The sequence below is a fragment of the Borborobacter xinjiangensis genome (genome assembly GCF_047739745.1).
Taxonomy (GTDB): domain Bacteria; phylum Pseudomonadota; class Alphaproteobacteria; order Rhizobiales; family Rhizobiaceae; genus Pseudaminobacter.
Map to the genome: position 1 here is coordinate 1 of NZ_JBLLVA010000031.1, position 47572 is coordinate 47572.

General features: G+C 59.4%; 42 protein-coding genes and 2 pseudogenes. 20 read left to right on the forward strand and 24 right to left on the reverse strand.

Going from position 1 to position 47572, the window contains the following annotated elements; translation table 11 throughout:
• Positions 1-244: helix-turn-helix domain-containing protein (locus ACLKMW_RS22400; RefSeq protein ID WP_415726752.1), on the reverse strand; the 244-nt coding region annotated here is incomplete at its 3' end.
• Positions 245-587: 343 nt separating this feature from the next.
• Between ACLKMW_RS22400 and ACLKMW_RS22405 the strand changes: the two genes are divergently transcribed.
• Positions 588-860, forward strand: coding sequence for a hypothetical protein (locus ACLKMW_RS22405; protein WP_415726753.1), 273 nt, complete (start codon positions 588-590; stop codon positions 858-860).
• Complete coding sequence (locus tag ACLKMW_RS22410) at positions 857-1027, forward strand: hypothetical protein (RefSeq protein ID WP_415726754.1); 171 nt, start codon at positions 857-859, stop codon at positions 1025-1027. Before ACLKMW_RS22405 ends, ACLKMW_RS22410 begins: the two co-directional genes overlap by 4 nt.
• 162 nt (positions 1028-1189) lie before the next feature.
• On the opposite strand, the gene ACLKMW_RS22415 is transcribed toward ACLKMW_RS22410, so the two are convergent.
• The 3 genes from ACLKMW_RS22415 to ACLKMW_RS22425 form a co-directional block, all read right to left on the reverse strand.
• Positions 1190-1312, reverse strand: a complete 123-nt coding sequence (locus ACLKMW_RS22415; RefSeq protein ID WP_415726755.1) for a hypothetical protein — start codon at positions 1310-1312, stop codon at positions 1190-1192.
• Between the two features lie 347 nt (positions 1313-1659).
• Positions 1660-3591: an AAA family ATPase gene (locus ACLKMW_RS22420; RefSeq protein ID WP_415726756.1), complete on the reverse strand. Its 1932-nt coding sequence runs from the start codon at positions 3589-3591 to the stop codon at positions 1660-1662.
• 89 nt (positions 3592-3680) lie between these two features.
• On the reverse strand, positions 3681-4244 hold the full coding sequence (locus ACLKMW_RS22425; protein ID WP_415726757.1) for a hypothetical protein: 564 nt from the start codon (positions 4242-4244) through the stop codon (positions 3681-3683).
• Positions 4245-4588: 344 nt separating this feature from the next.
• Between ACLKMW_RS22425 and ACLKMW_RS22430 the strand changes: the two genes are divergently transcribed.
• Entirely contained in the window at positions 4589-6724 is a 2136-nt protein-coding gene (locus ACLKMW_RS22430; protein ID WP_415726758.1) for a hypothetical protein, read from the forward strand.
• A gap of 53 nt (positions 6725-6777) precedes the next feature.
• On the opposite strand, the gene ACLKMW_RS22435 is transcribed toward ACLKMW_RS22430, so the two are convergent.
• Positions 6778-7122: a hypothetical protein gene (locus ACLKMW_RS22435; protein ID WP_415726759.1), complete on the reverse strand. Its 345-nt coding sequence runs from the start codon at positions 7120-7122 to the stop codon at positions 6778-6780.
• On the opposite strand from ACLKMW_RS22435, the gene ACLKMW_RS22440 reads away from it, so the two are divergent.
• Entirely contained in the window at positions 7116-7196 is an 81-nt protein-coding gene (locus ACLKMW_RS22440; protein WP_415726794.1) for a hypothetical protein, read from the forward strand. The two genes, ACLKMW_RS22435 and ACLKMW_RS22440, sit on opposite strands and share 7 nt — an antisense overlap.
• Here ACLKMW_RS22440 and ACLKMW_RS22445 read toward each other — a convergent pair.
• A pseudogene (locus ACLKMW_RS22445) lies at positions 7193-8135 on the reverse strand (IS481 family transposase). The gene ACLKMW_RS22440 and the pseudogene ACLKMW_RS22445 overlap by 4 nt on opposite strands.
• A 329-nt stretch (positions 8136-8464) precedes the next feature.
• Between ACLKMW_RS22445 and ACLKMW_RS22450 the strand changes: the two are divergent.
• Positions 8465-9523, forward strand: a complete 1059-nt coding sequence (locus ACLKMW_RS22450; RefSeq protein ID WP_415726795.1) for a glycosyltransferase family 4 protein — start codon at positions 8465-8467, stop codon at positions 9521-9523.
• A gap of 3 nt (positions 9524-9526) precedes the next feature.
• Here the strand turns inward: ACLKMW_RS22450 and ACLKMW_RS22455 are convergent, their stop codons facing one another.
• Genes ACLKMW_RS22455 through ACLKMW_RS22465 form a run of 3 tightly spaced genes read right to left on the reverse strand, consistent with a single transcriptional unit; the run spans position 9527 to position 11581 of the window.
• The gene (locus ACLKMW_RS22455) at positions 9527-10291 is read right to left on the reverse strand and encodes a polysaccharide deacetylase family protein (RefSeq protein ID WP_415726760.1); all 765 of its coding nucleotides are present in this window, start codon (positions 10289-10291) and stop codon (positions 9527-9529) included.
• A 1-nt stretch (position 10292) separates the two neighbouring features.
• On the reverse strand, positions 10293-10805 hold the full coding sequence (locus ACLKMW_RS22460) for a phosphatidylglycerophosphatase A family protein (RefSeq protein WP_415726761.1): 513 nt from the start codon (positions 10803-10805) through the stop codon (positions 10293-10295).
• On the reverse strand, positions 10805-11581 hold the full coding sequence (locus ACLKMW_RS22465) for a CDP-alcohol phosphatidyltransferase family protein (RefSeq protein ID WP_415726762.1): 777 nt from the start codon (positions 11579-11581) through the stop codon (positions 10805-10807). The genes ACLKMW_RS22460 and ACLKMW_RS22465 overlap by 1 nt, the downstream gene beginning before the upstream one ends.
• Before the next feature lie 218 nt (positions 11582-11799).
• Between ACLKMW_RS22465 and ACLKMW_RS22470 the strand changes: the two genes are divergently transcribed.
• The 3 genes from ACLKMW_RS22470 (at position 11800) to ACLKMW_RS22480 (ending at position 13897) form a co-directional block, all read left to right on the forward strand.
• Positions 11800-12582 carry a glycosyltransferase family 32 protein gene (locus ACLKMW_RS22470; protein ID WP_415726763.1) on the forward strand — a complete coding sequence of 261 codons (783 nt, stop codon included), beginning with the start codon at positions 11800-11802 and terminating at the stop codon, positions 12580-12582.
• 166 nt (positions 12583-12748) lie between these two features.
• On the forward strand, positions 12749-13453 hold the full coding sequence (locus tag ACLKMW_RS22475; protein ID WP_415726764.1) for a hypothetical protein: 705 nt from the start codon (positions 12749-12751) through the stop codon (positions 13451-13453).
• 60 nt (positions 13454-13513) lie between these two features.
• Positions 13514-13897, forward strand: coding sequence for a hypothetical protein (locus ACLKMW_RS22480; RefSeq protein WP_415726765.1), 384 nt, complete (start codon positions 13514-13516; stop codon positions 13895-13897).
• Between the two features lie 12 nt (positions 13898-13909).
• Here ACLKMW_RS22480 and ACLKMW_RS22485 read toward each other — a convergent pair whose 3' ends face one another.
• The 3 genes from ACLKMW_RS22485 to ACLKMW_RS22495 all read right to left on the reverse strand — a co-directional run bounded on the left by ACLKMW_RS22485 (position 13910) and on the right by ACLKMW_RS22495 (position 16211).
• Positions 13910-14647 (reverse strand): MaoC family dehydratase, encoded by a 738-nt coding sequence (locus tag ACLKMW_RS22485; RefSeq protein ID WP_415726766.1) that lies wholly within the window; start codon positions 14645-14647, stop codon positions 13910-13912.
• Between the two features lie 65 nt (positions 14648-14712).
• The gene (locus ACLKMW_RS22490; RefSeq protein WP_415726767.1) at positions 14713-15930 is read right to left on the reverse strand and encodes a beta-ketoacyl-[acyl-carrier-protein] synthase family protein; all 1218 of its coding nucleotides are present in this window, start codon (positions 15928-15930) and stop codon (positions 14713-14715) included.
• Positions 15927-16211, reverse strand: a complete 285-nt coding sequence (locus tag ACLKMW_RS22495; protein ID WP_415726768.1) for an acyl carrier protein — start codon at positions 16209-16211, stop codon at positions 15927-15929. Before ACLKMW_RS22495 ends, ACLKMW_RS22490 begins: the two co-directional genes overlap by 4 nt.
• A gap of 180 nt (positions 16212-16391) precedes the next feature.
• On the opposite strand from ACLKMW_RS22495, the gene ACLKMW_RS22500 reads away from it, so the two are divergent.
• Both ACLKMW_RS22500 and ACLKMW_RS22505 read left to right on the forward strand, forming a co-directional pair.
• Positions 16392-17201: a lysophospholipid acyltransferase family protein gene (locus ACLKMW_RS22500; RefSeq protein WP_415726769.1), complete on the forward strand. Its 810-nt coding sequence runs from the start codon at positions 16392-16394 to the stop codon at positions 17199-17201.
• Entirely contained in the window at positions 17201-20335 is a 3135-nt protein-coding gene (locus ACLKMW_RS22505; RefSeq protein WP_415726770.1) for a glycosyltransferase, read from the forward strand. The genes ACLKMW_RS22500 and ACLKMW_RS22505 overlap by 1 nt, the downstream gene beginning before the upstream one ends.
• Here ACLKMW_RS22505 and ACLKMW_RS22510 read toward each other — a convergent pair.
• The 7 genes from ACLKMW_RS22510 to ACLKMW_RS22540 form a co-directional block, all read right to left on the reverse strand.
• On the reverse strand, positions 20296-21531 hold the full coding sequence (locus ACLKMW_RS22510) for an LptF/LptG family permease (protein ID WP_415726771.1): 1236 nt from the start codon (positions 21529-21531) through the stop codon (positions 20296-20298). The genes ACLKMW_RS22505 and ACLKMW_RS22510 overlap by 40 nt on opposite strands.
• Entirely contained in the window at positions 21531-22682 is a 1152-nt protein-coding gene (locus ACLKMW_RS22515) for an LptF/LptG family permease (RefSeq protein WP_415726772.1), read from the reverse strand. The genes ACLKMW_RS22510 and ACLKMW_RS22515 overlap by 1 nt, the downstream gene beginning before the upstream one ends.
• 89 nt (positions 22683-22771) lie before the next feature.
• Complete coding sequence (gene lptB / locus ACLKMW_RS22520; protein WP_415726773.1) at positions 22772-23497, reverse strand: LPS export ABC transporter ATP-binding protein; 726 nt, start codon at positions 23495-23497, stop codon at positions 22772-22774.
• A 48-nt stretch (positions 23498-23545) separates the two neighbouring features.
• Positions 23546-24628, reverse strand: a complete 1083-nt coding sequence (locus ACLKMW_RS22525) for an inositol-3-phosphate synthase (RefSeq protein WP_415726774.1) — start codon at positions 24626-24628, stop codon at positions 23546-23548.
• A 70-nt stretch (positions 24629-24698) separates the two neighbouring features.
• Entirely contained in the window at positions 24699-26030 is a 1332-nt protein-coding gene (locus ACLKMW_RS22530) for an ABC transporter ATP-binding protein (RefSeq protein ID WP_415726775.1), read from the reverse strand.
• 13 nt (positions 26031-26043) lie between these two features.
• Positions 26044-27354: an ABC transporter ATP-binding protein gene (locus ACLKMW_RS22535; protein WP_415726776.1), complete on the reverse strand. Its 1311-nt coding sequence runs from the start codon at positions 27352-27354 to the stop codon at positions 26044-26046.
• On the reverse strand, positions 27344-28180 hold the full coding sequence (locus tag ACLKMW_RS22540) for an ABC transporter permease (protein WP_415726777.1): 837 nt from the start codon (positions 28178-28180) through the stop codon (positions 27344-27346). The genes ACLKMW_RS22535 and ACLKMW_RS22540 overlap by 11 nt, the downstream gene beginning before the upstream one ends.
• A 186-nt stretch (positions 28181-28366) precedes the next feature.
• On the opposite strand from ACLKMW_RS22540, the gene ACLKMW_RS22545 reads away from it, so the two are divergent.
• The 4 genes from ACLKMW_RS22545 (at position 28367) to ACLKMW_RS22560 (ending at position 34468) form a co-directional block, all read left to right on the forward strand.
• Complete coding sequence (locus ACLKMW_RS22545; RefSeq protein ID WP_415726778.1) at positions 28367-29662, forward strand: glycosyltransferase family 4 protein; 1296 nt, start codon at positions 28367-28369, stop codon at positions 29660-29662.
• Between the two features lie 64 nt (positions 29663-29726).
• Positions 29727-30665 (forward strand): diacylglycerol/lipid kinase family protein, encoded by a 939-nt coding sequence (locus ACLKMW_RS22550; protein ID WP_415726779.1) that lies wholly within the window; start codon positions 29727-29729, stop codon positions 30663-30665.
• Between the two features lie 168 nt (positions 30666-30833).
• The gene (locus ACLKMW_RS22555; protein WP_415726780.1) at positions 30834-31556 is read left to right on the forward strand and encodes a DUF6544 family protein; all 723 of its coding nucleotides are present in this window, start codon (positions 30834-30836) and stop codon (positions 31554-31556) included.
• Positions 31556-34468: an AMP-binding protein gene (locus tag ACLKMW_RS22560; protein WP_415726781.1), complete on the forward strand. Its 2913-nt coding sequence runs from the start codon at positions 31556-31558 to the stop codon at positions 34466-34468. Before ACLKMW_RS22555 ends, ACLKMW_RS22560 begins: the two co-directional genes overlap by 1 nt.
• On the opposite strand, the gene ACLKMW_RS22565 is transcribed toward ACLKMW_RS22560, so the two are convergent.
• From ACLKMW_RS22565 to ACLKMW_RS22580, 4 genes are all read right to left on the reverse strand, one after another.
• On the reverse strand, positions 34457-35719 hold the full coding sequence (locus tag ACLKMW_RS22565; RefSeq protein ID WP_415726782.1) for a cytochrome P450: 1263 nt from the start codon (positions 35717-35719) through the stop codon (positions 34457-34459). The genes ACLKMW_RS22560 and ACLKMW_RS22565 overlap by 12 nt on opposite strands.
• Complete coding sequence (locus tag ACLKMW_RS22570) at positions 35694-36830, reverse strand: amidohydrolase family protein (RefSeq protein WP_415726783.1); 1137 nt, start codon at positions 36828-36830, stop codon at positions 35694-35696. The genes ACLKMW_RS22565 and ACLKMW_RS22570 overlap by 26 nt, the downstream gene beginning before the upstream one ends.
• Before the next feature lie 799 nt (positions 36831-37629).
• A complete protein-coding gene (locus ACLKMW_RS22575; protein WP_415726785.1) occupies positions 37630-38853 on the reverse strand; it encodes a PcfJ domain-containing protein in 1224 nt (407 codons plus the stop codon).
• Complete coding sequence (locus tag ACLKMW_RS22580; RefSeq protein WP_415726786.1) at positions 38853-39116, reverse strand: hypothetical protein; 264 nt, start codon at positions 39114-39116, stop codon at positions 38853-38855. The genes ACLKMW_RS22575 and ACLKMW_RS22580 overlap by 1 nt, the downstream gene beginning before the upstream one ends.
• A 207-nt stretch (positions 39117-39323) precedes the next feature.
• Here ACLKMW_RS22580 and ACLKMW_RS22585 point away from each other — a divergent pair, with 207 nt between their 5' ends.
• On the forward strand, positions 39324-39632 hold the full coding sequence (locus tag ACLKMW_RS22585; RefSeq protein ID WP_415726787.1) for a hypothetical protein: 309 nt from the start codon (positions 39324-39326) through the stop codon (positions 39630-39632).
• Positions 39633-39799: 167 nt separating this feature from the next.
• Here the strand turns inward: ACLKMW_RS22585 and ACLKMW_RS22590 are convergent, their stop codons facing one another.
• Complete coding sequence (locus tag ACLKMW_RS22590; protein WP_415726788.1) at positions 39800-40327, reverse strand: hypothetical protein; 528 nt, start codon at positions 40325-40327, stop codon at positions 39800-39802.
• An 894-nt stretch (positions 40328-41221) separates the two neighbouring features.
• Here ACLKMW_RS22590 and ACLKMW_RS22595 point away from each other — a divergent pair.
• The 5 genes and pseudogenes from ACLKMW_RS22595 to ACLKMW_RS22615 form a co-directional block, all read left to right on the forward strand.
• A complete protein-coding gene (locus tag ACLKMW_RS22595; RefSeq protein WP_415726790.1) occupies positions 41222-43405 on the forward strand; it encodes a DNA cytosine methyltransferase in 2184 nt (727 codons plus the stop codon).
• A gap of 189 nt (positions 43406-43594) precedes the next feature.
• Positions 43595-44992: a DNA cytosine methyltransferase gene (locus ACLKMW_RS22600; protein ID WP_415726791.1), complete on the forward strand. Its 1398-nt coding sequence runs from the start codon at positions 43595-43597 to the stop codon at positions 44990-44992.
• A gap of 376 nt (positions 44993-45368) precedes the next feature.
• Positions 45369-45569: a glycosyltransferase family 25 protein gene (locus tag ACLKMW_RS22605; protein WP_415726792.1), complete on the forward strand. Its 201-nt coding sequence runs from the start codon at positions 45369-45371 to the stop codon at positions 45567-45569.
• Positions 45570-45875: 306 nt separating this feature from the next.
• Entirely contained in the window at positions 45876-47180 is a 1305-nt protein-coding gene (locus tag ACLKMW_RS22610) for an O-antigen ligase family protein (RefSeq protein ID WP_415726793.1), read from the forward strand.
• A gap of 193 nt (positions 47181-47373) precedes the next feature.
• A pseudogene (locus ACLKMW_RS22615) lies at positions 47374-47572 on the forward strand (IS481 family transposase); the annotation flags it as partial.

Below are 47572 nucleotides of genomic sequence, written 5' to 3' on the forward strand. Positions count from 1 at the left end.
GAAGCCAATCATCCAATCCGTCGAAGGCTGTTCGACGACGAGGTTGCCGATAGGCAATCACACCGCCTTCGCGAAGATATCGCCGAACCGTGTTTCGCGCGCAGCCAAACTCCTGTGCAATCCGCTTCGCTCCCCAGCCTCGTTCATGAAGGCGCAGCATCGCCCCAACTTCTTCCGCTTGAAGCATCGCCTCTCCCTGCATTGTCCCCGAGAATGCAGGTGTCGCCGAAAGCTCTGTCGTCATCTATCCGTCCTCTCAAAAGAGAGGGGGTCAGTTCTTCCTTTCGTCCGGGGGGCAATTTCTCATTTCGCCTGACAGCTGCTGGCGTCAAGATCCCTATGTGACGAATCCAACTGGCTGGCCGTCCAGATATCCCGGTGTCTGGCGCTTTGCATAAATTCTGCACAGTTCGTGGATGATCCAGCATCTCGTTGCTCCGCCCCAGTCCTGGGCGGGGATGTTCATGCGAAGTCCTCAATCTGTTCGGGTTCGGCGAATATATTGGTACAGGATCATCGCACCGGCGCTTGCAATGTGCTCGGTAAAGACAAAAGCTGGTCTGAGGCAAACGAAAGGGTGCGCGGGCATGCGGCGGGACACTGTGTATGGCAACGACGGACTTGGGGGCAATCTCGGGCTTACCGGGCCCAGCGGGGCACAGATGAAAGCCGACGCCGCGCTTGCCATTGCGTCCGCGCTGCATGAACGCGACCTGTCGATAGAGCAGGCCGCCGCGATCGCCAGGCTGGAGCCGGGTCAGCTGCGCGGGATTGTCAGCAAAGGGCGCGTGGACGGCCTGTCGCTGGAGCAGCTAAGATTGGCGGTCGAGAGGCTCGAGAGGCGAGGGAGGAAGTCGTGACTTACGAGATCAAGCATCTGGACCTGTGGCGCAACGCGGTCGCCAGCGAACTGGCGCGCGCGGCCATCGGCGACGGCCCGGCCGATTTCTACGAAGCCATAATAACATACGAACGGATCGCCAAAGAACGGGACCGCAACGAACAGGCGAAGGGGTTAGGGGACTGAGGACACACCATCGCAAATTGTGTCGCATAGCGCGGGCAGATGAGAATTAGTTGGGCCTCGCTTCATGTTGAGAGCCTGTATTTCCATCCTAGCGGGGATGTCGAACCGCTGGCCTGTTGCGCCGACGTTGTGCTGCCTAGAAGTGGGCATTCCCGCTGAAAACTACTGTTGTTCCTCATCCGGCGCTGTGCGCCTGGCTTCGGCGATGAGCGCGCGATTGAATTCGTCCTCGGACCAGCCGGCGTCCTCGAAGAATTCCCAAAGACCGGCGATGGCGTTTTCCATGTGTATTGCGCATTCTTTGTTTCTGCTTGGATGGTGGGGTGGCAACGTCGGTGAGGGAATGTCCAAGATGGCTCCTTTGTGTAGGGTCCCGAATAGCGCGGACCTGGGGTCAGCCGAAATTATCAGCCGGTTAGCGGCGCAAGTCCATTCGTTTGGAATGATGTTGCAACAGCTCGCCGCATAGGTACCCCCGGGCAGTGCAAGATTCCGGCGACGCCAGGTACCCGTGCTGAGATGTCGCGCTGTAATTGGTGCCGCTTCCCTGATTTCGATGACGGGCTATGTCCATGTCTATGCGCGGGTGAAGCGCCTCCACCCCGATCGCGTTGCTGGGAACGCGTTTCGAGTCATTGCGCGTCCCCAGCCACCAGTTTGAGCCTTGGCTGCGCGTCGAGAACGTCCCGGACCTCATCGCCGGAGAGCCGGCCCTTGTCGCGCAGCGCATGCGCCAGGCGTTCGACATCGCCGCGCCGCGCCGCCACGATTTTCTTCGCCTCGTCGTAGCAATCCGAGATCGTCTTTTCGACACGCGACCGGGTGAGGTGATCGAACTGGACGAGCCGCAGCAGTTCGTCGGGGTTGACCGTCGACAGATAGGTCAGACCGCTGCCCAGCCCCATCGACGCTTCCATCGCCGCCGCGGCCAGGGTCGCGTTATAGAGGTCGCTCCCGGCGGTGCCGCCACCGCCGTCGGTCCGGTTGCCGAGCACCACCTCTTCGGCTGCCAGTCCGCCCAATCCGCGCATGATACGCGCCCGGTAGTCAGTAGCCGACGATAGCAGCCCGCCGTCATCTTCCCACACGACTTTGCCGGCGGCCTGCTGGGCGCCCGCGTCGGCCATGGCCAGCACCACCGAAGCGTCGACGACGCGCCAGCGCCCACATTCCAGCCCGACGACGGCATGTCCCGCCTCATGGATGGCGGTGCGCCAGAGCGTGTCGGTGGGCACGGGGATGAGGGAAGGCAGTTCCTCGGTGAGATCACCGAGCTGCATTTCCCGACGCGCGCGCCGCGCCGTGCGCCGCGCTTGCCGGACGAGTTGCTCAAGGGCCGCGCCCGACCAGCCTTCCGTCCGTTCGACGATGGGCGACAGGTCGTCATTGCGCAGCGCGCCCTGGAGATGCCAGCGCAGGATGCCGGTCCTGCCCTCGGCATCGGGAAGCGGAATGACGACGTGCCTGTCGAGCCGTCCGGGACGGGTGATCGCGGCATCCAAAAGTTGCGGGTGATTGCAGGCGCCGACGATGACGACGCCTTCCCGACCGTCGGCACCGTCCAGGCATTCAAGCAGGCCGTTGACCACTTCGGTGCAGTACGGGGCGTTGTCGCCGCTGAATTTCTCGCGGTCGCCGACGGCATCGATTTCGTCGATGAAGAGAATCGACGGCGATTTGTCCCTCGCCTCCTTGAACGCGCCATACATGGCCTTGAGCAAATCGCCCATGTGGCCGTTGGACTGCCAGCACGCAATCGAACCGGCGACAAGAGGCACGCCGCAGGTCCTGGCCAGCGCGGCCGCGAAGGTCGTCTTGCCGGTGCCGGGAACGCCGCTCAACAGGATGCCGCGCTCGACATCCGACCACGCAATCCTGCCGGCCTTCCAGTCTTCGAGATCGATCGCGAGCTCCCGGCCCCAGTCGCCGGCTTCGCCGAGGCCATGCAGATCGTCGAGCGTCGGCGCCGAGACTTCCGGCTTGGCCTTGTCGTTGCTGATTGCGGCCAGGGCCTCACGCATGATTTTCAGGGCGATGGTCATCGGCCGCCCTTTGCGGAACGCGCCGGCGATGGCGTCGATCGGGGCCTGCGCGACGATCGCGGCATCGGCCGATGTCATGTGGAAGCCGAACATGACGCGCACCGCCGCTGCGACATCCCTGGCCGATACCGGAGAAGCGGCGACGACCGCGTCGGCGATCAGTTCGAAACGGGCGGGAAGGTAGTCCCGGCTTTCGGCAAGAACGACGACACGGTCGTGCTGACGGACCGCCTCGGCGATGTTCGTTTCGTTCCTTTTTGCTCGCCGGGGATCCGGATCGGCGGTGACGACGGTGGCATCCGAACCGAATGACGATCGGCCGCGGTCGATGAGGAGGCCGGCGACATAGGTGTACAAATCGGCTTGTCCGCTCGGGATGACGAGGCCGAGGACGATCGGCCGCCGCAGAGCGAACGCCGGAACGTTTCGGCAGGCGCGCACGATGCCAAAATAAATCAGCATCTGCGGCAGGGTCCTGATGCCGTCAGGGATGCCTTTCCGTTTGGTGGGTTTCTGTTTCATGGGTTTCGCTTTTCGAGCATGGCTCCGCCGTCCGGCGGGATGCCGGCGGCCGAGCATTGATCTGGGGGCGGGAGGTTGCCGCCTGGCGCTCACGCGTGAGCAAGAGCTGTCTGCAGTCCGGGCAGGACCGCGACCAGCTCCTTGAAGGTGCGCGGCGTGAACGCCACGTCCTCGCAGTCGACGCCGACGTCGCGCGACCTTCCGAGATGCGGGATGGTCGCGTGGCTGTGGCCGTAGAAATGATATGAGTTCTGGCGGTGCGCGCCTTGCCAGGTCCTGTGCGCATAGTGGCTGAGAAAAACGCGGCAGCCTTCGTCATCGACTTCCAACGACTCGACCGGCGGCCGCTCCCATGGCAGCGCGAGGATGTGCGGCAAGACATGTCCCGGCCCTCTGCGGCAATCGTGATTGCCGAGGATCAGGACCTTGCGGCCCCGGAGCTGGCGGAACGCCCATTTGGCGTACTCGGCATCGGCGATGGCGAAGTCACCGAGGTGGAACACGATGTCGTCCCTGCCGACGACGTCGTTCCAGCGCTCGATCATGAACCGATCCATTTCCGGCACCGAGGCGAACGGCCGATTGCAATGGCCGATGATGGCCTCGTGACCGAAATGCGAATCCGATGTGTAGAATTTGCGGATGAAACCCATGACGCTCTCCAGATACAAACTGCTGATCGCGCCGGTGGCGGCGCGGTGACTTCAGGCAGCTATGCGTATCGAGAGCGTCTTCATGGTTCGGTTCCTCGGTTGCGATCACCCTACCGGACAAGATCTAAGGAAGTGCGATCGCTAGGTTGTTCGTTACAGGGCTCGCCACGGCGGCGTCAAGCCGGCTCCGCTGATGTTTGCGTCCGGAAAAATAAATCTCGCCGTCAATTCTGTTGACGGGTCCTGAAGAACGCTAGGCCGAATCCGGTCAGCTTTGCCGGGACCCGGCCGAAGTCGCCCGCCGGCTATTGTCGCGGCCCAGAAGACGCCGAACGATCGGTGTCATGAGCGGGATCGGCACATACAACTCGGCAAGTGGAGCGCAGGTCTTCAACGAAGCCTATGCCAATGCGCGCGCCGCCCGTTCCGCCGCTCTCGCCGACGAAAGGGAGCGCAGGAAGCGCCGCCGCGCCCGCAAGCAAAGGGTGATGCCCGAAGGTCTGAGCGCCGCCGCGCAGCGCACATGGCGGCTCAAAGAACAGCTCCGCCGCGAAGATGCGAAGACGTTTGTCGAGAACGCCCGGTTCGAGGCCGGCCTCGTCAAGCAGCGGCTGAAGGAAGGCTTCCGGCTCATCACTCCGAGGAAGGTCTACGGCCGCTGGCGCGAAGACGTTCACGAGAAAGGCCTCCGCAGCGAAGCCTTCGGTCTGCCCGGGAGGATGTTTGTCGCCGCCTGCCACAAGGGCGGCGAGCTGCGCATGTCGTGGGACAAGGCCAACCTCGGCGTGGAAAGCCGCTCCAAGCTGTTGTCGTTGGACCTGCCCTATGTCGAAGGCAACAAAACCTTCCTGGGCTACTGGCGCATCGATCTCGACGAGACCTGGCCCTCGCTCGATGCCTTCATCGACGATGTCCGGCAGCTGGTCGGCTGCACGATCCCCTTTGCGCCGCATCTCGTCGCCGGAGACGAACTGTCCGACGGCAGGTTCGCGCGGCCGCATCTGTATTTCCTGCTGCCGCCCGGCGAGGCGGTCTGGAACGATCCCGAAGATCGCCGCTGCAATATGCGCACCGTCAAATTCTTCGAGGCCGTCTATTACGGCATCGTCGATGCGCTGAGATCGCTGAAGGCCGATCCGGGCGCGCCGGCGGCCACCCAGCGTGGCAAGAACCCGCTGTCGCCTCTGGCGACCGGCTATGTCATGAACGACCGTGAGTTCATGTCCATGTCGGACTGGGCGGGCTGGGTCGACACGTCGCTCAACCGGGAGGCGCTCGTCCGCCAGCGAGCGGCCGAGAAGACCGGCATCGAGCTTGCGACCTCGAACGAAATCTTCACCGCCATTCAGAAGCAAGCCTACACAATCCTGCGAAGGTGGCATTTTGATTCCGATTTGCGACTGCGGGCACCCGAAGGGACCGTTGCCGACAGTCTGCATCAGGCTCTCGAGCCGGTTGCGCAGGAAATGGTCGCCGGCCTGCCTGGACGTCGCCGCATGTCGGAAAGACAGGTCGCGCTGCTTGTTGCACGGGTGTCGTCCTATGCCGCTGGAGCGTTCGATCCCGCGAAGCTCGAAAAGGCAATCGTCCGCAAGGCGCTGATGCATGTCGTCGGCCATCTGCCGACAGTCCGTGAACGCCAGCAGGTCGCCGCGAAATACGCTTCCAAGGAGAGGGCGGACAAGACGCTCCGGAAGCTGGTGGACGCCTGGGACTTGCTGGCCGTCGGCACCACCGCAGTCTCCAAGTCCGCCCTGGCGCGCGAGGCCGGAGTTTCACGACCGACCGTCTATGCCAGGTGGGCCGAACTCCAGGCTGCTCTCGACGCTCGCAGGGGGTGTAAAGTTCGGTGTATAGATAAAAAGCCTGTGGTGCTCCCGACGGGCATGGTCATCACCAGCACGGTCGCTGATGACTTGGCGCCGCCTTTACCCGATCCGCTGAATGACTGCACCGGAATGCCCACGGCCAGGGAGACCTCGGAGGTTCGGGTCATGATGGAACGCAAACGCGAGCCAGCGCCACCGATCACCCTGCCTCTCTGTTCCAACGTTCTGTCCCTTGTGCCTCCGCGCACCCTTGAGACCGCCGACTGGACGTCCGTCGCTGATCCTGGGGAGGATAGCGCTGACGATGACGACCTCGACGCCATGATCCTCGCCGCTCAGGAAGCATTCCTGACGGCGGACTTCGAATCCCTTCCGGACTGGGACGAGGAGGGCGAGCGCATCTACCATGTGCCGGGCCAGCAGCATTACAGGCGGGTAAAAATTTCCGCATCCAAGGCGAACGCTTGTTCTGCTCTGAAGAGGAACGAAGGCGGCGGGAACGCAGTACCGAATCCCTCAACAAACTGCTGGAAGACGCGAGGCAGAAGCTCAACGGGCACATCCCGAACGATCGACAAGGACCGCGACGAGCACATCAACAGTTTCAGGAAGCTGACAACCTGTTCCCCGGAGGCCGTCGTCAATGGCTAAGGGACGTGCGACCGGAAGGAAAAGCGGCATCAGTGCAGGGCGAATGACGGCCATCAAATCACTGATTGTAGCGACCGCCGCGATTGGCAGTTGCCTTCGGCTGGCTCTCTCGAAGCGCTCGACGCCACGCTGCGACTCATCAAGTCGAAATTGACGGCATCTTGGCCTTCGATGAACTGCTGGTCGAAGAACTTAGCCTGCGTGAGCGCCGATGCATCAAGGCCACCCCTGATGATGTCCAGACTAACCACCACCAAGACGCTCGCGGGCTCCGACTTCACCTTCCAGCGCTCGCTCGATAAAGCCGCATCATGGCGCTGGCCGAGCTGAAGTTGATCGAGCGGGCGGAGGTGATGCTTCTCTCGGCCCTCCCGGCACCGGCGAAAGCCACTTGGCAACAGCACTTGCCGTCGAGGCCGTGAAGGCAGGGAGAAGTGTCTACTTCTCAAAGCTCGCCGATATCATCGCCTAGCTGTTCAGTCCCGGCATTTGATGGATTGGATCGATGATGAATCGATCCGGCTCTGAAGTCCACTGTTTGCAGATGAACTCGTATGGCGTCAGGCCCTTGAGGGTCTTCAGTCGTCGTCCGAAATTGTGTGCTTCGATGAAGTCCTGAAGGTGCCGACGCAACTGATCGTGATCGTCGTAATGGAAGCGTTTGACGGTGGCCTCTTTGATGGTCCGGTTCATCCGCTCCACCTGTCCGTTCGTCCAGGGATGCTTGATCTTGGTCAGCCTGTGCTGGATGTCGTTTTCGTCGCAGACCCGATCGAAGATATGGTGGAAAGCGTACGTGTCACAGGCCCGGTTTGTGAACTGGATGCCATTGTCGGTCAGTACGGTGTGGATGGTGTAGGGCACCGCCGCGATGAGATCGCGCAGGAATGGCGCCGCGATCATCTTGCCTGCCTTGAGATGGAGCTGGGCGAAGGCGAACTTCGATGTCCGGTCGATGGCTACGAACAGATAGAGCTTGCCCTCAGCAGTCTGCACCTCTGCGATGTCGATGTGGAAATAGCCGATCGGATAGCTCTTGAACTTCTTCCTGGCTGGCTTGTCGCCCTCGCAGCCGGGAGATGCCATGGCGCTCCAGGCAGCGATGCAACGATGATCGGGACAGATGCGGGATCGTCGCCTGAAGGGCATAGAGGCAGTCATCGAGCGGCAGCAGCGTATGCTTGCGGAAGGCGACGATGATGGCCTCATCCTCCAGCGACAGCACCGTGGAATGCGGCTCCTTCGGCCCGGTCGGCAAATCGGCAACCGATGTGCGCTTTTTCCATTTCGCAACGGTCTTCTGATTGATCCCGTAGCGCTTGGCCAGCGTCCTTAGGCTCTCTTGACTATGTTGTATCGCTCGACGGACTGCCGCTGTCGTCGTGGCGCTCCCGTGGTGAACTTGTCCCATAGTGCATCCTTCCATTCATGAGAAAAGATTGCACCATCAAAATGCGGGATCAAACACCTAGCTGGCGAAAGCTGAACGCGAGGGGCAACTGCGGGAGTGGATCCGTTATGCAATCGGATCGACAAGCCTCATCATCTCCCATTGCAAGAGAGCCACCATCGAAACCCCTTGACGGGGGAGTACACCGTTCGTAAGCGGGCTATTAGCATCTGGCAAGAGTTTGCATCATCTCGCAGTCCACCTTCCTCAACCTGCAGGAACCCCCCCGCAGTCGTGACCCCAAGCGCATAGCGCTGGTCAGCGACTGGTGCCTGCCGCGCCAGGGTGGGATAGAGACACACATTCTTGCTCTCGCCAAGCAGTTAAGACGGCGGGGCGTCGAAACGACGATCGTGACAAGCTTTCCCGGCAGCCCGGAGATCGACGGCATACCGATAGACCGACTCGACTGTTTTCGCTTGCCCTTGGTGCAACTGGCGGCATCGCCACAGTTGGTAGGCAAGCTCCGCGAACGCTTTGAAGCCGGCCGATATGAGATGATTCACATCCATTCAAGCATCGTGGCGCCGCTCTGTTTTGCGGCTGTGCCAGCGGCGCGTTCGCTGAACCTGCCAATGGTCGTGACGCTCCACTCCGTCATGCGGACAATGCCTTTTTTCCTGTGGCTCGCCGACCGCGCAATCGGCTGGCTGGATGATGACTTAACGCTGACTGCAGTGAGCGGTCTTATCGCCGCGCAGATCCAGGATGCCATGCCGGCGAGCCGAATTCGCATTTTACCCAATGGCTTCGATCAAGATTTATGGAACGCCAAACCCCAGCGCCAGAAAGACCGCGAGAGGCAGATCCAGTTTGTCTCGGCACTTCGCCTTCAGCCACGTAAGCGCCCTTTCGCGCTTGTCGATGCCTTTGCTAAAGCCGAGTGCCAGGCATCGCGCGACGGATTAGGCCTGACACTTACCATCGCTGGCGACGGGCCGTTGCGCCCACGCCTTGAGCGACACATCGCCCGAAGAAATCTACGTGGAAAGATCAGACTCGTGGGCTGGCAAACGCGCGAACAGTTAGCGACACTCTATCGCGCTAGTGCTTTGTTCATCATGCCTTCGATTAAGGAAGCCTTTTGCATTGCCGCCTTGGAGGCAAGGGCGGCAGGTCTTCCCGTTCTCGCGATGAAGAGAACGGGAATCTCCGACTTCATTCAACACGGCGTCTCTGGCGTGCTGGCAGATGACGACGACGAGATGGCGCACGAGATGGCTGCCCTTGCCGCCGACCCGGAGAGGCTGCAAAAACTGTCACTACACAGTGGTGATCTCACTCGTTACGACTGGAAGGCGCTTGCTGCGGATCATATCGCCCTCTACCGACGAGTCCTTGCCCCGTAGTGACTATCTGCTGTGATCCTTGAAATCCGAGACGCGCAGGAATGTCGCCCTGGCATCGCGAAAGAGGCGGATGACGGAGCGGAAGTCTTCAAGTGCAGTGTCTCCGGTCCGGAACCGGCAGTCCACGCGGATCGGGCTGCGGGTCAAATCGACGAATTCCCATGGGTGCACGAAAAGCACGACCGGGCTCTTGAGCGCTTTCAACCAGCGATCCCGGATGATGGCCGGGAGCCGTAAAGCGCTTGACGTGACCGATGCAGGAAGGCGTGTCACTTGCGCCACGGATCTGTTTGGCTTTTCTTGAAACTTGTAGCTGGCGCGGGAGGAATCGGTCGTGATGCCGGCATCAGCCAAAAGTGGCAAGAATTTCTCGGGAAGTCGCAGGTACGGCGCGCGAAATGACGTGACCGGCGCAAAACCGCGCAGGATGGAATTGGTGTGGGTGATCTCGAGCCGGGCGCGTTCTTCATCGAATGTCGTGAAAGAAGCATGGCTGAAGCCATGACAGCCGATCTCGTGCCCTTTCTCGACAAGAGCTTCCACCATCTGTGGGTAGCGGGAGGCTGTTTGTCCGGTAACGAAAAAGGTCCCTGGCACCGCCTCGTCGGCGAAAAGTTCGACAAGCCGCGGCATGCCTTCCTCGACGCCGCGCCAGGTCCACAGATAGGGTGGGCAGTCCGGCTCGACGTCCACCGTGAGATACACATCGGGACCCGGCTTCCATCGCTCCTGTCCGCTTATCACATTGCAGGCGCTCGGTTTCGTCATCTCACGCCAGCAGCGGCATAAAGACAAACCGCGCTACAAGGATCGCGTATATCGCCGCCAGAAGGTCATCGAGAATGACAAAAAACCCGCCTTTCCACCTGCGGTCCGCGACATAAACAGGCCAAGGCTTGAAAACGTCGAAGAGGCGAAACAGCAGGAATGCAATTGCTCCCATCAATATTCCAGGCGCGACGAATTCAAGGACGAGGCTCATGCCCAGTGTCTCGTCTATGACCATCGCGTTGTGGTCGGGCGAATTGAGGTCTTCGCCCGTTTTCTGGCAGGCCCAGGCTCCAATAAGGATCAGCAGCAGATAAGCCATTGCCCGGTAAGCGGGAGACATGAGTTGGAGGGCGCCGAACAGGGCCAAGCCAGCGATAGAACCCAACGTACCCGGCCAAAACCGGCAAAGCCCAAGGCCGAACATCATCGCCACGAGTTGATGAGGTGTGGCGGCCATGGCGACAAAGGTTGGGCTCGTAGTCTTCGCGACAGCTGCGGTTGTCGTCGCCATCAGTGTTCCCCGCCCGGCTTGCCGGCAGTCTCCGCTTGCTTGATAAGCAGATCGGCGCGTGCGATCCGCTGCAGCGCGGTGAAATGCGTCATGATAGCCAGCCCCCAAAGCGTTCCGGTGAGCAGCCATGGCAGATTGGAATCGCCAATCAGCGCCACGCACAGGAAAAACAGGCGGGCCGGCTTTCCCAGCAGATCCGGCCAGCCCTTATTGTCCACCGCAATCTCGATCGCAGCGCGCGCCTTGTTGTAGCTGGTCAGCATTGACCCGGTGATCACGAGAAAGACCACGAGCCACTGGTCGAGAACCCAGCCCAGGACAAGATAGGTGATGACCTCCTGGTAGCGATCGACCACCGCATCCAGATATCCGCCAAACTTTGTTGATTTGCCCTGCGCGCGCGCCACCACCCCGTCCAAAGTATCGAACAGATAGGCGACGATCAGGCTGGTTCCGAAGAAGAAGGTGTTCCTGTGGTAGACAAACAGCGCGCAATTGAACGCAACTAGCACCAATCCGACAAGCGTGATCTGGTTTGGCGTAATGTTTTGCGACGCAATCCAATGGGCGAAGCGGGTGATCGCGCCCTTTGCGGCGAGCTGGATGGGGGATGCGCCGGCACTGCCGCCGCGTCTGATCCGTGCCGGCGGTTTTGGTACGCCAAGCACATAAATGGCATTGATGCCGTAGAGCGTGGCCAGGCAGCCAATATAAACGACCAGGAAAAGCGTGGTTCCCGCATCGGCCATGATCAACTGTTGGAAAGCATCGAACATGACAGTGGGTTCCAACGGAAGCCAGACCGGCCGCCAACAGTATTAAGTGTGATCTATATCGGTAAGGGCTCCCCCCTCGTCCGCCGACGCTTCTAACCCGGCCGCAATCCCTTCCGCAAGGCCATCCCTGCTCAAAGCGTTGCGTCGAAAGGGGATTTGATGCGAGATGCGAATTCGCGGACGCGTCAAGTCAAGCCGGCATCATTCGGGACCCTCTCTTGATACCCCATTCGATTACTCAAACCTGGCGTTCCACGGCCCTACCCGCGACTGCCGAACGATTTCAGGAAAGTTGGCGACGGAATAATCCCGGTCTTTCCTACCGCTTCTTCGACGATGCGGGCTGTGTGGATGTCGTGGCTGAGGTCGCACCGCAGTTCCTGGCCGATTACCTGAATTTCCCGCATTCTGTGATGCGTGCAGATTTTTTTCGTTATGCCGTGATCTATCGTGATGGCGGCATCTATGCCGATATCGACATGGAATGTGTTCGCCCAATCCACCCTTTGCTGTCGATCGCTCCCGCCCTGTTCTCAGTGGAGGCGCATCTTTCGCGGGCAAGGCAGCAGGAACTGCGTTACGACCACCCGCTGCAGATAGCGAACTGCATTTTTGCGGCGCGCTCCGGTCACCCTTTTTTGATGGAGGCGATGGAAAGATCAATACAACTGGTGCGCAGCTGCAAGTCCATTGAGCGACACGCCATAGAGGATCTGACTGGACCACGTATGCTGACGCGCCTGTTTTTCGAAAAACTCCGCCCCGATATCGGCGTTCTTCGGCAAATCGTTCTGATGCCGCCGCGACACTATCCGGACGTGTGGCCGTTCAAAACCAACATCCATACACGTCACCATTTCTTCGGCAGCTGGAAAGCGCGGTCCCCGAGGCGTCCGATCTCTCGCATCTGGATTGAACGCGACCTCTGGCCAAATCCGTTTCCATCCGGGTACCTCGATGGCCGAATGAATGGTCCAGCCATGCACCGGCAAGGGATGTGAGGACGTGGCCGATCAACCTGCCGGCCGGCTGGCGAGGGAAGTTAGACGAACGCTTGCGCGTTTCAGGAACACCAGGCCGCTCAGCCTAGCGGTAGCGCTCTGGCGAGCCGTCAAGCTGCATTTCCGGTACCCGCAACAGCTGCCAATCCCGATCAGGGAGGAACGTGTGGTAGTTACCCTGACGACTATCCCTGCCCGCGCCAAAATGCTGGCGCCGGTCTTGCGCAGCCTTATCGACCAATCGCAGCCGGCCGACCGGATCGTGCTTGCACTTCCCTATAGGGCCCGTCGGGGCCAAGCCTACCCCGAGCCCGAGACGCTCGGCCTGCCGGTCGGGATCGACGTGATACGTTGCGAGGATGAGGGACCAGTGACAAAGCTGTTGCCAGCGCTCAAGCTGGAACCCGAGGCCGTTATGATCGTCGTCGATGACGACGTGATCTATCCACGCCGCTTCATCGAAACGCTGCTGGCCGAGCATCGCCGGAACAAGGTCGCCGCGATCGGCTTTCGCGGCATCCGGTTGAAAGAGGGGGTGGCGTTTCCCGCTCTCGACCATGTCTTTGCCACCGGCGTATCCAAGTCGACGCAAGTCGACGTTCTTTTCGGCACATGGGGGTACCTTGTGCCACCCCACGCCCTGGGTAATGCGGTTCATGATTTCTCTGGCTCACCCGCCGCGGTTCGCTGGGTCGACGATGTCTGGGTATCCGGTCAGCTCGCCCGCTCGGGCGTACCGCGTTTCGTAGTGCGCGCGAACGAGTTGCCGCTGGAAACCCCCGCCTCCTTTCGTGCCGCCTTGACCGCGGGAGTAAACAGATCGGGAGAAAACGACGAAACAGCCTTGAAGGTTTTCGCCGCCGACTGGTAAGAAGGCTCGAATGCGCTGGATAGCACCGCAAGAGAGATTGCTAGCAGTATGATAACGTTAATGTATCGATCTTTTGGTCAGGACAGTCCAGCCGGGCTGTCCGGCTTGCGCCACGCAGGCCTCCGGCTCCTGGCTTTTCTCTTCGTCGTGATGTCGATCCTGATCCTTGCCGTCATCAATTTCTTCTCGCTCTTCTTTGGCGTCATCGTGAATTTCCTCGGTCGTGACGGCGTCAAGTTCACCTTTCTCCAGCTCTTCCACCGAATTCCGCTGGTTGGCGTTACAATGCCTGTTCTGCTTGGCTATGCGGTTTTTCACAATGTGACGCTCAGTGGCGCGCTCAATGCAGCAATGCCAAGCATCCTGACCACACTGATCGCCGTCATCTTGCTCGGCGGCTTTGTCTGCTTCAACAATTTCGTCGATGCGCGCTCTGCGCAGTGAACGGCGGCCTATTTAGCCGGTCATGACAGCATCGCTGACACAGGCGATCCGGCCTTCCTGCCGCATGACGACTATTCGGATCTTGCGGACCGGCGACGCTGCGATCGAAGGCTCAGAAACCACGACGGTGACGCGCTCGCCAACGAAAACCGGCGCCAGAAATCGTGTTCTTAATTCCGTGGGTCGGCCAAGGCCGGCTGAGGCCAACGCCGGCTCAGCCAGGCCCACCAGCAGCATTCCATGCACGACACGCTCGGGAAGGCCAAGGGAAGTGGCCAATCGGATATCCGTGTGGATGGGATTGATGTCGCCGGAAGCTTCAGCGTAGGCGGCGACCAGGAAATCCGCCAGCGGTTGCGATGTGATAGGAGATATAGCCGGGTTTTCGACAAGGCGCGCCCCCGCAGAACCGCTCCCCAGCAGAGCTGCGGCGGTAGAAAAACGCAGGCGCGTTAGCGACTCGACCGCCAGTTCGTCCTGTGCGCCTTTGGCGGTGAGCGCGATGTTCGCGCTGCCGTTAGCTGCATCGAGCTCCCCTGTCAGCGTCAACTCTTCGCCGGCCGACAGACGGTGCGTTGCCTTGATCAGCTGCGCCTCGTGGACGGCGATCGGATCACCGGCCATACCGATATGACGTAAAAGTTCGTCGGACGCGGCCTGGGCAACCAGACGCATCGGATAAATAAAGGGCACGGCTGGGTGAGTGGATGGCAAGGTCGTTCCGAGCGCTTCGGCAACGAGGTCGGCCATGCGTCGCGCAGCGCCTTCATCGACGCGGGCCGGACGCGGCTTCAGGCAAATGCGGCCGCTCTTGCTCACGCAGGCGCGACATAGCGCTTGATGGCGAGCGATGCGTTGATGCCGCCGAAAGCGAACGAATTTGAAAGGCAGGCGTCCCCGGTAAAGGGCCGCGCCGTATTGGCCACCGGATCAATGCCTAGCTTCGGGTCGACCTCCACGAAATTAATCGTCGGTGGTGCGATCCGTTCAGCCAGGGCTTTCACCGTGACGATGAATTCGATGGCGCCGGCAGCGCCCAAGGCGTGTCCATGGATCGGCTTGGTGGACGACACCAGCACATCTTCCAGACGGCTGCCGAATACATTTCGTAGCGCCTCGGTTTCCGACAGTTCATTGGCGACTGTACCCGTGCCATGCGCGTTGATATAGGCAATGTCCAAGGGTTCGAGCCCGGCATCGCCGATTGCGGCCTCCATGCAACTGCCCGCGCCGCGAGGGTCTGGACGCAGCAGATCGTTTGCGTCGCTGGTGGAGCCGTAACCAGCGACTTCAGCAATTATATCGGCTCCCCTGGCAAGCGCCGCATTCAGCGATTCGAGAACGACGATGCCGGCCCCTTCCCCGAGGGTCATCCCGTCGCGGCCGGCCGAAAACGGACGACACAAGCCAGCGGTCATCACCCGCATCAGTTCCCAGGCCCGAAACACGCTCGGAACGAGTAGAGCCTCGCTCCCTCCGGCGATGCAGCGTTTGAGCATTCCGTGCCTTATCATGTGCGCTGAGACGCCGATCGACTGAGTAGCGGAAGCACATGCGGTGGAGATGCACATGGTCGAGCCACGGGCACCGAACTGCATGCTCACCCAGGAAGCAGGCGAATTGGTCATGATCTTTGGAATGCTCATTGGATCCATGCGACTGGCAGGATCGCGGATGAAGTCGGCCATGTTCCTAGTGTTGGTTTCCGCGCCGCCATATCCCGACCCGATGGCCACGCCGCAATCTGTTCCGAAATCACCCTCAATCAGCCCCGACTGCGCAACGGCCTCCCGCGCTGCCATCAGGGCTATAGCCGTGACGCGATCCTGCATTCGCGGCTTTGCGTTCTCCCAGATCGTGCCGATGTCCTCCTGAGAAATCATTGCAGCCTGCTTGACCAGTTGTCTTGGCAGGTCTGCAAAGTCGAGATGTCCGACGCCGGAGATACCATGCCGAGCGGCATGCCAAAGCTTGTCCACACCTATGCCGCAAGCTGACACTGCGCCCATGCCGGTCACAACGACACGGTTCAAGCAATAGCTCCCTTTGGGCGCTCGGCGATCTTCGCTGCGACGATGCGCACAAGATCGCCGACGGTCTCGGCATCGGAGAATTCGCTATCAATGGAAATATAGACCCCGAATTTTTCTTCAACCGCCATCAGGATCATGACATAGTCCGCAGACTGAATGTCGATATCCTTGAGAAGGGTGTCTGCCGCAAGCTTATCGCGTTCGATCATCGCCTCGGTGGCAACGATCTCGATCACTTCCCGCATCAGATCTGGCACGACCATTAAGTCCGGTCTGGTCATCGTGTACCTTGCTGAAATCCTACACGTCGAGCTGCAAATCTCTGCGGCATACGCAGGATTTGCGAGCCCACCGTCATAGACGCGGCAGATGGAAATGTCAGCCGGGTCCTTCGAAAACAAAACTCTTGACAATCAATCGATCGATGGCAAACACGCGGTTCCCGCCGGAAAGATCATTTGGTGCGCGAACGCAGTCTCCTACTTTTGAGAAACGGCATTTTCTATCTGGCAGCGCTCATGTTGTCGGGTGTTTTCGCTTTGACCATTCCGTTGATCGTCTTCCCGTTCCAGGTGGGGTGGCCGGTAGTGCAAGCCTATCTGCGCTGCACCCTGTTCCTCCTCAAGCATGTCTGCGGACTTACCTTCGAAATCAGGGGCGCCGAAAAAATGCCGAAAGGCCCGGTCCTGATCGCTTCGGCCCATCAATCCACGTGGGAGAACTTGTTTTTCCAGCTCATATTCGGCAATCCGGCCATGTTGATGAAGGAAGAAATCCTGCATTATCCGCTGGTTGGAGCGATCGTCAGGAAAAGCGGCCACATCCCTGCCAACCGGTCCGGCGATCTTCAGGCAATCAGGCGGTCGTTCGAGGATGCCAAGCGCCAAGCATCATCGGGAAGAAGCATTCTCATCTTTCCATCCGGCACGAGGACGGGTGTTGACAGGAAACCGCCGATGCGCCGTGGCGTCGCTGCACTTTACGAGCAACTCGGCATCCCCTGCGTGACAGTGGTCCATAATTCCGGGCTTTACTGGCGCAACAAATCGTGGCTGCGAAATCCTGGAACGATCGTGGTTGAGATTCTCGATCCGATACCGGCCGGGCTCGACAAGAAGACATTCCTCGACAAGCTTTCAGGCCAGTTGACCGACGGCGCTAACCGCCTTTTGCACCAGCCCGAAAAACCACTCCTCATGCCTCGACTCTCGCCGCGGGCACAGCACTTGCTTACACAGATGCAGGCTGCAAGCAAAGTTGGCGACAACTGATGCGGATCGTCATCGACGGACAAGCGCTGCAATCGCCGCGTACAAGCAAGCCTTCGCGCGACGCGCTCCACATGTTGGTTCACACGCTGATTGCAGCATGGGCCGAGCATGACGTCATACTGGCCCTCAGCGGGTTGCTGCCGGATCGCATCGAACGCATCCGCGCCGAGTTCGAGGCGACGCTTTCCCCCGGGACCATTCGTCTATGGTACGCGGTGGAGCCCGTTTATCCAAATTGCGATAGCTGGCAGCACGGTGCTGCGCAATTGATTAGGGAAGGCTTCCTTGCAAGCCTCGACCCCGATCTCATTCTGGTCCCGTTGCCGCTCGACCCGGAAGTGGACGACATCGTCTTTAGCACAAACCTCCTGGCTGACATTCCGACGGCCATATACCTAGATGGCACTTCAGGGTGGTGCCAACCACGGCGTCCACTGTGCGCGGGCTCACCACTGCAACGGCTTTCGGGGGTGTTCGCCGCTTTCGCCCCAATGGGGACGGATCCTGATCTAGTCGCCAGCCTGACGGAACTCGATCCGGCGAAGATCGCGCTGCTTGACACTGATATCGAGCTCGCCGAGCAGGTGGCGCAGAGGCTGAAACACGCCCGTCGCCCGGCTGACGCAAAAAAAAAGCCGACCCTTGCGCTGGTGTCGCCGCTGCCACCCGAGCAAAGCGGGATCAGCTTCTACTGCAACGAACTGCTGCCCGTGCTCTCGCAGCACTACAGCATCGATATCATCGTCGATCAGAAGCAGGTGACCGATCCGTGGACAAGAGAGAACTGCAAGGTTCGCGATCTGGATTGGTTCTCGGACAATGCCGGGCAGTATGACCGAATCCTCTATCATTTCGGCAATTCCAGATTCCATCAGCACATGTTCGCCCTGCTTGACCAACATCCCGGCGTGGTGGTGCTGCACGATTTCTTCCTGTCCGGCATCGTGTCCCACATGGATACATCTGGCCATACCCCGAGTTTGTGGCTACGCGAACTCTATTCGTCGCATGGCTATGGGGCCGTAAAGGCTCGGTTTGTCGAGAAAGATCAAATCGATGTCATCTGGCGCTATCCTTGCAGCGGCGGCGTGGTTGAACGTGCAATCGGCGTCATCGTCCATGCACACAGCTCCAGATCGCTCGCCCGGCATTGGTATGGCATCGATGCGGAGCAGCATATCGTCGTCATCCCCCATCTTCGAGCACCGGCAACTCAGACGGAGCGATCCGCCGCACGACGTCTGCTGGATCTCGGGGAGGATGATTTCATCGTTTGCAGTTTCGGCGGCCTGGGGCCGACGAAACTCAACCACCAGCTTCTTGATGCCTGGTTCGGCTCCGCCCTTTCTTCAGATCGAAACTGCCGGCTGATCTTCGTCGGCGCCAGCGAGGGTGGCCGCTATGGCCGGGAGATGATGGCTGCGATTGAAAAGCATCCCGACGGTTCCCGGATCCGGATAACCGGATGGGTGGACGTGGAAAGATTTCACCAGTACCTGTCGGCAGCGGATATGGCGGTTCAGTTGCGGACGCTTTCGCGCGGGGAAACATCGGGAACCGTTCTGGATTGTATGAATCACGGTGTTCCGCTGATCGTCAACGCGCACGGAAGTATGAGCGAGTTACCTGACGCGGCTGTATACATGCTTCGCGACCAATTCGAGCAAAGCGATCTCGTTGAAGCGCTGGAGCGATTTCACGACGCCGGTTCATTACGCGCGAAACTAGCCGCCAGAGCGTTGGACCATATACGCCGCCATCACAGCCCGACCGAAATCGCTGCCCTTTACTTTGAAGCAATCGAAAATTTCGCAAGCAGGCCACGCGCCGCCTTGGCAAGACTGGCACCAGCTCTCGCCACCGTCGTTCCCCCAGTTGCGCCACCGGGCGCGCATGAGGCCCTCGCAGCCTGCGCCGCAGTCTCCATCCAGCCTGCACTTGCTACACGGCAATTGCTGTTTGACATTTCAGCGATAGCCAGGAAAGATCTCAAGACCGGCATCGAGCGTGCCGTGCGGGCGCTTTTGAATGCACTAATCGCGTGCCCTCCGGAAGGATTCAGGGTTGAACCCATCTATTCGCATGACGGCGGGTTTTTCTATGCGAGGCGGTTCACGACCAACTTTCTAGGAGGGCGATCCAACAGCCTGAGAGACGAGCCTGTCGAGATGCGAAGCGGCGATATCTATTTCATGGCCGACCTCGAGCATCAGCAAGTGATCCGCAACCGCCGGACCTTTCGAGCCATGCGAAATCATGGCGTCAGCGTCAACTTCATGGTTCACGATCTCCTGCCGTTGCAATTTCCGCATTTCTTTCCCCCCCATGCGGCCGCCACCCACCAGGCCTGGCTGGAGGTCGTCGCGGAGGCCGACCGCGCGATCTGCGTGTCTCGTACCGTGGCGGCCGACCTGACCGCTTGGCTCGTCGCAAACACCGATGGCCGCGGGCGGGCCCCGGGGATATTCCATTCACACAATGGCGCCGACCTCTTCGCTTCCAGCCCAACGTCAGGTCTGCCGCGCAAGGCGTTGCGACTTCTGGATCTATTCCGCCAGGCACCTTCCTTTCTCATGGTTGGCACGGTGGAACCCCGCAAAGGGCATGAACAGGTGCTAGAAAGTTTCGAGGAGATTTGGGCGGCAGACGGTAACGAGCAGTTGGTGATCGTTGGCAAGCCGGGCTGGATGGTGGATTCGCTTATCCGCAAACTCCGGCGGCACCGGGAACGAAACCGCCGCCTGTTCTGGATTGAAGATGCATCCGACGAGTTTCTCGACCGGATCTACGCGTCTTGCACATGTCTGATCGCTGCCAGCCACGGCGAGGGCTTCGGTCTGCCGCTCATCGAAGCGGCAACCAAGGGGTTGCCGATCATCGCGCGGGACATCCCGGTCTTTCGCGAAGTGGCGGGCGACCACGCGTTCTATTTCAAGGCGACCGCCACCCCAGCTGAGTTGTCCGCAGCCCTCGGAACATGGCTTCGGTTGAACCGTAGACTCCGAACTCCGAATTCCAGCCTGATACGACGGCTGACATGGGAGGAAAGCGCGGAGCAGTTGAAGCGCCATTTGTTCGCTTCACGCAACGATCGTCAGGCGGCTTCGCCGGCTATGCTCGAACCGCTCGGGTAGGCTCGGTCGTAACGGGCCAACCGCCAGAAGGTCACAGCACTTGACGCCGCCAAAAGCGCGGGAAGCGCCCATGCGACTACCGCAGGCGGCAGCACGGCGTGTTCGGCAATCACCGTCATGAGGCGCATCACCGCGAACCCCATATACCCAAGCGCCAGAGAAGCCAGGACCGCCACGAGCAGTGGGCGGCGGTCCTGAAGCAAATAGAAGACCGCCGCGACCAGCAGGCCAAGCATTCCCGGAATGAACGCTTGCGCATATCTGAGTTGGAGCCAGGCGGCGTACTTTGGCTGGTCCGATGGAATTCCCCGTGACTTCGCCAGCCGGCTTAGCACCTTGGCGGGCAGGTATTTCGGATCGATGCCACGATACTGAAGCCACAGCGGATCGATGGGCAGTTCCAGTTGAAGTTCTTCGAATGGCGAGCCCGGGTACCGTGTCCCCAGAGCGTCGATCGAACGGCCCCTGCCTGCATCGAAATGCCAGATGTTGCCATTAAGGAAGGTCCAGAATGAAGCGTTCCCCTTCGCGGTTGGCCGAGCAGCGTCCGCCACCGTGATGTCACGAACGTGGTCCTTTGCAAAACGATAGTATGTCAGCGCTTCGAAAGTCGGGGGATCGGCCTTGCTGATCCTGGCCTGGAGAATGTCGTCGCCCAGCGAGAGCCAGACTGCACGTTCCGGAGGCACTCGATCGACATAGCTTCGATAGGAGCCAAGCCGTTCACCGATCAATTGTATCACGGCATCGGGGCGCACGTAGTTGTCGAGCGCGAATTGGATGAGCGTGGCGGCCAGGGCGACGAGGACCAAGGGTGTTGCCGCACGAAAATGCGAGCGTCCCGTGATCTGTATCATCAGCCGCTGCCCCGAACCGCTATGCACCGTTTCGGCCCACAGCATTCCCAGAACACAGGCGATTGGAAATACCTGCGCCATGATGTCGAACGCCCGGTACGCAGAAAAGCGCAGCACTGCAGCAATCGCGCCGGCCACCTTTTTGTCTGCGGCGCCCGCCCAGACGGATCCTACCCAAGGCGAAATATCGACTGCCAGTACGATGCACACCAACATCACAAGAACGATCTGGATATGCCAGGCGTGGCTGCCGATCATATAGCGGGAGTAGGAGCCAAAGGCCGGAACCCGTTTCGACCACCTGTTGCCGCCGGGCGGGGTTGCCGCTGTCCCCCGCATCAGACTTTCACCATTCGGGGAGTGATAAGCCGATCATAGAGCGTGCGCGTCAGGACGACTGTCAAGATAATAGCGACAACTGCAGAGAGAATGCATATAATCAGCAACGTCGGCAATCCCGTCGTCGAGCCAAAAGCCGAAGACAGCGTATTGTTGAAAATAGCTGCGACCATCACCGTGCCGCAGGCCACCGGAAGGATGAACATGCGGGTGCGCGGCCCGGTAAAGGCAATGGCGGCGACGGCCAGGGCGGCCGCAATCAGACAGGTTAACGCGCCCAACACCCTCGAGAAGGCTGCTTCCAGGTGACTACGATCGCCGTCTTTGCCACTGCCTTGGCGGACCAGTTCGATGAGGCTGAGTTCCTGTGCCCGGCCTTTCTCTGGCGTACGAAAAATAGATGACATGTCGAAACCGTATCGGGAAGGCCCTGCGCCCACTTCAACCACCGCCAGATCTGAGGATATCTCCTTGTCTGCATTCTGGAAGATGTAGATCTGCGCACCGCAAAGGTCCGCATGCACGATGCCACGGTTGACACGCATCACCGCGCAATTGGAGAAAATCATCCGGTCAAGCTGTTCGTCCGAGAACTCGAACAGGCGAATCTCGCGCAGCGAGGTTTCGTCAACCGATCTCGCGTACAGGGCCTTGTTTTCCTGCGCATAGAAAACGCCTCCCGGAATGCCTTTCGACAGGACCTGGTTTTCGGCCATCTGCTGCGTCAACCGGAACCCGAAACTTGCCGCCGGCTTCACGAAACCCGAGAAAACGAGGGAAAGAATGACCGCGAACACCGCTGCCATGACCACCATCATCGCAAGATAGGCGGGCCCGATGCCGGCGCCGGCTAGAATCAACAACTCCCGCCTTTCCCGGTAGGCCAGCAGGCAGAAATAAATCGAAACTAGACATGCCAGCGGCAAGGCAAGGTCGACCATCGCCGGAAGCGTGTAGAGCATCAGCGAGAGGAAGGTGCGTATACCGAAACGGTACTTCAACGCGATATCGACCAGCGCCGAGAACTTCTCGATGACATAGATCGAGCAAAGCGCCAGCGTCATCAGAAGATAGTATCCGATGATCTGTCGTTTCGCTCTGATCAGGTACAGTGTCGAACTCAAGCGCCAGCAACCGATCCACAATAACATTGACTTGCCAGGCTACTGCTTGTGCTGCCGCACGTTGGCGATGCGATGCAAGAACCCAATTCCCCACGTCCCCTGGATCGACTGCGGCACTATAGGCGAAAGTCACCCCCAAGGAAGGACGCTTGTACTGTTTCGCTCTCGACTAGGTCCCGCGCCGTTCCTGTGGCGATAACCGTTCCGCGATTGACGACATATGAGCGATGGACAGCAGCCATGACATCGCGAATTTTGTGATCCGTAAGCAGGATGCCCATTCCGGCCGCCGCGAACCGTGCCAGTATTCGTAAAATTTCCTGAGACATCAGCGGATCGAGCCCGGTCAGCGGCTCGTCCAAAAGCAGGATGCGAGGGCGAGCCCCGAGGGCGAAGGCGATCTCGCAGCGTTTGCGCTCGCCCCCCGACAGGCCGGAGACGCGGGCGGAAGAAAGTCCCTCCAATTCGAACGCCTTGCAAAGTGCGCGGATAAATGCCTCCCGGCGGTCCCGGCCCTTCTCATTTACTTCGACGGCTATGGAAAGATTTTGCGCAACGGTCAATGAGCGGAACAACTGCGGGGTTTGCGGCACATAACCCAATCCCAGCCGCGCTCGCGCATCGATCGGCAACCCGCCTATATCCTTCCCGTCGAGCGATATACGTCCGCTGGACGGCCTGCATACTCCGCTGATGATGTTGAAAATCGTGGATTTTCCTGATCCGGAAGGGCCAAACAGGCCGACGATCTCACCGCGAGCGACAGCGATACTGACATTATGCACGACGCTCTGGCCCGCATAATGCATCTGTAGCCCTTCGGCGATCAGGCCGGTCACCATATGGGTTACCGCAACCTCCGTTCGAGAGAATGATGTCTGAGCCGGTCCCTATGCGGCAGCGAATGCGGCAAGCCTGTCAGCCGCCACCTGGTCATCCATCTGCACGGGCGGATGTTTGAACAGGAAAGCGCACACATCTGGAATTGCACCCGCGATCCCTCGGTCCAGGGCGATCTTGGCGCAACGGATTGCTATCAGGGCCATTGCCGCCGCGTTGGGAGAATCCTCGACCGACAGCCTCACTTCCATATTCGTCGCAACGCTGCCGAATAGGCGGCCCTCGAGCCGGATATAGGCGATCTTCTGATCCATTAGCCAGGGCACATAATCGGACGGTCCGATCCGCACATCATTATCGTCGAGACGTGTCTTGACGGCGCTTTGCACCGCCTCGGTCTTGGAGACCCGCTTGCTGGTGAGCCGATCCATATCCATCATGTTCATGAAGTCGGTATTGCCGCCGACATTGAGCTGATAACTGCGGTCTAGTTCGGCTCCGCGCATCTTGAACAGATACGCAAGCGCGCGATGCACGATCGTTGCACCGATCTGCGCCTTGAAATCATCGCCGAGGACCGGCAAGCCGGCCGCTTCGAAGCGCTGAGCCCACGCAGAATTGCTGGCCAGGAAAACGGGAATCCCGTTCACGAAGGCTGCACCCGCCTCGATCGCACACCTTGCGTAGAATTCTGTGGCGAGCTGCGAGCCGACCGGCAACAGGCAGAGCACGACCTGGGCCCGCGCCTTCTTCAGCGCGCTCGCGACCTCGCCAACGCTGGCCGGCCGATCTTCGATCGGCTGAAAGCTCAAGGCCGCCTCGCTGTTGCGCATCAGCGCCGAAACGCCATCGAGCAGCGGTCCGCTGGAGACGACGGCGCCATTGTCTTCGACATCCTCGAAAAAGCGTTTGGTGTTATTGGGTGAGGAAAAAACGGCTTGCGACAGCGGCAAGCCAACCTTGCGCCGGTCGATGTCAAAAGCGGCCACGACCTCAATGTCGGAGGGCAAATAGCCTCCAAGATCCGGAAAAGGCACGCCGACAGCCTCCGAGCCATAACGCCGGCAATAAGATATCCCCTGAACCAGCGAGCTGGCGCAGTTGCCGACCCCGACGATGGCTAATCTAATCATCTAAACCCCACGAAGGCCGGATCGCTCCCCCTCGCCTGCCGGTTGGCAAGCGATCGACCGACATTGCTCGTTAGCTTCTTTCAGAAGAGCGCGCAATATCGGTCGACAGCTTCTTCGGCGCCGCACGCAGCGCGCTCGAAACCCGCATGGGGACGCCGATCTTGCCGATGCTTACCGGAGATTCGCACACGTTCAAAACCAGAGCCTCCTCCATCCAGTAAAGCTGGATATGGTTCTGCTGCGTCCCGTCAATAAGTGAAGGCGCCACTGTGTAGGTGCCGAGCGGCAGATAAGGAATTCGAAATTCGAGGATGGCGTGAAACGGGTCTCCTGCGCCAATCCTTTGCGGCCGATCGCGGTACTCCAGGAAAGTGTTGTCTCCGAACAGATTCTGGCCGAGGCTATTGCGAAAGATGAAGCCAACAATAGGCCGCGAGATTTCCCGCATGCCCCGGCCCTTGATGTTGAGCACGACCGCCTGACCACCCCTTAAGCGGTCAAGTCTTCGGCCCGCGGAATCCGACAGATAGACATCCTCGATCACGGCTCCGCCATGGCCATACCAAGGCGCGTCTTTCATAAATCGAGAGACCGCAATCGGATTTGAGACGTCACCAGCGTCCACGGTTTCGGGCGCCGAAAACTGCGACAAATCAATCAACGGCTTTCGGCTCTTATCGGCACTGGATGTTTCCGAGCTAACGTCTGTCGACTTCCTGTATAAATTCAGCACCTCAGTCGGTGGTCCCTCCGCCATTTGCCGGCCCTGATCCAGCCAAATGGCGCGAGTGCACAGGGACAAGACGGCGTGTTCGTCGTGGGAAACGAAGATGACCGCGCCTCGGCGCAGAAAGTTTTCGAGAAATTGCCGGCACTTCATTTGAAATGCGGCATCGCCCACACCCAGGATTTCATCGATGATCAGGACATCGGCATCCACATGCGCACACACAGCGAAGGCCAAGCGTGCATACATCCCGCTTGAATATTCCTTTACGGAACGATCGATGAAATCGCCGATATCGGCGAAGGCGGCAATCCGGGAAAACCGCTCCTCGATCTGCAGGTCACTCAGGCCGTAGACGGACGCGCTCAGATAGACATTTTCTCGGCCGGTGAACTCAGGATTGAAACCGGCCCCCAGTTCGAGCATAGCCGCCACCCGTCCGCTCGTCTCGACCTCGCCATGGGCGGGCGTCAGCGTGCCGCACACGATCTGCAGCAGGGTCGACTTGCCGGCGCCGTTTTGGCCGACCAGTCCCAGCGCTTCTCCCTTGGAAAGCGAAAAGTTGACATTGTGAAGTGCCCGGAAGCCCTTGGTGACTGTGCGGCCCGTCAGGAGACCGGCCATGCGTTTCAAAGCGCTGGTGCGGGCAGAGTAGGCCTTGCCGACGCCCTTCACCCGTACCAAGACTTCATTCACCATCCTGGTCGCTCCCCGTCCCGACCAGCAGCAGCGTGCGGTCCATCTTCAGATTGGCCATCCCGCTCGAAATATGATGCGATAGAACCTGAAACACCGCCGCAATCTCCCTGTGATCGTGACAAACGAGACCGCCGTGAGATACCGAATGGAAATAGACTTCGATGGGATAGCTGCCCGTTGGCAGATAAGGGAGAATGAAGTCGAACTCGCAGTCCAGAACGTCGCCATCATCCATCGAAGCGGGCGATCCCTGTCCGCAGCTACGGCTGTCTCCGGAAAAGATGATTTGCCCCATCGAGTCGCGCAGAACGAAGACAAGATGTGGCTGACTGCTCACCGAAAATGCCCGGGAGGAAACGGCAAGACGGATATATTCTCCACCCGTGACCGAGGTGACCGGCGAGCCGTCAAAAAATGTTAGGGTGACATTTTCGATTTCTCCCGCACCCTCCACTTGCGGCGGATCATTCGGATCAAAAACCGTGCCGAATGACGCCGAGCCGAGCATTTGGTCCACGTCCAAAAGCTCGGACACCGTCTCGGAACTGGCGAAGTCGCCATCGTCTCCCATCCGCCGCGACATCTCCCTGCGATACTGGTGAAGAACGTCCTTCGTTATGCCACGAGCAACCACACGTCCTGCATCGATCCATATCGCCTGGCGGCAAAGCGCGGCGACGGCGTGTTCGTCGTGGGAGACGAACAACACGATGCCCTTCTTACGGAAGGCACGAAGAAACTTCATCGATTGCTGCTGGAATTTGACGTCGCCAACCCCAAGCGCCTCATCGATGACGAGAATATCGGCATCGACGTGAGCGCAAACCGAAAAAGCAAGCCGTGCATACATACCGCTCGAATACTCACGCACCGGGCGGTCGATAAAATCACCGATGCCCGCGAATGCTTCGATCGCTGCGAAGCGCTTGCTGATTTCGGCCGTACTTAGCCCATACAGGGATGCACTCAGAAAGACGTTTTCACGGCCGGTGAATTCGGGATTGAAGCCCGCACCAAGTTGCAAGAGCGCGGCGATCCTGCCATTGGTCTCGACCGTTCCCTGGCTTGGCCTAAGAACACCGCAAATCAGTTCGAGCAATGTGGATTTCCCGGCACCGTTGCGGCCGACGATTCCAAGACAATCACCTGCCTGCAAGTCGAGGTCGAGTTCCTGCAACGCCTGGTGTTCGCGGCGAGCTCCGCGGCCAAGGAGAATACTCGACAAATGATGCCACGGATGGTCGTAAAACCTGAATTTTTTCCCTAGCCCCCGCGCCCGGATAAAGGGCTCAGATGACATCGGAAAACCCTGGGCGCAGTTTTTGGAAGAAACTGTATCCGACCACGAAGACGATGAGCGAAGCAGCCATGTAAATGACGAAGTCCCGCGCGGAGAAAACCGTGTCGAAGAAAAGCAGGTTTCTCGTGCTTTCGAGCATGAATGTCAGCGGGTTGAGAAAATAAGCGGCCTGAAAGCCTTCCGGCACCTGCTGCACGGAATAGAACACCGGGCTGATGAACATGATGATCGGTGCGAGCGCCTGGAGAACATGCGACAGATCGCGCACGAAAGCGCCCACTGCTGCAAGAATCCACGCCATTCCGAGCGTCAAGAGAACGAACGGAACAATCAGAATAGGCAGCAGGAATACACCCAACGGCAATTGGCCTGTGACAAAAACCAGGAACACCAACAGCAGAAAGAGGTTAACGCAGAGCTTGAACAACGCCGTTCCGACCAATACCCAGCACAGAATATCCACCGGGAATATGATCTTCGTGACGTAAGTCCGGTTGTCGCGGATGTGGTTCGTCGCACGACTGATGACTTCCATGAAGAAGCTGAACACCGTCAGTCCTGTAAAGAAGATCAGCGGTACTTCGAACGGCGAGCGCGTCGCGCCAACCCAGGTGGAATGAAGGACCGCGCCAAAGACAAACGTATAGATCGTCACCAAGAAAAGCGGAATCAGCACGATCCAGGCAAGGCCCAATACGCTGCCGCGATAGGTTGCCTGAATATCGCGGAGGAGCACGCGGCGGTAGAGTTCACGATGACGCCAAAGCGACCTGAACGGTCCGGTCAACCTATCGCCACCTGCTGTCGCCATCGCCTCGCTTCTCATCAAGATCATCCCGCTCCGCCCGGCCGCCACTCACGCATCGTAGGCCATGAAAAATAACTGGCTTCAAGGCTTTGTATCGGATAGAGCCCACGGCCATTCTTCCGGTCAAATGGGCGGCGAGCGATCCTACTCACCGCGCATGCCTTCATTGTCAACCATCTCCAACCCGGGAACGACTTTCCTCAAATGACTGGGCGCGGCAAGCACCGTATATGGATCGAGGTCGATGACCTTATCCGCTATTTTGACGGCTCGGTCACGCCGACCGGCATCGGCCGCGTGCAGGCGCAGATACTGCCGTGGCTCGCTCACGCTTATCGCGACCGTGTGGCGTTTTGCCGGATAAGTGGTAAGGGGCGGGTGGATGTGCTGGACTATGAAGAAGTCGCGCAGCTCACGGACGGAAACGATTTTCTACGGCGTCAAAAAACCAGCGTCTGGCCCTTGTCGCTTCTCAAGCTGGCGCGCTATCTGTGCAGGCGCGCGGCAGCGGCTAGCAAAAATCTTCCTTACAGCAAAAAGGACCGCCGGCGTTTCGCTTCACTGGTGCGTGAGGGCGACATCCTGCTCAACCTCGGTGCGTCCTGGACGCACAAAGGTTTCGGGAAATCGATCGCCGATCTAAAGGCTGTTCATGGCATCCGGTTCGCTTTGCTTGTCCACGACATTCTACCGGTCAGCCATCCTCACTTTTGTGCGCCAGGGCATATCCCGACCTTCACGACCTGGCTGCACGATATGGCGAAGGTCTGGGATCTGGTGTTGACACCGTCACGGAGCTCGGCCGAGGCACTTCACACCTATCTTGAAGCAGGGGAAATACCCGTGCCCGAAACCCGGGTCATTCCCTTCGGCGCCGGTTTTGCTTCAGCCCCGTCGCCCGCTGTGGTTCAGACCGAAGAACATTCGCATGTCCTCTATGTATCGACGATAGAAATCCGTAAGAACCACATGCTGCTTTTCCGCGTCTGGGAAAGGCTGATCCGGAAACATGGTGCTGATGGCGTGCCTGAGCTCGTCTTCGCCGGAAAATTCGGCTGGGAGATCGATGAGCTGCGGCAGGCGCTGCTGGCAAGCCATTCGCTTGGCGGCAAGATCAGAGTGGTCGAGAACCTGTCCGACGACGATTTGGCAACCCTCTACAGGACATCCCTGTTCACGGTCTTCCCCAGCTTTTGCGAAGGCTGGGGGCTGCCCGTTTCGGAGAGCCTTTATTATGGCCGCTATTGCATTGCCTCCGATGCAACATCGTTGCCGGAAGTCGGCGGGCGCTTCATCGACTATCACGGCCCAGATGATGCAGAACATGCCTACCAACTGATCGAGAAGGCGATTTTTGACCCGGCGGTCCTTAAAGAGAAAGAACGCATCATACGGAACTATTACCCTTGCCCGACATGGGAACTGACCGCCCATTCGACCATAGCAGTAATCGACGAGCGTTTTTCAATGTCGCCGCCCCTTGCACAAAGCGCTATTTAGCCTTCCAGCCGGCTTTGCTCCCTATCCTCGGCATGCTAGCTCTGGCTTGGGTAGAGGGGCAGGAATGAAAACCTTTGTCGTTGTCAATCCGCGTGCGGGAGGTGGCCGCGCGAGGAGAGACTGGCCAACGATAGAAAGGCGATTGCGAGCGGCTATCGGACTGTTCCATCACGCCGAGACGACGGCCCCCGGCCACGCAACCACCCTGACCCGACAAGCGATCCTCGGGGGCGCCAACCAGGTAATTGCCGTCGGGGGCGATGGAACTCTCAACGAGACGATCAACGGCTTCACGCAAGCCGACGGAAGCTTTTCCTCAGATGTATGCTTTGGCGCGATCGCAGTGGGAACAGGCTCGGACTTCGTGCGCAGCTTGGCCACAAGCGCGAGCCTGGCCCACCTCATCGGCCTGATAGCCGCGGGTAATACACGCAGGATCGACATCGGGCGAATGACTTTTGCGGACGACCAAGGGAATCAGAAAGTTCGTTTGTTCGCAAACATTGCCAGCTTCGGCATATCGGGACAGATCGATCGCGCGGTTAATGCGATTAGAGACGACCAATTCATCCCGCGTAAAATCCTGTTTCTGGGCGCAACGGTGCGCGCGCTGATGAAATACAAATCCCAGCGCGTGCGGATGATCGTCGACAACCGGCCGGCGGTGGAGGCTGAAATCGCGGTCGTTGCTATTGCCAACGGTCGTTATTTCGGAGGTGGAATGCTGGTGGCGCCCGACGCGGAACTTGATGATGGCTTGTTCGACGTCGTGACGATACATGCCGCATCGAAGCTCGTGCTCTTGCGGGATTTGCAGATGATCTATGGCGGGCGACATTGCAATCACCCTTCCATCTCCATCCAGCGCGCTAGGCAGGTAACCGTGGAGGCGCTGGACGAAAGCCGGACCGGCCCGGTGCTGCTCGACGTCGATGGCGAATCCCCTGGAAAATTGTGGGCGACATACGACATCCGCGCTGGCGCGCTAAAGCTGTTATGCTGAAGGTTTTGGCTGCGAACAGTACATACCGGGTTGATCCATTGGCTTTTACGGGACCCCATCTTGATAGCTGTATTCTTGTTCGTGTCCGCCCTAGTGCTTCTCGTGGCGGCCTTTCTGTTGTGGATGCGGTTGGTCCACGTCTACGAGCGAGACTCCATCTGGGCGTCCTTGACCAGCAAGACCATCTGGCACGAACAGGCATTCGAGGTCGCTATGGTCTCCGACCTTCCCCTTGCCGCGCGCCGGTTTTTCCTTTTCGCGATGAAGCCTGGTACGCCGCTTCGCACAGTTGCCGAGTTGAAAATTACGGGAGACCTCCGGCCCGAGGGCCTGTCTGACACGGTTACGATACAGAACTATCAGGTGCTCGCGGCTCCGCACGGCTCCCTTTCACGCTATTCCTCGATAGGCCGTTTCATTCCCCTTTGTGGAACGGCTCTCCTTAATGAGGCGCAAGCCATGGTAGCGTTCTGGCGCTGGAGGCTAGTTCCTTCCTGGCGAAAAAGCCGACATTACCCGCCAAGCCTGCTCTTCGAGCGCATGGCAGTGGAGGCGGCGTTGTGGACGCCAGCCGCGCTGCTCCCGCAAAACGGCGTGAAATGGCATGGCGTGAGCGCAACCGTTGCCAAAGCCGTTATCGCAAACGACACGCGCAGCCAGGAGATCGAATTTACCGTCAAAGAGAGCGGTCAGCTCGTCGCCATTCGCGGTATCGGCGCGCAAGCGACGACAGCGAAGCCGGCGAATTTTCGTGACCTTGAAGGCTATCGACTGCCAACCCTGGTGGATTTCGAAGCCAGTGGTGAAGATGCCGCTCTGCCGCTCCTTGCAAAAGCCAGGCTAGAGAGCATCCGCTTCATCGGGCCCTGGATTGGCTCGAGCCACAGCTGATGACATCCTTCATGATTCAGCACGGACTGGCGATGAACCAAGACATCCTCGCGCCCTTGAGAAACAATGCGCGGCTTTCACCTGACTGCATCGCACTTCGGTCTCATGACAAGCCCGATACCTCTATCTCTGGGCTGCTGAACATCGTCGACAGCGCCGTCTGCTGGATGGCGGAACACGGCGTTACGCCACAATCCCGGGTCGCCACACTTCTTCCTAATGCTCCGGAAACGGCTGTTGCAATTCTTGCCGGCGCGGCCTGCGCAACCGTGGTGCCGATGAACCCGGCCTACCCGCCAGCGGAAACGCAGCGCCTGCTCGCGGAGGCAGGCGTGACCCATCTGATCACCCACCCCAGTTGCATACCCGGTGCAATCTCCGCAGCAGCGGGATCAAGCATTCGCGTTCTGCAGCTCACCAGTACCGCTTCAGGCCTGACCGGCGCTTTCGAACTCGCATGTGTCGACGAGGGCCGAACAACAGGGACCGCCGGTCCTGCCGAGCCAGCATCGCCACGAACAGTTCTGGTCCTGCACACTTCTGGCTCGACCGGAGCACCGAAAAGGGTGCCGCTCACGGCGGAAAACCTGAGTGCTTCGGCGTGGAACGTAGCGCGCTCGCTCGAGCTTCAGCCGACCGATATCTGTCTTCATATGATGCCAATGTTTCACATCGGGGCGGTAGCGGATCTGCTGCTGGCTCCGCTCTATGCGGGCGGCTCGACGGCATTTGTGCCGGCAATCTCGTCCGATGCCTTCTTTGGCGGGCTGCGGCATTTCAGTCCGACCTGGTTCCAGGCTGTTCCCACGGTTCTGCGGGATATTCTCGCCTATGCGGCCACCGCAGAAGATGTCGAAAACGTCAGGAGGCTGCGCTTCGTGCGGTCCGTCTCGCAACCGCTTCCCGATCGGTTGCAGAAGGAATTCGGCCTTACCTTCGGCACCACGCTTGTCCCGATGTTCGGCATGACCGAGACCGCTGGGCTGATCACCAGCACACCGCTCGACCGCACGCGCGAAAAGCGGGGCTCTGTCGGCATCCCCTTTGGAACCAATGTGAAAATTTGCGATTCGTTCGGGAACGAAGTCGGCCCGTTCAAGCGTGGCGAGGTGCTCGTCAGCGGCCCGAATGTAATGGCCGGTTACGAGGGGCAAGAATCTGCCCATAGCGACGCCTTCATAGGCAAGTGGCTTCGCAGCGGGGATGAAGGATTTTTCGATGACGACGGCTTCCTGTTCCTGACCGGAAGGCTCAAGGACATCATCAATCGAGGCGGTGAGAAGATTTCCCCGCTTGAGATCGATCTCATATTGGCCGGTCACCCGGCTATCCGCGAGGCTGCTGCGTTTCCGCTGCCGCATCCATCTTTGGGGGAGGAAGTTGCCGTCGCTGTCGTTACTGCCGCCAACTCGGGGCTCGATGCGCGCGGCGTCAAAGACTATCTGCGTGGCCGCGTAGCCGATTTCAAGATTCCACGCGCCGTCACCTTCCTGGACAGGCTTCCGCGTGTCCCTAGCGGCAAGCTGGACCGGCTGGCGCTGCCCGGACTGGCCGGTGCGACGGCCGGGCATGCAAGTGAGCGAAGGGCACCGGGGACGCCGTTGGCCAAGACACTTGCAGCGCTGTGGCAACGGACGCTGAAAGTGCCGGATATAGCCATGGACGATAATTTCTTCGACCTTGGCGGCGATTCTCTCAGCGCCACCAACCTCATGCTGTTGCTCGAGGAGCGTTTCGGCAACGATCTCCCGACGGCGCTGCTATTCGAACAGCCAACGTTACGAGAAATGGAACAGGTACTCGACGGCAGGATCGGGCGCGCGCGCGCAGACGACCGGCTGGATCCGGCTCTCTACGCCGCCGTGAAGAACGCGACGGCTGCGTGGCGTGGAAAACGGCAGGACAACTCCCTCATCCTCGGCAGGAATACACTTGGTGTAAAACGGCCATTCTTCTGGGTCTGCCAAAGCATGTGGCAGTTCGAAATGCTTTCAGAAAACCTGGACCCCGAACGCCCATTCCATATTCTAAGTTCGCTCTCCAACACGCGCCTGAAGAGTGACGGGAATACCAATCGCCTTGCCCGATATTACGCTGCGGAAATACTTTCGATCCAACCGCAAGGCCCCTATCTGCTTGGCGGCTTTTGCCAAGGCGGCGTCGTCGCGTTCGAGATTGCCAAGGCGCTCCGGGCTATGGGACGGGAGGTTGCCCTTCTCTGCCTGCAGGACCGCTTCATCGCCGAGCCCTACGACGGAGAGGTCGCGCTCTTCTGGGGCAAGCGCGGCTGGTTTTGTGCTTACGACCTCAATGACGAACCCGAGCGGGGTTGGGCGAAATACTACTCGGGGCCGCTTTCCGTCTTCCACAGCGCCGCCGATCACGACGATTTGCACAAGATGCCGCATGTCGGCACGTTTGCCCGTCAACTGGAGGCGGAATTCGAGCGGATCGAAGCAGGTCTTCCTCCCTCCTACCGGCGCAAATTCAAGGCACTGCAACCGCTGAACCCCAAGAATTTCAAATCGTCCGTTCGCGTCAAGGTACCGCTATTCATGCGGCAGGGCAGTTCACATACCATCAAGGTCACGGTGACCAACAAAAGCCCGCTGTCATGGGAGCCGACCGAAAAAAGCGGCATCATCCTTGCATCGCGCTGGCGCAGCTTCGACAGGCTCCATGGCTACGCTTTGGATGCGCGCCGGCCGCTGACCCAGGAGATACGACCGTCACAGTCGCTCACCCTCGATCTTAGGATCAAGGTGCCGATGCGTGGGCTGCCGATGTTCCTCGATGTCGATCTGGTGGAGGACGGCGTGCACTGGTTCGGCGGTTTCGGACACTCCGGAACGAGCAAGCTTGTCATCCCGCTCGCACCGGATTGGCCGGTGTCCGATCCGTCAGCGGGGTGACAGGCGTATCGGTAACGCCTTCAACCAACGATGGCCGACGCGCGGCGTCCACTCGAGGGTATCCGTCTCGATTCGGATTGTATTGGTCGCCTGCAACAGCACGCGCAAGGCGCATTCGATCTGCAACCTGACCAGCGTGCCTCCGATACACGAATGGCGCCCCATGCCGAAACTGAGCAGCGCGGCCGCATTGCGCGAGGGGTCAAAGGAATCCGGCTTTTCAAATACTTCGGGATCGCGATTGGCTGCTCCCAGCGCAAGGAAGACGGGCGTGTCCCGCCGGATCGACGTGCCTGCTATTTCCAGGTCCTCCCGCGCAACCCTCGCGATCAATTGGGCCGGGGAATTATAGCGCAATCCCTCAAGGACGACGTTTGGCATCGTTTCGGGAGCGGCTCTGGCGCGCAGCATTTCCGATGGGTGGCGATGGAGCGCAAGCAGCGTATTGGCGATACCGGCGTCGACATTTTCGACGCCGTCCGAAAACAAGAGCATGCACGCGTCGATCGCCTGCTGTTCGGAAAGGCATCGTCCGTCGTCTTCGGCAATGAGCAAATTGGAGATCAGGTCTGCTCCCGGCCTTAGCCGACGCTCCTGAACCAGCACCCGGAGATATTCCCTGAAATCCGCAAGCGCCTGATCAGTCCGGTCGCGAACCTCGTCCGAAGGGATCGGAGCAAACAGATGGAAGAAATGATGGCTCCAATATAAGAGCCTGTCGCGGTCGGCCACGGCAAGCCCCATGAGCCGGGAAATAACCTCAGCCGACAGCGATGTCCCGAAGTCGGCAATCGCATCCATGGTGCCGCTACGAAGATGCGGTTCGAGCAACCGCCGGGCAATCCCGGCGATGTCTACCGGATTGTCTTTCATGTGGGCGCGAAACACGCTGGCGATAATCCTGCGAGGGAGCACGTGCTCCGGTTTATCGAGAAACGGCAAAACATTGTGCGCGACATCTGCGCAGACATAGCGCTCGCGGTTGCGCGCGCAGATCACGGAAAACCGCGACGGCGCGTTCCCGAGTGCTGGATGCGCAAACGAAGCGACAATGTCGCGGTGTCTTGTCACTATCCAGGCACCGGACTTGCAGCGATGAACCGGGTCGTGTTCCCGTAGGCGCCGATAGACGGGATAGGGGTCGTGCACGAACGACGAGGCCAGCATATCGAGCGGGCACCCGTCCAGCACGTCATCGGCACGCGGCCGCAGGCCGCGCAGGCGTTCAATAAGACGCTTGGCCGATCGCATCCAGCACCTTGGCGATCTCGTGGTCGTTCTTCTTCAGGTGCTCCCTGACGAATTCGCGGTCGTCCTCAGTGAGCTTCAGTCCAGCGGCCAACCTTGCCAGCAGTGACGTCTCGTAGAAACGGATGGCGGCCGACAGCACAAATACCTCATCAACGAGATCGGCGGTGGTGCTCGGTGAACAGATGTCGGCGATGTTGTCGGAGCCAAGCCGGATATGGACGCCCGCGGCAGCGAGTTCCAATATGCGCGGTATCGAGTTGTAGGTTGGTGCCCGCAACGGCCGCAACTGACGCATGCCGATCGCTGCGGAAGGGCAGGAGATCACGCCGATATTGCATTCAAGTAACCCCTCAATCAGCCGATTGTGACGGCTGTCTTCATAGGTCGAAGGCGAAATCATGTGGACGGCCCAGATCATCGGGCTGCCGTTGGGCGACATTGGACCACCATACTTGCGGACCATTTCGATCAGGCGCTCGGTGCCGCGCTCGTTCGCCTCGTTTCGCTGGTCAGTATGGACATGGAGCATGAGATTGTGTCGCTTGGCCAGGTCCAGGACTCGAACGCAATGTTCCTCAAAGCCGATATGGTCGGGATAATCGTTCTTGTCGTCGGCCTCCGGCAGGCTACCAAGAAAATCCGCTGACTTTGCTCCCTCCTCGTAGACGGCCCAGCGGCCCGGTTCGCTGTCTTTGAAACCCAGTGGAGAATAAGTCGCGACGCGAAGATCGATTTGCGAGCTTCTCTTGTGTGCGATCTCCTGAAGCGTCCTGAGCGCCGACAGGCCGACGGCATCTGCAGTTACGTCGACCATCGTGTCGGCGCGCGTCGTTCCGGCGGCGACCATGACATCGAGCGTCCCGTTCACCCGAGCCTTGAGATCGTCGGGGTGGTAGGCAGGTCCCGTGTGAATTGCGTTGATCAGATAATGCTTTTTCTGCAACGAAATGTGAGAATTTTGCAGTATGCGAAGATTGGCATGGGCAAGATATCGATCATCGAGCGTCGCTGCCCGATCTAAATGGAGATGGGCGTTGAACATACCGCCAAGTTCGGCGATCTCTTTCCTCAATCGCGCAAAATAGGGCGACCGCTGTCCAAGCAAACTCATCTGTCACTTTTCTCCTGCTTACCACAGCAAAGGCTAATTCGCGCGCGGGTCGCTTAAAGCGGTCGAACGTGATCGCTGGACCGCCAGTAAGGCGTGTGTCTAGCATCGAGTGAACAGCATGGTCATGGAGAAAAGCAGGCGGCGGGCGATGAAAATAGCTTTTTAGCAGGAAAGACCATGCTGTCAGATAATACTGTGGTCTCTTGTCAGCTGGGCGCGGCAGGCTCGAAGAATGCCAGCACCCGCCCACGGGTTAGCGTCCTGCGAACGACAACCTCGTCCGCCGCATAAGTGAGGCCCTAGAACGGGGTACGCTGATACGCCCCTAATCCATGGTCTTGAGTGAGGCTGTGAAATGTCGACTTTCAGACGGCGGCGAAAGAGCGGCAACGTCCGAAATTGCGGCGCATTGGCTGCCTTTCGGAACGGAAGTTCACCGATGGGGTGAGACACAGCGTATCCGGTGAGCGCTCCTTCGTAGGTCAGAGATCTACCAGTTCCGAGATCCCCAGCGTCATCCTCGATGCCTAAATATCGGCGGCTCGCTCACAAAGCCTCGAAACCGGCGCGCAGCGCATGCCCCCATCTTACGGCACCGGACTAGCAGCGCCCCGACCCGGCGTCAGTACTACACGCAAATCAAAGGGGCGACCGGATCACGCTGCCGATATGAGCACGGTGGACGCCGATGCGCTCAGCCTTGCGCCGAGTGCAGGCACGCCGATCCAGTCAAATCGCGAACTCCGTTGGTAAGCCCTGCCTGCGTCTTCCGGGACACCATGCGCTCGGGACTGGAACGCTATGGCGTGAGCATGGCAAGATCGGCATCCCCTGCGTCGATCCCGTCGTGGTCCACGCGGTCAATGCCGTCGAGGTCGTCGAAGAGCCGCAGCCATTGGTGCGGAAGCATGTCGACCCCGCCCATTTTCTTTACTGCCTTGCCCATCGCGATCTCGAATTTCTCCGTCAGATGCGCCGGGATCGGCCGCTGAATATCGGATTCGTGCCAGACCCGGACCCGGTCTCCGACCCGAAGGCTCTCCGGCAGCAGCAATGGTCTGGCGGTGGCGATCATCAGGCTGCCGCCCACCTCGAGATTTTCCGGCAACTCCGTTACGTTGCGGCCCATGTAGGCGTCGCCCAGTACGGTCAGACCGTCCGGAAGCGAGGCGGAAAATGTATCGGTGACGCATAGGCTTTTCAGGATGGTGCCTGCCGGAATTTCATCGAGGTAATGTTCGACCCCGTCGACATCGATCACGTAGGGCCAATAATGTTTGCGGCCCTTCCAGTCGGCTTGCCGGGCATAAGGCTTCAAAAGCTCGAGGTGTTTGGGATCGGGTGCGCAATTGCGCTTGCCCTGGATCTGGACGATCTCACGGTACCGATCTGGCGGGGCAGGGCCGTCGCCATATTTCTCAGGGGCGGCATGGCCGATCTCGATGGTCAGGAGCGGTCGCCCGTTTCGATCGCGCAGCGAGTAAATCTCGATATCGCCGGACAAGAGATCCGCGTCATAGGAACCGTGGCCGACGCAGTGGTGCATGCGCCTGGATTCAAGATCGAGCGCCGCCGGCGTGAGCAGTTGCATAAGGCGAGAGCCGTCGGCGAGATCCGCAACCGGCCGTTCGTCGTCGGGGCCAAGCGCCTTCGCCGACTGCGCGTTCTTGCGGTCCATCGCCTTGTCGGCCTCGCGCAGGAGATCGGCATAGCTCGAGCATTTGAGCAGCTTGCGTGGGCGGCACTTTTCGTCGACGTTGGCCAGCCACGCGGCGCCCTCGGCCGCCGACGACACCAGCCAGTCGACGATGTGGCGCAGCTCTGCACGCCTGGGGAACGGGCTGCTCCAGCCTTCGGCCAATGTTTTAGGGTATTCGCTGCGGATATTGTTGGCGGCGATCCTGCCGACGCTGCAGCGCAGCAGAGCCATGTGGCCGAGGTCAAGGCGTTCCTCCGACGCGATGTTGACCAACCATTCCTCGATCGCCTCGACATCGCGAACATGTAAACCGCGCAGGTTCATCACGCCACCTCCGCCACAGAGACGGCGCGCCGAAGCTGTTTTATGCAGAGGGTGTCGAGGTCGGCGGCCTCAAACGGTGAACGATCATCATCGCGGAACACAACGCCGACATGAGGGAACGGCTTCTGCACGGTCGAACCGTCGATTTTCGGCCTTCCACTGATGAGCCAAATTGTGGAAGCCCGCATGGTATTGAATGGATCGGTCGGTGTCAGCCATAGGCGCTTGATGGCTGTGACGATCCCCTTCCGGTTTCTATCCATGCGATCCCTCCCTGCCTGCTTGCCTGAAGAAGGATTTGCCGAAGCTTTGCCTGGTGCAAACCGCACAACCAGAGCAATCCGTTGACGGAAGGTTGCCTCGCCTGCCGCCATCCACAAACCATGCCGAGAAAATAATTTCTCGAAGGCGGCTTTAGATCTTTCCTGGATCCTGCCAGGCAAGGTCGCAGGCAACCACAGGAGGCAGGCATGCGCAGAGGCATGGACATCGGCACGGCGGTCGGATTGCAAGCGACCGCGGTTGGCGCGGGAATTGGCGCCGTGCTCTACACCGGGCATGCCCGCGCCATGGAAGCGGTGCGCGCCGACCGCGAGTCGCGTGAACAGGCAGCTTATGATGCCGCCGTTGTCGCAGCACTCGGCAACGCGGAACAGCTGGGCCTCATCGCGCGGCAGGCCGTCCGCGACCTCGCCGCGGCCTATGCGGAGATCGCCAAATTGCGCCGGGCGTTGGCGCAGCGGCAGGCCTACATCGACCGTCAGCGGAGGCCGGCATGACCGAAGATTGCATCCATGAGGAATTCCGCGACCTGCTTCAGGAAGTGCCGGAAGCCGAAGCGGCTATCCGGCACTTCCAGGCTCTCAGAGCAAAGCAGGCGCGAGATGCCGCAAAGGCATGCGTGATCGCGCGGGATCGGCAGCGGCACCAAGCTGCCTGGGAAGCGCTACGAAGCGAGCTTCGTGCGTGCGGCCTGGGCTGCCCGGATTCGTTCGATTAAAAGGTTTCTCACCGAGTGCGGGCCTTCGATTTCCGGTGCCGTCGCCGCTGGCGCGGCAAGGCCGACGATCCCCGACCGCTTTCCCAGGACGGCGAGCTCGCAAGCCTTCGGACCGGCAGTCGCCAGCCGCTTTAGATCCTCATTGTCAAGCCCGAGCAACCAGTCCACTTGGGCAGGCGACAAGGCGCTGAGGTCGACCGCGGATCGGATGTCAGGATCGCTGGCCGACGCATACCGATGGACGGTTTTCCCGATGTCGCGTGCATATCGATCGTCGGCGGTTTCGGTCGCATAGGCTTCCCGATACTCGTCGCGGACGTCTTCAGGGGTGGTCGACGGCTGGGGCAGCATCGGCATTGCCGGCGGTGCGATGCCGAGAAGGCGGCAAAATGCGCCGACGACCGAAAGGATCACATGGAGGATCGCCTGCAGCATCGCGGCGGCGGCTTTTGATACGAAGTTCAGATAACGCATGGGTTTCTCCCGGTTCAGAGCTGTCCGTCTGATAACGATCCGGCCTCGGCATGCATTCGACAATGATGATGCGAGCATGGTCAGGGAGACGCTGCCGAAGTTCGTGGCTGCTCCCCTGTGATCTACCGGGTCTCTGTCGGCTTTCCGCGGCACCTCGGCCAGTCGCATCGCGGGTGTTCAACAAGTGACCATTCGCTTGAAGCGGACCCATCACCGTCGTGAATCATTTGGCGCCGACCGATTCAACAAACGCGTTGGACGCTGCTGGCTACGCGCGAAGCGAAGCAGTAGCGGTGTTGCGCAGACGCGTCACTCGTGGCTCCAGGCGTGACCTCGAGTGAATAGTGCAGACCTCGCGTGTCCGCCAAAGGATTGAGAAAGACCTGACATTTGCGAGTTCTCCCCGTCACTTGTTTGATCTGAATCGATTTAGGTTCTCATTGCGACCGTGGCTTGCAAGACGGAGCTGTCGGCCAGTGACGGTGACCAGTAGGCGGGCGACAGAGTGATGACCGCCCGGAAGACCAAGTCAGGTGAAGGAGGCGCTCACCCACTACCGATTCGGCACCGGCGGTCGGAATCAACGCTGACGCGCCGGGCGCTTTGTTCGTTTCTTGCTGTCTTCACCGAATTGCTGCGGATCGCCCCTCAACGCCGATGTCGCGCGTCAGCCGCCATCTTGCAGCATTGATATTGAAGCCGTCGCGTCAAGGTGTTTGACGGTACTGCATGAGAGCGGCCTCGCAATGTGGATGGGTCGCGGCGATGACGCTGCGTCATCTGCATTTGCTGGATAAATTTGAATATCGATCGCATTTTAACGATCGGCATCAGCACTTCTCAAACCCTCAGCGATTACGACGGAACTGGGTTATTCAAGAAAGGGGGCGCGTGATGCCAATGGAAGATCGGCCACAAGATGCCGCGTGGGGCGGCAATGAGGGTGGAGTTGAAGGAACGCAACGCCTGGACCTGACCGAGGCAGCCCCGCCGACCACCGTCACCGTAGAAGAAATGGCTGACGGCGCCGTGCATGATGCTGAAGGCGCTGATGTTGAGGAGCCGCGCTTGGTCGCCGCAGGCGATGGAGGTGAAGGCCTGCGTGAGATCGAGGCACTTTACGGACGTCAGCTCAGTAAGGCGAAAGATCGGGTCTCGCGCTGGCGCGCTATGCAGGTGAAGGAAGCTTTCCGCATTGGCGACCTGTGGACGGAGCTTACCGGCATGCTTTCTGCAAAGGAGGTGTCGGCGTTTCTCGCGAGCGAGTGCCAGATTCCTCGGCGCGATGTTGCCCGATACGTGCGGCTGGCGAAGACGCTGGGTGACCAGCGTGAGCTGTTTGTCGAGACCGGCGTCGCCGTTTCGGTATTGCTGGATCTCGCCGGTCAGGACGAGTTCGTTCGCAACGAAGCAATCAAGATGATCGAGGCGGGCCGCAGCCTGCAGGCAAAGGAACTTCGCGGCCTCAAGCGCGATATCGGGCTCGCGCGCGCCGCCAACGAAGGCAAACTCGACGAGAGCCGGGCTCGTGATCTCAAGAATGCCGCCGCAACCAAGGCGCGGGGCGCCGCAAACGCATGGCTTGCCTCGCTCGAGGTTCTGGCCAATGAAGTGATCGCCCTCTCGGAACTCGACAGATCCGTATCGGTCGCGGGTACCGCATTGGACCGCGTGTCAAAACTTGCCGAAGCTGCCGCCAAGCTCGTCGCCGAGTTTCCCATTATTGCCGGGACGGACTTCGCGACGAGCTCGGAGCTTGCAAGATCGCGCCCCGACCGCGGCAGCTGGAAGAAGGTCGACGCCGCCTTGCGCCGAATTGCGCAACGCGAGGTCTTCATTGAAGAGCACTACCAGAGACCGAGGACCACCCTGTTGGCCTTCGACCATTATCTGGTTTGGGACTTGGCCTGGGTGTTCGGCTACAACGAAGATACCCGCCCAGACGCGGCCATGAAGCGCATGCGAGAGGCCGGCGACGTGCCGCTCGACACGCGCGCGCAACCGGGACGGGTGCGGGCGGAAACGATCCGTAGGCCGACGGTTCTGGAAATCTGTGCTGGCGCCGGCGGTGAGGCACTGGGGCTCGATGCCGCCGGTTTCCGCCATCTTGGCCTCGTCGAAATCGACCGTGATGCGGCCGCCACCTTGCAGGCAAACCGCCCGGAATGGCCAGTCATCCACGATGACCTGCGGGGGCTTGATCTTGCCGCCTATGAAGGCGTCGATCTGCTGGCCGGTGGGGTGCCCTGCCAGCCCTACTCGGCGGCTGGCGAGCGCCGAGGCGCTCATGATGAACGCGATCTGTTCCCGGAAGCGCTGCGTCTCATTCGGCAGCTGAAACCGAAAGCAGTCATGCTGGAGAACGTCACGGGTGTGCTGCAGGTGTCAAATAGTGTCAACCGGTTGCGCATTCTCTCCGAAATCACCAGCCTTGGCTATGACGCCGAGTGGCGTATTCTCGAGGGCCCGGATTTTGGGCTGCCGCAGAAGCGACACAGGGCCATCCTGGTCGGTTTCCAGCCGGGCATCATGCATCGCTTCCGCTGGCCGCAACCGTTCGAGACGCCAGCTCCGACTGTCGGCGAGGCGCTGCGCGACCTTATGGCCGCGGGAGGATGGCCGCATGTCGATGCATGGGTGGAAAAAGCCAGTGGCTATGCACCGACGCTGATCGGCGGCAGCCAGAAGAAGATGGGCATCGATCTCGCCCAGGCCAAATCGCGTGAAAGCTGGATAAAGATCGGCGTCAATCCGAGCGGCCGTGCCACGGGAGCACCTGGACCGGACGCGCCTGCCAATCACCTGCCCAGGCTCACCCTCAGGATGATGGCCCGCATCCAGGACTTCCCGGATGAGTGGCAATTTCAGGGAAGCGACTTGCAGGTATTCCGCCAGATCGCCAACGCTTTTCCGCCGCGGATGGCGCATGCGGTTGGCGCGTCGATCGTCCGGGCGCTCACGGGTTCGGAGATCGACCTTGCGGCGGCGCTCAAGGCCCCGAAGCCGGTGAGGGGAAGGCTGAATCTGGCCGCTCTGCGTGCGCGTACTCCGCTGGAGGACGTCGACGAGAGGGCGTGACCTCGCAATTGGCATGGCTGAGCAATCTTGCCGGCCATGCCAGTCCTTCCAGATTGTTTCAGCAGTGTGCGGTGCGGCGCCTGCCATCAACGGCAATTTGGCATGCAGGTCGGCCGTGCCGCCATCAATCGTGGAACAAAGCAATTAGCTTACGCCTGGAAAGGCCGGCAGCCTAAATGAGGTAGCATCTTGCGTGTATTTTCGACTTTCAGCGGCATCAGCGCGGCAACCGCCGCGTGGAAGGATCTGGGCTGGACATTCGCCGGCTATGCCGAGTACGAGCCGACTGCCTGCGCCGTACTGGCGGCCCGCTGCGGGGCCACTCGCCCAAAATACCTTCCCACGACCGACAATGATCTGATGGCGGACGAGGCTTGGGCTTTGGCATATCGCATAGACAAAGACCTACCCAAGGGATCGCGGCCAAATCGCCTGCTCAACTATCTCACGCCGGATATGAACCCGCTGTCGCTGCGGCCCGGCGACATTGAGAAGCTCCGGTGGAGCGACGATGAAAAGTTCGCGGAAATGTCCGAAAAGGAGCGAGTAAGTCGGGAAAAGCTGATTGGCCGGCATAGACAGACAGACTATCCCGTTGCCGGTAAGACCCCGAATTTCGGCGACCTCTGGTACATCACCGACGCGGATCTCGAGGAGCTCGGCGAAATTGACCTACTTGAAGGGGGGTCTCCCTGCCAGGCATTTTCCGCCGCCGGCACCAAGGCTGGGCTTCTCGATCACCGCACGGCCGCGATGTTCGGCTTCATCGATCTCGTCGAGCGAATGAAACGCATTAATGGGCTGAAATGGGTTCTTTGGGAAAACGTAAAAGGTGTCTTGAATGACGATCAGAATGGATTTGGCTACCTCCTTGGGCGAATTGCGAAGACAGAAGGCGCTCCAGTCGTCGCGCCAGGAGGACGTTACGCCAACGCTGGTTATGTATCTGGGCCGGACGGCGATGTGGCCTGGCGTCTCCTCGATGCGCAATATTTCGGCAAGCCCAACCGACGCGAGCGTGTCTTTGCTCTCGCGCGTGTTGGAGCTGGAGCTGCCGGCATCGACCCTCGCGAAATACTCTTTGACGAGGAAAGTGAAGAACTACGCCCTCAGCTCCGCGGTCGGAAGGGAAACACCGTTGCCGGAATTCCTGGAGTACGCGCTGAAGAACTCGTCGGATATCGGGGACCAATAGCCTTCATGGCGGGCCAGAGCGCCAAAGCGCGGAGTGCGGCCGCATCTGCGGCCGTAGTTCCTACCCTCCGCTCGCAGGACTCGGGCACCAACCGGGTCCCCAGTATCGCATATGTTATGCCTGCTGAGGATAACGACGGAACGCTGGACATTGGAAACATCGCTGCGGAACGGCTCGTCGTAAGGAAACTTCTTCCGCTCGAATGCGAGCGCCTGATGGGATTTCCCGAGGGATGGACCGCAGTCGATGTAAATGGCGCGATCATGACAGACACCGCCCGCTACAAATGCATCGGCAACTCGATGTCGGTCGACGTCATGCGTTGGGTCGGCCAGCGGCTGAACCAGGCTGTCGGTCGGGTGAATACGGCGTCAACCCGGATACCCATTTAAGCTCCGCACGTCGCCTCGCCCGTTGTGGACCATGTGGATGGTGAACTTGGCGTGTTCGGACGATGGGCCTCCCGGCTTCTCTGCGTGTGCACTGATTACACAGCGCAAGATCCCTACGAGATTTGGCGTTGACATCCGACACCATCGCGCTCGCCACATTAGCCCTCGACTATCGTCCGCCCTTTCTGGCGGCAATGCTGTGGCGGCCGCATCCCGGACCTGCTTTGCCGCCCACGCCTGCGATGGCAGCACAATCGAGCATGCATAACATTCCACAGGATCACCAGCCAGATTTCGTAGACGCTTGCAGTGCTGTTCGGTAGAAAGTGATCGATTTGCGCCAATATGGTATGGTTGAGGGCGTGCGACGAAATCAGTGCTGCCCACCCTGGTGATGATTCGGCCCGTTTCCAAGGAGCGATGGGCCAGGATTAACGCAAGCGCGAAAGACACCGGCCTGGCCGTCCAACGCGTTGCAGCGGTCGATCGAGTCGAGATTCCAGCAGAGTTGCGTCATGGTCTCGACGCCAAGAAATTCCATCACAGCAACGGGCGCGAGGATCTGGCCGGCGAATGAGGATGGGTATCGCGGCCTTAACGCGCTTTGTTTGGTCGTCGAAGGAGGCTAATGATTTTGCCATCTGCACCAAGGGGTTTCTCATTTATGAAAGCTCCTCCTTCGCCGAGGTGGCTTAGCCCTCGAACGTGGCTGGGCTACGTCGCCAACGCATTCGTGTCCTTCTCGGGTGGCGTTTGGCAGCAACGGTGAGGTAACGATGCGACCGGACAGTAATACCGCGACCCCGCAAATAAAAACGTCCAGAGCTTTGGTGTTCAGGAGTAGAGATTACCTCACGCGGGCGCTTTATGGGATCAAAAGTGCATGAAATTGTTCGATGGCGCTCCAACAATCGGCAAGATTGGCGACTACGTGGTGTTGTGCCTTTTCATGCTGCTGGTTTCTGCTGTTTGGGTCGAAAGTGACGTTTATCGCTACGCGGCAATGATACTTGTCGTGTGGGGCCTGGCCGACTATTGGAAGGCCGAGTTCAAGCCGTCGATTGGCTGGATGGGCCTTGCTTGTATCGTGTGGACGGCGTTCGTCGCCATACGCTACATCGTGGTTTATTTGGACCCATCCGTGCAGAACCACGGCACCTCCGAAGGCATCTACCTTTTCCCGATCCTCTATATGACGGTCGGGTACATGATGTTTCGGTATCGGCATATGGTCGGGAAAGCCGCCGTGCTCTTTATCATCATCAGCTTTGTCATGGCGGCCGCGACTGTTCAGCCATCTTCACTGTTCGACGATGGGTATCACGATTTCCTGATGATGAACAACACCATCCACAGTTCGGTAGGTGCCGGCTTCATCATTTTGGCAGGGATTAACTTTGCCAGTTTTGCACTCAAGAATGTGCAGAATACCAAACGAAGATTCTGTTTCGAGGCCATCGCCTACGCCACCGTCGGACTCTGCATTGTTGGTCTATATGGCGCAAAATCGAAGGGCGTCTGGCTGGCGATCACCGCTGCTCTCTGCGCCCAGGTCCTCCTGTCGGTCCGACGAATGTATGGGAAGCGCGGCTGGATAGTAGCAGGAGCCCTTCTGGCTACGCTGGCGGCGTTCGTGGCGATTTTCAGCGCGGGCATATGGGCAACAATGGGTCCGACCATTGATAGCGCAATCGCCATCGCTTTAGCGGCACGGGAAAGCGGCAGCTTGACAGGGTCTATTCAGTCCGCGATTGCATCCGGAACAGTCCCGACAAGCATGAATGAAAGATTGATGCTCTGGTCCAATGCCGTCGAGGTTTGGTCGCACAATGTTGTTTTCGGGAGCGGCATTGCTTGGAAAGATTTGTGGATAAACGCAACATATAACTATGTAGGATATGATCTTATCCATAATGGGTATCTAGAGATCGGTGTAAGATATGGGTTTACTGGAATCATTTTTATCGGATTAATATATGCATGGTCAATTGTACAATGCTATAGAAATCTCACCTCCCGAGAATCTTTTCATTTCCAAGTTGTTTCGCTTATATTTTTCCTCGTATCAATCGTGACTAACTCCAATAATCGACTCGCCATTGGCGAGTCCTATATGCTGCTGGCAGCGGCAGTTGGTTTTTTTTCCAATTATCTCGGCCAGCATCAGAAGTTTGCTGAAAAGATCTGATACTCTCCCTGTTTCGGCATTCTGTCCACAACGCGTCCCGGACCAGCTTCACCGGCCACGCTCGCAGGGCAGCATTACCGAGCATGCATAGCATTCCACCCTTCCACCTGGATCAACCGTTTGTAGGGCAGCCTAGATGTTTGATCCCGGGTTTTGATGGGGCATCCTTATCTTCCGACTCAAAGGATGCGCTATGGGACAGGTTCATCATGGGAGCGCCACAACGACAGCGGCGGTCCGTCGAGCGATACAGCATAGTCAAGAGAGCCTGAGGGGGTTGGCCAAGCGCTACGGGATCAACCCGAAGACGGTGGCGAAATGGAAGAAGCGCCCCTCGGTCGCCGATCTGCCGACCGGGCCGAAGAAAGCGCGTTCGACAGTGCTGTCAATCG

Excerpts from the sequence above, each read along its gene's own strand:
- ACLKMW_RS22405 (WP_415726753.1), top strand. The coding sequence starts at position 588 with ATGCGGCGGGACACTGTGTATGGCAACGACGGACTTGGGGGCAATCTC.
- ACLKMW_RS22415 (WP_415726755.1), bottom strand. The coding sequence starts at position 1,312 with ATGGAAAACGCCATCGCCGGTCTTTGGGAATTCTTCGAGGACGCCGGC.
- ACLKMW_RS22420 (WP_415726756.1), bottom strand. The coding sequence starts at position 3,591 with ATGAAACAGAAACCCACCAAACGGAAAGGCATCCCTGACGGCATCAGG.
- ACLKMW_RS22425 (WP_415726757.1), bottom strand. The coding sequence starts at position 4,244 with ATGGGTTTCATCCGCAAATTCTACACATCGGATTCGCATTTCGGTCAC.
- ACLKMW_RS22430 (WP_415726758.1), top strand. The coding sequence starts at position 4,589 with ATGAGCGGGATCGGCACATACAACTCGGCAAGTGGAGCGCAGGTCTTC.
- ACLKMW_RS22455 (WP_415726760.1), bottom strand. The coding sequence starts at position 10,291 with ATGACGAAACCGAGCGCCTGCAATGTGATAAGCGGACAGGAGCGATGG.
- ACLKMW_RS22460 (WP_415726761.1), bottom strand. The coding sequence starts at position 10,805 with ATGGCGACGACAACCGCAGCTGTCGCGAAGACTACGAGCCCAACCTTT.
- ACLKMW_RS22465 (WP_415726762.1), bottom strand. The coding sequence starts at position 11,581 with ATGTTCGATGCTTTCCAACAGTTGATCATGGCCGATGCGGGAACCACG.
- ACLKMW_RS22480 (WP_415726765.1), top strand. The coding sequence starts at position 13,514 with ATGTATCGATCTTTTGGTCAGGACAGTCCAGCCGGGCTGTCCGGCTTG.
- ACLKMW_RS22485 (WP_415726766.1), bottom strand. The coding sequence starts at position 14,647 with ATGGCCGACCTCGTTGCCGAAGCGCTCGGAACGACCTTGCCATCCACT.
- ACLKMW_RS22495 (WP_415726768.1), bottom strand. The coding sequence starts at position 16,211 with ATGACCAGACCGGACTTAATGGTCGTGCCAGATCTGATGCGGGAAGTG.
- ACLKMW_RS22505 (WP_415726770.1), top strand. The coding sequence starts at position 17,201 with ATGCGGATCGTCATCGACGGACAAGCGCTGCAATCGCCGCGTACAAGC.
- ACLKMW_RS22510 (WP_415726771.1), bottom strand. The coding sequence starts at position 21,531 with ATGCGGGGGACAGCGGCAACCCCGCCCGGCGGCAACAGGTGGTCGAAA.
- ACLKMW_RS22515 (WP_415726772.1), bottom strand. The coding sequence starts at position 22,682 with ATGTTATTGTGGATCGGTTGCTGGCGCTTGAGTTCGACACTGTACCTG.
- lptB (WP_415726773.1), bottom strand. The coding sequence starts at position 23,497 with ATGGTGACCGGCCTGATCGCCGAAGGGCTACAGATGCATTATGCGGGC.
- ACLKMW_RS22525 (WP_415726774.1), bottom strand. The coding sequence starts at position 24,628 with ATGATTAGATTAGCCATCGTCGGGGTCGGCAACTGCGCCAGCTCGCTG.
- ACLKMW_RS22535 (WP_415726776.1), bottom strand. The coding sequence starts at position 27,354 with ATGTCATCTGAGCCCTTTATCCGGGCGCGGGGGCTAGGGAAAAAATTC.
- ACLKMW_RS22540 (WP_415726777.1), bottom strand. The coding sequence starts at position 28,180 with ATGAGAAGCGAGGCGATGGCGACAGCAGGTGGCGATAGGTTGACCGGA.
- ACLKMW_RS22545 (WP_415726778.1), top strand. The coding sequence starts at position 28,367 with ATGACTGGGCGCGGCAAGCACCGTATATGGATCGAGGTCGATGACCTT.
- ACLKMW_RS22550 (WP_415726779.1), top strand. The coding sequence starts at position 29,727 with ATGAAAACCTTTGTCGTTGTCAATCCGCGTGCGGGAGGTGGCCGCGCG.
- ACLKMW_RS22560 (WP_415726781.1), top strand. The coding sequence starts at position 31,556 with ATGACATCCTTCATGATTCAGCACGGACTGGCGATGAACCAAGACATC.
- ACLKMW_RS22565 (WP_415726782.1), bottom strand. The coding sequence starts at position 35,719 with ATGCGATCGGCCAAGCGTCTTATTGAACGCCTGCGCGGCCTGCGGCCG.
- ACLKMW_RS22570 (WP_415726783.1), bottom strand. The coding sequence starts at position 36,830 with ATGAGTTTGCTTGGACAGCGGTCGCCCTATTTTGCGCGATTGAGGAAA.
- ACLKMW_RS22575 (WP_415726785.1), bottom strand. The coding sequence starts at position 38,853 with ATGAACCTGCGCGGTTTACATGTTCGCGATGTCGAGGCGATCGAGGAA.
- ACLKMW_RS22580 (WP_415726786.1), bottom strand. The coding sequence starts at position 39,116 with ATGGATAGAAACCGGAAGGGGATCGTCACAGCCATCAAGCGCCTATGG.
- ACLKMW_RS22585 (WP_415726787.1), top strand. The coding sequence starts at position 39,324 with ATGCGCAGAGGCATGGACATCGGCACGGCGGTCGGATTGCAAGCGACC.
- ACLKMW_RS22590 (WP_415726788.1), bottom strand. The coding sequence starts at position 40,327 with ATGCGTTATCTGAACTTCGTATCAAAAGCCGCCGCCGCGATGCTGCAG.
- ACLKMW_RS22595 (WP_415726790.1), top strand. The coding sequence starts at position 41,222 with ATGCCAATGGAAGATCGGCCACAAGATGCCGCGTGGGGCGGCAATGAG.
- ACLKMW_RS22610 (WP_415726793.1), top strand. The coding sequence starts at position 45,876 with ATGAAATTGTTCGATGGCGCTCCAACAATCGGCAAGATTGGCGACTAC.